Origin of the sequence: Tenacibaculum finnmarkense genomovar ulcerans (assembly GCF_900239495.1) — a bacterium.
GTDB lineage: Bacteria > Bacteroidota > Bacteroidia > Flavobacteriales > Flavobacteriaceae > Polaribacter > Polaribacter ulcerans.
On record NZ_OENE01000015.1, the window covers coordinates 225,642 to 283,312 of the forward strand.

A 57,671-nucleotide genomic window follows, 5' to 3' on the forward strand; every position below is an offset into this window, starting at 1 on the left:
TTTCTAGTATTCGTCCTATTACTGCCGGACCAAATGATGGGTGATCTACATATGCATCTCCACTGAAGAGAATTACATCTAATTCTTCCCATCCTCTTAACTTAACCTCCTTATTTGTAGTCGGTAACCAATCTGAAACTCGTCTTATTCCCATGCCGCTGCAAAGGTACAACGTTTTAGTTGATATTACCAAGCTTAAAAAAAGATGTTAAATTTAGTAATAAAAAATGTAACTTATCCTATTTTTAGGACACTAATTATACCTAACAAAATATTCTCATGAAAAAAATTATACTTGGATTCGTTTCCTTAGCTTTATTCGCTAGCTGTTCGACCTATAAATCGATACAAAAAAACAACCAAACCATTGCGGTAAACATCGATTTAAATACGGTTGTTGATGATAAAATAATGGTTGCTATAAATCCACAGAAAATAAAAGAAGAAACTGTAATTTATAATATTCCTGCAATTGTTCCAGGAACCTACACCATGAGTAATTATGGGAAGTTTGTTTCAGATTTTAAAGCTTTTGATTATAACGGAAAAGAATTAGCGATTCAAAAACTAAACGAAAACTCTTGGCAAATTAACAATGCCAAAAACATGGATAAAATATCGTATTGGGTTGATGATACCTTTGATTCAAAAAAAGACCATAATATCTATGTAATGGCAGGTACAAATATTGAAGAAGACAAAAATTTCTTATTAAATTTACCTGGTTTTATTGGTTATTTTAATGATAAAAAAGAATTGCCTTATCAAATTTCAATAACGCATCCTACCCATTTATACGAAACCTCATCATTAATCAATAAAAACACCTCAAAAACTGATAACGGTAAAGATGTGTTTTTAGCACCTCGATATGATGAAATTTCAGACAATCCGATTATGTATGCGCCACTTAATAACGTGAGTTTTACGGTGAACGGAATTGAAGTAAATTTAGCTATTTATTCGCCTAACAACGCGCACAAAGCAACCGATTTAAAGGAGGCTTTAAAAACAATGATGACCGCTCAAACCAACTTTTTAAAAGGTTTTGAAACTACAAATGAATACAATGTTTTAGTCTATTTATTTGATCCTGAAATGTATAAATTTCAAGGATATGGCGCTTTAGAACATAGGTCTTCTACAACGGTTGTCTATCCTGAAACCATGAGCAAAAAACAATTTGCTAGCAATATGATTAACGGAACAGTATCCCACGAATTTTTCCATATTGTTTCTCCGTTATCTGTACATTCTGAAGAAATTCATTCTTTTGATTTTAACCAAGCAAAAATGTCAGAACATTTATGGATGTACGAAGGAATGACCGAATATTTTGCCAATCTTTTTCAGGTAAATCAAGGTTTAATTTCTGAAGATGAATTTATCAATGAAATGAATTCAAAAATTGCTGGGTCATTAAATTATAACGATGCCATGTCTTTTACCAAAATGAGTAAAAACATTTTAGAACCTAAATATGCTAAAAACTACAATAATGTATATCAGAAAGGCGCATTAATAGGTATGTGTTTAGATATTATTTTAAGAGAAGAAAGCAACGGAACCTACGGAGTTCGAAACTTAATGCTTGATTTATCTAAAAAATACGGAAAAAATAAGGCCTTTAAAGATGAAAATATTATTGCTGAAATTGTAAAAATGACCTACCCTACTGTTGGCGAATTTTTCAAAAATCATGTACAAGGCGCTACGCCAATTAACTACGCTACTTATTTTGAAAAAGTGGGGGTTAAAAACCAAACAAAAACAGAAAATTCAGCCTATTTTATCGATTCAAAAGGACAGCCTTTTATTTCTGTAAATAGTAATAAAAAAGTATTTTTTACCATCAGAACAAACTCAGCATTAACAGCCTTAGGTATTAAAGCTGGCGATGTTTTAGAAAGCGTTAATAATGAAAAAATATCATTAGAAAACATCCGTCCTATTTTAGGAAAAACAATGCAATGGAAACAAGGCGATATTATAAAATTAGACGTTACTAGAAACGGAAAACTTTTAAAATTATCAGCAAATTACACACAGCCAACTACTAAAAGTACTGGTTTAGTTCTTGAAAAATTATCTGCGGATAACAAAAAAGTAATTTTAAGAAACGCTTGGTTAAAAAACTAACAAAAGCGATTTCACTATTCTATAATTCACAAAAAAGACAGCTAATTAGCTGTCTTTTTTATTTAAAATACCATTTACTTTAACATTTAATTAATATTTTACAAATAGCAATTTAATAATTTCGATAAATTTTTTTAAAACCCTTTATTTATGATAAAAAAAATATTCTTCCAGCTACTTCTTGTAGTTTTTTGCATCAGCTTTTCATCCCAAGCAAATGCACAATGGTTCAAAAAGAAAAAAAACAAGAAAGAAATAAGCAAGGCAAAACCAAAGCCCGATAAAAATGCTATAAAACCCTATAGCAAAGTGGTTACTGAAAAATTCAGCACCGACAACGGGTTATTTAAAGTACATCAAAAAGAACAGCAATTTTTATTCGAAATTCCTGATTCGTTACTTAACCGTGAAATGTTAATGGTTACTAGAATTGCTAAAACAGCCAGCGGTGTTGGTTTTGGTGGTGGAAAACAAAACACACAAGTGTTGCGTTGGCAAAAAAAGCAAAAAAATATTTTACTAAAAGTAGTTTCTTATAATGTGGTTGCCGACAGCCTGCTTCCTGTTCATAAAGCCGTGGTAAACTCTAACTTTGAGCCAATTTTATACTCTTTTCCTATAAAAGCATTTAGCAAAGATTCAACCGCTACGGTAATCGATGTTTCTTCTTTATTTAAAACCGATGTAAAAGCGATTGGCTTCCCTCAAAGAAGCAGAAAAGAATACAAAATTTCTAAAATGGATGCAAAGCGCTCTTATATTGAACGCATTAGCAGTTATCCTAAAAATATTGAAGTTCGACACGTAAAAACCTACGTTTCTAGCGCCGCACCTGCTAATAAAAGTGTTGGTGCTATTTCAATGGAATTGAGTAATTCAATGATTTTATTACCTAAAAAACCAATGAAACGCCGTTATTTTGATCAGCGTGTAGGATGGTTTGCCAGGTCGCAAACTGATTACGGTTTAGACGCTCAAAAAAGTAAATCTGTAAAATATCTTGACAGATGGCGTTTAGAAGTTAAAGAACAAGACCTTGAAAAATTCAACAACGGTGAATTGGTTGAACCTAAAAAACAAATTGTTTATTATATTGATGATGCCACTCCAAAACAATGGCGTAAATACATCAAACAAGGAATAAATGATTGGCAAGTAGCCTTTGAAGCCGCTGGTTTTAAAAATGCAATTATCGCAAAAGATGCGCCTACAAAGCAAGAAAACCCTGATTGGAGCCCTGAAGATGTACGTTATTCTGTAGTACGTTATTTAGCCTCGCCAATTCCGAATGCCAACGGTCCTCATGTAAGCGACCCTCGTTCTGGAGAAATTTTAGAATCGGATGTTAACTGGTATCATAATGTAATGACTTTATTGCACGATTGGTATTTTATTCAAACTGCCGCTATAAATCCTGATGCTAGAAGCATGGAATTTAAAGAAGAAACTATGGGACGCTTAATTCGTTTTGTTTCGTCTCACGAAGTTGGGCACACCCTTGGATTGCCTCATAATATGGGAAGTTCAGTAGCCTATCCTGTTGACTCTTTACGTTCGGCAAGCTTTACTAAAAAATACGGAACAGCGCCATCAATTATGGATTATGCTCGTTTTAATTACATCGCGCAGCCTGAAGATAAAGGCGTTGCTTTAATGCCAAATATTGGGCTTTACGATAAATATGCCATCAGTTGGGGATATCGTCCGATAGTAAATACATCGGCTAAAGACGAAAAGAAAACCTTAAATAAGTGGATTCTTGACAAAGCAGATAATCCTATTTATAGGTTCGGACATCAGCAAGTTGTAAATGTTATCGACCCGAGTTCACAAACAGAAGATTTAGGTGATAATGCTATAAAAGCAAGTGCTTATGGTATTAAAAACCTACAACGTATTTTACCAAATTTAGAAAAATGGACGACTAAAGATGGCGAAAATTACGACGAATTAAAAACCATGTACGGGCAATTACTAGGGCAATTTAATCGCTACATGGGGCATGTAAGTTCTAATATTGGTGGTGTTTACGAAAATTACAAAACCGCAAATCAAAATGGCGCTGTATATACACATGTTTCTAAAAATCATCAGAAAAATGCCTTGAAATTTGTAAACGAGCAATTATTTAACACGCCTACTTGGTTATTAGATAAAAATATTTTTGATAAAATACAATTTTCAGGTGCTGATCAGCGTATTAGAAAATTACAAACAAGAACCTTAAATCGTATTTTAAAAACCGGTAGAATGACGCGTTTAATTGAAAACGAAACCTTAAACGGCGCAAAAGCCTACACCCTTGTAAATATGATGCAAGATTTGCGCAAAGGAATTTGGAGCGAATTATACAGTCGTAAAACCATTGATGCGTACCGCCGAAATTTACAACGTGCTCATTTAGATCGTTTAGATTTTTTATTAAACAAAGCTAAAAATCAAAAAGGACATAATAACGGCGGATATTTTAAGCAAACCGCGGTAAACATTAGCCAATCGGATATTAAATCGGTTGTTAGAGGCGAATTAAAACGTTTAAAAACAGATGCTAAAAGAGCTTTAAGTATTGCTAAAAACAATATTTCTCGTTATCATTTACAAGATGTTTTAGATAGAATCGAAAGTATTTTAGATCCTAAATAAGCTGTTTTTATCTTTTAAAATTATTTGAAGCTATTTCCCGCTTTCCGCACTCGCTTTTTTTATTTTTTCGAAAAGAAAAAACAAAAAAGAGCTCAAACAATTGCTCAATCGGGGCTAGGGATTTTTAGATACTTTTAAAATATAGAAGATACTATATAAAGTTTTTAGAGCCTATTTTAATTTTATTGCAAAAACCAATAAAGAAACTGTCAGTTCGAGTGATTTTTTTCCTTCAAAAAAATTGTATCGAGAACTTTTTTAGTATAAAATTCATCAAAAAAAAGCTAAAAAACACGGCAAATCAGGATGCGAACCTGAACTAAATTCAGGTTGACGAATGCGATTCCTTATTTTTCTGTGATATTTTTTTCAGATGAATTAAACAGGTTCTAAAACCTTTCCTAGAAGTTGTATCGAAGCTGATTTTTAAAATCGGTTTCAATACAACTTCTTTTATTTATATTTACTCCCTAAATAACAAAACTGCATGAAACTACTCCTTAAATTCTCCATCATTTTAGTATTGCTAATTAGTAGCTGTACACCAAAAAATGCTGTAAAAACAGCAACATCCGAAGTAAAAACATCCGAAGCAAAAAAAGCGGTTAAAAACACCTATGTAAAAGACAACTTCACTAAAAAAGAAGTAAAAATTACCATGCGTGATGGTGCAAAATTACACACCACTATTTACACGCCAAAAGACACTACAAAAACATATCCTATTTTATTACAACGAACGCCGTATAGTTGTCGTCCTTACGGAAAAGATGCTTTCAAAACCAGAATTGCCCCCAACCCTATTTTAATGAAACAAGGGAATATTGTAGTGTATCAAGATGTTCGTGGGCGTTGGATGAGCGAAGGCGTTTACGACAATATGCGTGCGTACATTCCTAATAAAAAAGCCAAACAAACCGATGAAACCAGCGATACTTTTGATACCATTGATTGGTTAGTTAAAAACACTGCCAATAACAACGGAAAGGTTGGAACTTGGGGAACTTCCTACCCTGGGCATTACGCAACTATTTCAGCAATTGACGCGCATCCTGCATTAAAAGCAGCATCTCCACAGGCTTGTATTGGCGATTTCTTTTTTGATGATTTTCATCATAATGGCGCATTTATGCTAAGTTATTTTAACGCAATTCCATTATTCGGAACTTATAAAGACCAGCCTACAGATTCGTCTTGGTATTCTTTTCCGAAGATGAAAACAAAAGACCAATATCAGTTTTTTTTAGACAAAGGTCCTTTAAAAAATTTAAACGAATATTTTCAATATGATACATTAGATGCTAAAATTGCCTCTAAAACTAGTAACGATAAAAACAAAATTGATGATTTTTTCTGGAAAGAAATCGTAGAACATCCTAATTACGATTCAATTTGGCAAAGCAAAGGAATTATTCAACATTTAAACAAAGTTCCTTCAACAGTAGCCACGATGATTGTTGGTGGATTGTTTGATGCCGAAGATTTATACGGTCCTTTAGAAACCTATAAAAATATTGAAAAACATCAACCAAATAATTACAATACCTTAGTTTTTGGTCCTTGGGATCACGGCGGATGGTCTCGAAATAAAGTAGCCAATAAAGTTGGAAATTACTATTTTGGAGATTCTATTTCGCTTAATTTTCAGAAAAATATCGAAACGAAGTTTTTCAATCATTTCTTAAAAGGAAACGGTTCAAAAAATAGTGGATTACCAGAAGCTTATGTTTTTGATTCAGGAAAAAAACAATGGAAATCATACGATGTTTGGCCTCCAAAAAACACAAAAAAGCAGTCATTTTTCTTATCAGAAAATCAAGAATTAACTGCGGATAAAAAGAAAACTAAAAAAGGGAATTCAAAAACAACATTTGTAAGTGATTTAAAACATCCTGTTCCTTATTCACAAGATATAAAAACAGTTTTCACACCAAGAAAATACATGACCGACGATCAGCGTTTTGCTGCTCGAAGACCTGATGTATTAGTTTTTCAAACAGAAATTTTATCCGAAGATTTTACTTTAGCAGGAGATATTTTAGCAAAATTAAAAGTAGCAACTACAGGTTCAGCTGCCGATTGGATTGTAAAAGTTATTGATGTGCATCCTTCTGATTTAAAAAATGATAATAAAGATATGCAAACGCATTTAAAATTGAGTAATTATCATATGATGGTTCGTAGTGAAGTGATGCGTGGGCGTTTTAGAAATAGTTTTTCGAAACCTGAACCGTTTACTCCAAACAAAAAAACAGCTGTTAATATTAAATTACAAGATGTTTTTCACACCTTTAAAAAAGGGCATAAATTACAAATTCAAGTGCAAAGTACCTGGTTTCCTTTAATCGATTTGAATCCGCAAACCTATGTAGATAATATTTATAAAGCTGATAAAAAAGATTTCAAAAACCAAACGCATACTGTTTTTTCAGATTCTAGTATTGAGTTTTCTGTGTTGGAATAATATTTTTTGAAGATTATTTTTAATGTAATTTTAAGACATTTTTAAGCAAAGCCTCGTGATGAAAATCATGGGGTTTTTGTGTTTAAATTAGCTTGATTATTGACTCAAAAACAGCTAAATACCTTGTCATAAGATATACATCATTAAAACAATGAAAATATTAACAGTTAGAAGTCTATATTCAACAACTTAAGAAACAAAACAGCTACTTAGACATAAAAAACACAACTAAAAACACTTTTAATATCTCATTATATGATATGTTTTTATATGTTTGCAGTAAGACTTGTAAGTAAATGAATCGAATTAAAGAGATATTAAAAGAAAAAGGCATTAAACAAACTTGGTTAGCTGAAAAATTAAACAAAAGCTACAATATGATTAATGCGTATGTTCAAAATAGGAGACAACCAAATTTAGAAGATTTGTTTAAAATTGCCAAAATTCTAGATGTTGATGTTAGACTATTAATTACATCTACAAAAAAACAATAAAATATGAAATTTGAAATTTATTGTGATGAAAGTGGCTTAGAAGCTCTTGTTGACAAACAAGCTCATGATTATACTGCAATTGGCGGAATATGGATGACTTCAAGTTATAGAGATATTTTTAAATATAAAATAAAAGAAATAAAAGAAAAACATAAAGTATATGGAGAATTAAAATGGAATAAAGTTTCTCCAAAATTCTATGACTTATATAAGGATATTTTAGATTATTTTTTTCAAACACCACAATTAAGATTTAGAACTATAATTATAGATATTTCGAAAGTTGATAATTATAACTTTAGTAATAATGATGTAGAATTAGGTTTTTATAAATTTTATTACCAACTTCTTCATCATTGGATATTTGACTTTAATGAATACTCTATATTTTTAGACCATAAAATTAATAGAGATAAAAACAGGTTAAAAGATTTAAAAAATGTTCTTGATTTATCTAATTTAACTTCAAGTATTCCTACTCTTCAAGCACTACCTTCAGATGAATCGGTAGCTATTCAACTTGCTGACATTTTAACAGGTTTGACAAATGCAAAATTCAACAATAAGACTACAAGTAAAGCAAAAATAGAATTAACAAAATACATTGAAGAAACATATTTAGGAAAAGAAATTAGGTCTACGCCTAAATTTCAAGAAAAATTTAATGTGTTTTTAATCAATTTAAATGGTGGTTGGTAATGTCGTACAAAAAACTAAAACCACATAAGATTGAAAAAGAAGAATTAGAGATCAAAATGAGAAACCAATGGAAAGATGTTTATTGTTTGTGTGGAATCAAAACTTTTGACGGAATTGTTGTTAAGTTTTATGAAGATATGTTCGACCATTGTTTTTATGAAAGTAGAGATAGAAAACATAAAGATAAATCTATTTTATCTTTAAATCGTCTTGAGAAAATGTTATGGATTAAAGACACCTTACAAGATGAGAATGCAATTTTAAAAAAAGGTTGGGATACTCAACGAAAAGAATACTATAAAAATAGACGTGTTGCAGTTGTAAAAGGAAACTATGTTGTTATTGTAATGTTTACGGCTTTACTCAAAGCTAAATTTATTACAGCATATGAAAAAAATGATATTGATAACATTTTGAATAGTCCAGATTTTGAGAAAAGTGAAAAATACTTTGGAAAAAATTAAGCACAAAAAAAACGTTGATTCGGGTTCAACGTTTAAGACCTTTGTAAATTCCATACCCAAGGTAAAGAACAATGCAAATCTACAACTTATTTTAAACAATGAAAATTTTCAAGCAGAAAACTTGCATATATGATAGCACAACAACAATGCCAGAGACTGAACAAAGTGTATCGTTATTGGTATTTCTAGCTAAACCAAAAGTAAGTAGGTTTTTATAAAATACGATAACGAAACCCTACAACAACTTCAAAAAATCACTCCTATCAATTTCACGAGCACCTAAACTTTCTAGGTGTTCGTTATGAACTTGGCAATCTATTAATTTATATCCGCAGTTTTTAGCCAAATGAATAAACGCTACTTTACTCATATTACTTGCTTTACTAAACATACTTTCGCCACAAAAAACACCATTTTTTAAATCGATACCATACAAACCAGCTACTAAAATATCATCTTGCCAAACTTCTATCGATTTTGCAATTCCTTTATCATGTAAATTAATGTAGGCATTTTCCATATCGTCGGTAATCCAAGTTCCTAATTGGTCGTTTCTGTCGATATGACGGCAATTAAAAATAACTTCTCGAAAAGCTTTATTTTCTGTAATTACAAAATTCTCTTTTCGTAAAACCTGTTTCATCGATTTTGAAACTCTCACCTGATCAGGAAATAAAACCATGCGCTGTGGTGGCGCATACCAAACAATTGGCTCGCCTTCATTAAACCATGGAAAAATTCCATTTTTGTACGCAAACTCCAAACGTTCTGCCGATAAATCGCCTCCAAATGCCAAAACACCTTCTTCATTTGCAAATTCATAGGGCGGAAATACTATTTCTTCAGGTAACCAAATCATCTAAAAAAAATTATAACGATTAATAAACAGCACAAATATAATGTAGTTATCAGCAGTAAAAATCAAAAAACAAGAACCTTCGGATGATTTTTTTATTTTTTAAACAAGCACTTGTCAAAATAAGAAGCTATCTATTAAAATCTATATTATTTTGCATAATTTTGCAAAATGGTAAAAGAACTTCAACTACGCGTTAATTTAATAGAAGAAAAGAAAGCTGATATTTTAAAACAGAAAGCTTCTAGAAAATTAGGAATCGCGATTTCAGATATAACTACGGTAAAAGTATTGCGTAAATCAATCGATGCACGTAAAAAAGACGTGATTTTTAATTATAAAGTAGCCGTTTATGTAAACGAGCCTTTGCCTGATACGCCTGATTATGTTTTTGAATATCAAGATGTTTCTAATGCTAAGGAAATACATATTATTGGTTTTGGCCCTGCGGGAATGTACGCCGCACTTCGTTGTATTGAATTAGGATACAAGCCGATTGTTTTAGAACGTGGTAAAAATGTCCAAGATCGTCGTAGAGATTTACGTGCTATTAATCAAGAGCATTTTGTAAATGAAGATTCTAATTACTGTTTTGGCGAAGGTGGTGCAGGAACCTATTCTGACGGAAAATTATATACCAGAAGTTTAAAACGTGGTGATGTTCGCCGAATATTTGAAAATTTAGTGTATCATGGAGCTGCACAAGATATTTTAATTGATGCACATCCACATATTGGAACTAATAAATTGCCTAAAATTATTCAGAATATCCGTGAGAATATTATAAAATACGGTGGTGAAGTTCATTTTGAAACTCGTGTTACCGATTTTGTGATTAAAAACAGTAAATTACAGGCTATTCGATTAAAAAACGGCAATGAAATGACGGTTAATTCTGTAATTTTAGCAACAGGTCATTCTGCAAGAGATATTTACGAATTATTAGATAAAAAAGATATTTTATTAAAAGCAAAATCATTTGCTATGGGGGTTCGTGTTGAGCATCCGCAAGAAATTATTGACCAAATTCAATATAGTTGTGATGGTCAAAGAGATGAATTATTACCCGCTGCGGCTTATAGTTTAGTACAACAAGTAAATAATAGAGGTGTATATTCATTTTGTATGTGTCCTGGTGGATTTATCGTACCTGCCGCAACTGCAAATGGTGAAGTTGTTGTAAACGGAATGTCGCCATCTCGAAGAAATAATAAATTTGCTAATTCAGGTATTGTTGTTGAATTAAATATTGATAAAGATTTTAGAAAATATGAACATTTTGGTGCTTTAAAAGGACTAGAGTTTCAAAAAGATTTAGAAAAACTAGCTTTTAATGCAGGAGGTAAAAGTCAAGTTGCACCAGCACAACGTTTAACCGATTTTGTTGAAGGTAATTTATCATCATCGTTAAATGAAACTTCTTACCAACCTGGATTAAAATCATCACCATTACACTCATTACTTCCAAAAATAATTGGAGGCAGATTGCGTAAAGGTTTTGATGCTTTTGGTAGAAAAATGCACGGATATTATACAGCCGAAGCAAATATTATAGGGGTTGAATCTCGTACTTCATCGCCTGTAAATATCCCTAGAAAAGAAAATTTAGAACACCCACAGTTAGACGGTTTATATCCTTGTGGTGAAGGTGGTGGTTATGCTGGTGGAATTATCTCTGCCGCTATGGATGGCGAGCGTTGTGCTGAAGCTGCTATCGCTAACTTATAATTAACAATATTTGTGTTGATTTATCTGTAATTACCTTGTATTTTTGTAATCTAAAAAGGCTTAGAGAATTAAGGAACTATAAAGTGAAGAAAAAAAGAATCATAAAAAATAAAAAACCACACGTAAAGCGTTTGCATATTTATTATCAACGCACTGGTTTTTATATGTTTATTTGGGAAAGTTTAAAGGCAGCTTTTTTACCAATAGTAATTGCTGTTGTAGGCGTATTTTTATTTAATAGATATGTTTACAACATAAATGACGGCTTACAAATAGTAACCGAAACATTTTCTAGGATTGGTATTTTAACGACTTTTTTCATTTCTGAAACAATTTTAGGGTTAATTCCACCTGAAATTTTTATTGCTTGGTCAAAGAAAACAGCCGATCCGTTGTTAAACTTATCGCTATTAGCAACCTTGTCATATTTAGGAGGTTTAACGGCGTATTTTATAGGAAGATCAGCTTTAAAAATTAAGTCAATAAAAAATTATCTGGAAGTTAAAATGGCTAAAAACCTCAAAAACACCAGTAAATGGGGAGGTATTTTAATTTTAGTGGGCGCATTATTACCCTTGCCGTTTGCTATTAGCTGTTTAACAGCCGGTATGATTAAGTATCCGTTTAAAAAAGTAGTCTTTTTTGGGCTATTTCGTTTTTTACGTTTTGCTATTTATGCTTGGGCTATTTTCAGTATGGTTAATTAAATTAATATTATTAAAAACAACATTATGGGAGGCTTATCAAACAACGATATATTTAAAAAATTAAGAGTAGCACACAAATTACGTGATACTGATATTGTTGAAATTTGTGCTTTAGTAGATTTTAAAGTTTCTAAAGGAGAATTAGGGGCACTTTTCAGAAATGAAGAGCATCCTAAATATATGGAATGTGGTGATCAAATTCTTAGAAATTTTTTAAACGGATTGGTAATTCACTTAAGAGGACCGATGCCTGCAAAGAAAAAAGTAGAACCTGCTAAATAAATAGCAACATAATAAATCACAAAAAACCTTCTGAGAAATTAGAAGGTTTTTTGGTTTTTAAAAACACCTAACCATATATTTTATCAGTAATAGATAAAACTATCTACAGTATTAATTTAACTTGGTTTCTTATTTCGTATTAAAACGGTAGCGTTATTATTTATATAAATCATTTCGAAATAATCTTCTAAAGATTTAAACATAGAAGTGAAATTTTTAAAGCCATGTTTTTTTACATTAAAATTAGGTTTCAATCGCCTAATTTCTTGAGATAATTGCCCTAATTGCACCTCTCCATTTCTATTTCTTTGCTGAACAATTCCGACCGCTTTTTGAAGTAAATTAACATCAATTTTATTTTTCTTTTCTTCTTTTTTCTTCTTCTTTTTTTCTTTTTTTGATGATTTTTTTGATGATTTTTTCGCTTTTTCAAGGATATCTTCGGTCAAGACTTCAGGAAGAGTTGCTGTAATTTCCGCTATATTTTCTTCGGAAAAAGATTCGGTAAACATAAAAAAATCACAGGCATTTACAAATGATTTTGGCGTTTGATTTTTACCAATTCCAAGAACTAATCGCCCACTTTCTCGAACTCTGTTGGCTAATCCTGTAAAATCACTATCGCTTGAAACAATACAAAAAACATCTATTTTTTCTCGGTATAAAATATCCATTGCATCAATAACAAGTGCAATATCAGTAGCGTTTTTACCCGTTGTATATGCAAATTCTTGAATTGGTTTTATCGAAAAAGTACTCAATTTTTTTTTCCAGCTTTTCATAAACTCGCTAGACCAATCGCCGTAAATTCTCTTAATAATTATGCGACCGTGTTTAGATGTTTCTTCCATAATATTTTTTAAATATTTTGGTTGCGCATTATCACCATCAATTAACATCGCTATATTTTTATTTTGCATAAATAATTCTTATTAATTTTGAATCAATCTACAAATCAACACTTTAAAGTTCTTTAAGTTTAAATCATCATATTGTTAAAAATATGAATAAAAGATAAAAAATTTCCCACAAAAAAAGAGCGCATATAGCGCTCTTTTATCATATTTATAAACCTTTGATTAAAAAGGTAAATCGTCTGGCTCGTTTGCAGATAAGTCTGGTGCTTGTTGAAAACTATCAACAGGAGGTATATTTTGAGGTGCTGCTTGTGCTAAACTCTCAATTCTCCATCCTTGAATAGCATTGAAATATTTCGCTACTCCTTCAGGATTAATCCACTCTCTACCTCTTATGTTAATAGAGATTTTAACTTCTTGTCCTACTGAATAATTGTTTAAAAGATCACATTTATCTTGTACAAACTCAATAAGTATCATTTGCGGATACTGCTCATCTGTAGTTACCACTAAATCACGTTTTCTAAATCCGCTAGCGCCAAATGTTTGTGCTTCGTTAATTAATTTAATCTTTCCAATAATTTCCATATTCTTATCTATTTAATTAAAAGCACTTTCCAAGCACTTTCTACATCATTATTCTTTAAATACTGCTGTGCAAATGTATGTTTTTTTTCAATTGTAAGCGAAAAATATTTGGGATGTTCTTCTGTAAAGTTATTAACAGCTTCCTGATTAGGCAATTGTGCTACGTTGGCTAACATTCCTAAATTATTCCCTGTTAAAATGCTACTATTTCTAATTTCTGCAGGTATTTTATCAACCCCAATTCCTACTTCCGAAATTGGCTTTGGTATTTCAAAAAAACCATCTCTAGCACGGGTATAATAGCTTCCTCCTGCCCTAGCCACTACATCTATTTTATGCTGATCTATGCTTCCATCTTCGGCTAATACATTTTCGTTTATATGTAATTTAACGACTTCACAAATAATTAAATTCCCTGCACCTCCTTGCGTTCCTGTATAAATAATATCGGTTACTTTACACTCCAATTGTACGGGCGATTCAGCAACCCTAAAAGGCGCTATTTTATCCGAAGGCAACATAGTGAAACCGGCTTTTTCAAACTCATTTACACCTTTAGGATACATAGCACTACTTAATGACATTTGCTGTACCATATTGTAATTAACCACATTTATAACCACTTCTTTGGTTTGTTCAGCGTTTTCTAAAGTATGTTTTTTACTATTATCTCTTACGCTTCTTGCTGGCGAAAAAATTAACATCGGCGGATTTGCACCAAAAACATTAAAAAAACTAAAAGGCGATAAATTAGGGTTTCCATCGGCATCTACAGTACTTGCAAAAGCAATTGGTCGGGGCGCTATGGCACCTAATAAATAACTATGTAATTTTGCTACAGGCAATTCTTTAGGATCTAATGACAACATATTTAAATTATTTTTTACTGTAAATATACTACGCTTTCACAAATGAAGTTATTCTCTTATACTAATTTATGAATAGTTTATATTTGATCCATGATTTTTTTTAAAAACACCTATTGGGCAAAACGAATTAGCGTTTTCATATCTTTATTAATAGTCTCTTTTATTTTATGGAATACCTACGTGTTTTTTCAAAAATTTAAAGAAGAAGAACGTGGTAAAATTGAAATATTTGCAGCCGCTTTTAAAGAACTAGCAGCAAATATTGATTTAAACGAAAACACCAATTTAATCAATAAAATATATCAAACTATTGAAGATATTCCTACTATTTTGGTCAATGAAAATGGCGGTATTGATTTGTATCGAAATTTAGATACGCTAAAATCTAAAAACCCAAAATATCTGGAAGCACAATTGGCAATTATGAAAAGGCAAAACGCCCCTATTATGATTGAATATTTTGGAATTACCCAATACCTTTATTACCGAAATTCCGATTTATTATGCCAGTTAAAATACTATCCGCTTGCCTTACTGTTAATTTTAGGGCTTTTTTTAACCATCGTTTACATGATGTACACATCAAACAAAATAGCCGATCAAAACAAACTTTGGACAGGTATGGCAAAAGAAACAGCGCATCAAATTGGCACGCCATTATCATCCTTATTAGGGTGGATAGCCATTTTAAGATCTGAAGATGTAAATGAAGACTATATTCTTGAAATTGAAAAAGATGTTGACCGATTAAATACTATTGCTAATCGATTTTCTAAAATTGGTTCTTTACCGAAATTAAAAATACACAATATTGTTTTAGAAACCCAAACGGCATTTAATTATTTAAAATCTCGAAGCTCTAAGAAGGTACATTTTTCTTTTTCTTCGGATAAAAAAAACATCTCAACCCTTTTAAATATTGAATTATACGGCTGGGTTATTGAAAACTTACTAAAAAATGCTATTGATGCCATGCAAGGAAAAGGCGATCTTTCATTAGCAATTACAGAAACGCCAAAACAGGTAAAAATCAGCATTACCGATTCAGGAAAAGGACTTCAAAAAAAGTTGTTTAAACAAATTTTCGAACCTGGTTTTACCACAAAAAAACGTGGTTGGGGCTTGGGTTTATCACTTTCAAAACGTATTGTTGAAGAATACCATAACGGAAAAATAGTCGTTCAAAAATCAACCATTAATAAAGGAACAACTTTTGAAATTTCACTTCATAAAATTTAGATTCTAAATTTTATTTTCACTTAAAGCATTAAAAACAAGGGATTAAAACCCCTTGTTAAAGCTAAATAAAAATAATAAATTACTCAAAATAACTTGATATCTTTTCTGTTAAAGCTAAAAACTCTTCTTCCGATAATTTTACTTTTTCTTTAAACTGAATATCTGCCATAGCATTTAAAGGAATCAAATGTACATGAACATGTGGCACTTCTAAACCGATTACACTCATTCCAACACGTTTACAAGGAACGGCTTTTTCAATAGCTTTTGCCACACGATACGAAAAATCCATTAACTCAGTATATTCTTGTTTCGATAAATCAAAAATTTTATTTTCTTCTTTTTTAGGAACTACCAACGTATGTCCTTTTGCATTCGGATTGATATCTAAAAAAGCAATAAAATTATCATTTTCTGCTACTTTATAAGAAGGAATTTCTCCTGAAATTATTTTGGTAAAAATACTTGCCATGGTTTATTTAATTTAATGGTTATCATCTTTTTCATCAAAATGATGATTAAAAATATGCTTGTAAAAATAAAAAAAGCGCTGCTAGATGCAACGCTTTTATCAAAAAAAATAAGTTTTAAAATTTTATCTAGAAATTTCCATAATTTCAAACTTCATAATACCATTAGGCACTTTAATTTCGGCTATCTCACCTAATTTTTTACCTAACAATCCTTTTCCGATAGGTGAATTTACTGATAATTTACCATTTTTAATATCAGTTTCAGAATCAGCAACTAAAGTATATGTAAATTCCATACCGTTGGTTGTGTTTTTTAACTTTACGATAGAATGAATTAATATTTTAGATAAATCTAACTGACTCTCATCAATAATACGAGCATTCGCAACTACATTTTTAAGCTTCGCAATTTTAGTTTCTAATAAAGATTGCTCTTCTTTTGCAGCATGATACTCTGCATTTTCACTTAAATCTCCTTTATCTATAGCATCACCAATTTCTTGAGAAACTCTTGGTCTTTCAACATGCTCTAGCTGTGATAACTCTTCTTTTAATTTTTTTAATCCTTCTGCACTATAATATGATACTTCACTCATAATTTTTAATTTAAAAATCTCATACCGATAGGAATGAGATTGCTTTACAAATATACAAAATATTTGTAAATTCGTAACCTTGCTTAGGAAACTCAATTTTTAAATAATGAAAAATATTTTTTACCTATTAGTTTTAATAATCGGCATAAATACAACAATTAGTTGTACTGATAATGTGCCTGTAAACAACTGTTTTAGAAGTGTTGAAATAAATGCTATTATTGATTTAACATTGCCTGAATTTCAAGGATTATTAGTGCCTGGCGGACAATCTGAAAACACTATACAAGGGCGTAATCTTGTTATTTTTAGAACAGGAACCAACGGTTATAAAGCCTTTGACCAGCAGTGTCCTGAAAATACTTGTAACGCTTTAATGTATTTTGATGGAATTCATATCAACTGCCCCTGCGATGCTAAAAAGTATAATTATTTAGCCAATGGCGCTTCTATTGATAACAAAGGCTGTAATGCTTTACTGTATTTTGTAACACCAATTAACAGCTCGCAATTAAGAGTATCTCGTTAAATACATGCTTTTTAAATATACGCTTATATATAATTATTCTATCCTTTAGAGTGTTATTTTTGTGCTAACAACATTTTAAACTATTTATCTTGACAAATTATTTTTCTTCAGACTTTAAATTAGGTGTTCTCGGTGGCGGACAATTAGGACGAATGCTACTTAGCGAAACCCAAAAATTTGATATTTACACCGTTATTTTAGGTGATAACCAACAAGCTCCTTGCGCACAAATTTGCAATGAATTTCATCAAGGCGATTTATTCGATTTTGATACCGTTTATAATTTCGGTAAAAAAGTTGATGTCTTAACTATTGAAATAGAAAATGTAAATATTGATGCCTTAGACAAATTAGAAGCAGAAGGATTGACCATTTATCCGAAGCCCGCTAGTTTAAGAATTATTCAAAACAAAGCGCATCAGAAATCATTTTATAAAGAACATCAAATTCCTACTGCTGATTTTTCTCATTTTGCTTTTTTAGACGAATTAAAACATTCGTATCAAAACAAGCTTATTGAATTTCCTTTTGTTTGGAAAGCGGCACAATTTGGCTATGACGGTACTGGTGTAAAGGTCGTTCGTAATTATAACGACTTACAATCTTTACCTGAAGGCGAATGTATTGCCGAAAAATTAATTCCTTTTAAAAATGAATTAGCGGTAATTGTTGCTAGAAATGCTGATGGCGATATTAAAACATATCCTGTTGTTGAAATGGAGTTTCATCCAGAAGCAAATCAGGTTGAATATGTACTTTGTCCTGCAAGAATTGAAGAATCTGTAGCTAAAAAAGCACAAGAAATTGCGTTAAAAATTGCAAAAACATTAGATTTTGTTGGTTTATTAGCTGTTGAAATGTTTCAAACTGAAGCTGATGAAATTTTAGTAAACGAAGTAGCTCCACGAACGCATAATTCTGGGCATTATTCAATTGAAGCAAGTTATACCAATCAATTTGAACAACATTTACGTAGTATTTTAAATCTTCCTTTAGGAAATACCGACAGTAAAGTTGCTGGAATTATGGTGAATTTAGTTGGTGAAGAAGGTTTTACTGGTGATGTTGTGTACGAAAATATGGATGAAATTTTAAAAATTGATGGTGTTACGCCACATATCTACGGAAAAAAGACTACAAAACCTTTCCGAAAAATGGGACACGTAACAATCGTTAATCAAGATATTGATATCGCCAGAAAAGTTGCACAGCAAGTAAAAGAAACGATTAGAGTTATTAGTAAATAATATTTTTATTCAACTCCAAAAATGAAGATTTCAAAATTAAAAATAGCACAGTATAAACATCTAGAAAACCTAGATTTTGATTTTACGTATCAAAGCGGAGAGCGAAAAGGTGAGCCTTTAGATAAAATCTGTTTTATTGGGCAAAGTGCTACTGGAAAAACTAATTTATTGGAGTTGTTATTTTCGAAAATAGAACAAGCTCTTCATGAAACTATCGTTCATGAAAAACTTACAGATTATATTCTTATAGAAAAATTAAAAAGTGAAATAGTTATAAACTTCAAAACAACAATTTATAAATTAAAAGGTAAAATTACCACTTATGCGGGAAGAGAATATCAAAACGAAAGACTTTCTGGGAAATTCCATCATTTAATTCCAACTAGCGAAATATCTAATTTACATTATTTCAAAGCTAATATTATTTCAGATGAAAATATTGAAGTTTTTACAGAAAACCCTATAAATTTAAATGAAAAATATTCTGATATAATTAAAGATACTCGACATCAAAGGGATAGAAATAGATTCATAAACATTTTTGATAATAAGGTTCCAAAAGAATTATGGTTATCGCTTATAGAAGACATTCTTGATTATCGAAAGAAGTTTACTCAAAAAATGTCAGAATTGATTCATAAAGGTTTATTAAACGACCCAAAAAAATTACAAGCTGAATTTTCAAAATGGCAAAAAGAAAACCCTAATAAGTTGATGGATTTTGCTGATAAATTTAATCCGTTATTAGAAAAATTAAATTTAGAAGTTGATTTAGTAAATACAGAATATTCCATTCCTATCATCAATAAAAGAAACGAAGAAATAATTCCGATACAACACACAAGTACCGGAACTAAAGGCTTATTGCTTTCTTTTTTGCCGTTATTCAAATTAAATACCAAAGATGCCATCATATTAATGGATGAACCTGAGCGTTCTTTATATCCTGATATGCAAATGTCTTTGATGGAAAATTATCAAAACCTTGCGCCCGATGCGCAATTTATTGTAGCAACGCATTCTCCTTTTATTGCCGCTTCTTTTGAACCTGAAGAACGCTTTATTTTATATTTTGATACCGATGGTAAAGTTGCCGTTAAAAGAGGAAGTTCTCCAATTGGCGATGACCCAAACGATATGTTAAAAAATGATTTTGGTGTTAACTATTACAATAAACACGGGCAGAATGCTTATAAAAAATACCTGAATTTAAAACAGGCTATTCCAAAGGAAAAAGATACTGAAAAGAAGAAAAAGATGCTTTTTGAATTTATGAAATTAGGAGATACTTATAATTTTTAGGTATGAAAAGAAGTATCAAAAAAGTAGACTCTGAAATTATAAAAGAAAACTTAAATTATGTTGTTGGAAATTCTGCAAATAATAAAAAGATTTCTAATATTTTATACAAAGAGCAAAAAGGATTTTGTGCTTATACCGAAGAATATATTGGCAGAACAGATGCGAAAGATATCGAACATTTTAATCCGAAATTAAAAGGAAAAGAAGCAGATTCTTATCAAAATTGGTTTTTAGTAAAACATCAATGGAATAAAGAAAAATCTTCTAAATGGGAGAATTTTCAACCTATTTTACATCCAACAGACTCCACTTTTGAAAATAGAATTTTATACGAAGATGGCGATTATTTTTTAGCTAATTCAAACGATATTGAAGCTAAAAATCTAATTAATTTACTCAAATTAGATGACCTTATGCTAGCTGATAATCGAAAAAAATATATCAAGAGGACAAAAAAATACATGAAACTTTCTGGTGAATCTGCTGATAATTTCTTTAAAACATTAATTAACGATTATATTAATGGAGTTCATTATTTAAGAGCTATCAACGAAGAATTTAATATCAATATTTGGGAATTACTTTCTGAAATTCAATAAAACAACAACAACACACACAAATAATAAAACATAAAATTATGGTAGGTATTATAATGGGAAGCGATTCAGATCTTCCAATCATGCAAGAAGCAATCGATATTTTAGAGAGTTTTAATATCAAAATAGAAGTAGATATTGTTTCTGCTCACAGAACTCCTGAAAAATTAGTAGATTATTCTAAAAATGCTCACAAACGTGGTATTCAAGTAATTATTGCAGGTGCTGGTGGAGCAGCTCATTTACCAGGAATGGTAGCATCTATGAGCCCTTTACCAATAATTGGAGTTCCTGTAAAAAGCAGAAATTCTATTGATGGTTGGGATTCTGTTTTATCAATATTACAAATGCCAGGAGGTGTTCCTGTGGCAACTGTAGCTTTAGATGGTGCAAAAAATGCAGGTATTTTAGCAGCCCAAATTATTGGGGCTTCGGATGCTACAATTTTAGATAAAATTATAGCTTACAAAGAGGAATTAAAAATTAAGGTTGAAAAAGCGTCTGAAAGAGTTCGTAAATAAAATTCTATTCTATAAAATTATCAAACCTCATCAATTTTAAAAATTGGTGAGGTTTTTTATTAACTACTTTTTTTAAACCTTATTTGCTACAAGTAATTTCGTTATTTTTACTTTTTATTCATTTTTATTATTCATTTTAAAACGCACCTATTTAATGAATCCTTTATTACACCATTTTAAAACACCTCCTTTTTCTCAAATAGAAGAAAAACACTATAAACCCGCTATTGAAAAAGCAATCGAATTAGCAAAAGAAGAAATTAAAAGTATTATTGAAAATTCTGATACGCCTTCTTTTGAAAACACCACTATTGCTTTAGATTTTGCAGGAGAAAAATTAAATAGAATTACCTCAATTTTTTTCAACTTAAATTCTGCTGAAACTAATGATGAAATTCAAAAAATAGCCAAAGAACTTTCGCCTTTATTAAGTGAATTCAGAAATGACATCACTTTAAACGAAGCACTTTTTAATAGAGTTAAAAGTGTTTATCAAACTAAAGATGCTTTAAAATTAACACCTGAACAAACTACTTTATTAGATAAACAATACAAGAGTTTTGCTAGAAATGGTGCTAATTTAAATGATGCTGATAAAACTAAATTACGTAAAATTGATGCAGAATTATCTAAATTATCATTACAATTTGGTGAAAATGTTTTAGCTGAAACAAATGCTTTTGAAATGCACTTAACTGATGAAAATGATTTATCAGGATTACCAGAAAGTGTAAAAGAAGCGGCTAAAGAAATTGCTAAATCAAAAGAAAAAGAAGGCTGGGTTTTTACCTTAGATTATCCAAGTTATATTCCTTTTATGACTTATGCTGATAATAGAGAATTACGTAAAAAATTCGCTATTTCGGCTGGTAAAAAAGCCTTTCAAGATAATAAATACAATAATGAACAAATCGTTTTAGACATTGTAAATCTTCGTTATAAAAGAGCTAATATTTTAGGATATAAAACCCACGCTCATTTTGTTTTAGAAGAACGAATGGCGGAAACCCCTGATAAAGTTTTATCATTTTCTAATGATTTATTAGAAAAAGCAAAACCTGCTGCAAAACGTGAATTTGATAATTTAGAAGCCTACGCCAAAAAATTAGACGGTATCGACCAGCTTCAAAAATGGGATGGCGCTTATTATTCTGAAAAATTAAAAAAAGAACTTTTTTCTTTAGATCAAGAATTATTGAAGCCTTATTTTAAATTAGAAAATGTAATTGATGGTGCTTTTGAAATCGCTAATAGATTATTCGATTTAAAATTTGAAGAAATTACATCGATAGATACATATCATGAAGATGTAAAAACGTACAATGTTACCGATACAAACGGAAATTTTGTATCGCATTTTTATGCTGATTTTCACCCAAGAAAAGGGAAAAGAAATGGCGCTTGGATGACTTCTTATAAATCGCAATATGTTAAAAATAATGTTAACGAGCGTCCGCAAGTTTCTATTGTTTGTAATTTTACCAAGCCAACCGAAACAAAACCTTCTTTATTAACTTTTAACGAGGTTACAACTTTATTTCATGAATTTGGGCACGCACTTCACGGAATGTTAGCCGATACAACGTATACAAGCTTATCAGGAACTTCGGTTTCTTGGGATTTTGTAGAGTTGCCAAGTCAGGTTTTAGAAAATTGGTGTTACGAAAAAGAAGCTTTAGAGTTATTTGCAAAACACTATGAAACTGGTGAAACAATTCCAATGGAATATGTGGAGAAAATTAAAGAATCGGCTAGTTTTCATGAAGGAATGCAAACTTTACGTCAGTTAAGTTTTGGATTATTAGACATGCAATGGCACGGTAACGAATCGCCAGAAACAATTAAATCAGTAAAAGAATTTGAAAATAATGCTTTTGCTGATACTAAATTATATCCTGAAGTTGATGAAAATTGTATGAGTACCGCTTTTTCTCATATTTTTCAAGGAGGATATGCTGCTGGATATTATTCATATAAATGGGCGGAAGTTTTAGATGCTGATGCTTTTGAATATTTCCTAGAAAAAGGAATTTTCAACAAAGAAGTAGCTACGAAATTTAAAGAAAATGTACTTTCAAAAGGTGGGACTGAAAAACCTATGGAATTATACAAACGCTTTAGAGGAAAAGAACCAAAACCAGACGCGCTTTTAAAACGTGCTGGGTTAATTTCATAAAAAGCAATTAATAATTACGGATTATAAAATTATAATCCGTAATTATTGATTTTACACATCTCCTAAAAAAACACAAATTTTAACAAAACTATTTACTCCATCTTTAATTTATAACTTACCTTTGCTTTTTTTAATAAATAAATGGTCGTAAAACAACATAGTTTCTTGAGTAAAATCACCGCTATATTTTTGGTGTTTCTTCTTATGCTTCCTAGTATTGTTAAAGCAAGCCATCATCATGAGAATGACCAGCACCATGATTGTAAAGAAAAATTAACACACTTACACGAGTCTGTAAATGATCATTGTGATGTATGTTACTTTGCCTTTTCTTCGTTTAATTTTTCATCGAATATTTTTACCGAAGCAGTAACTTTTACTGCTAATAAAATTGTTATTGAAAATTATAAATCAATAACCTTATCTTTTTGTTTTTCTTCAATTAAAAGATTAAGAGCACCGCCTACTATTTCTTAAATATTTATGCTTTTTATTTAGCTATTATACAAACATCAACCTAAATTAAATTAGTTGATGCTGTTTTTTGTATGATTTATTTATCGGTATAAATAGCCATTCTTCAATCTGTTTTAGCATTAAATACCCGTTCAAAAAACCGTATTTAACTATAAAACAATTACTTACTTTTTATTATTTTTTAGATCATTATGACAAAACGAAGCTTCAGCGCTTTATTTTGTGTATTGTTTTATCTTCTATTTTTTAGTCAAAAAATGCTTTCTCAAAAAAAGCAGGATCTTACTATAACTATAATTGATAAAACAACACATAAAGTGCTACCTAATGCTCATGTGAGCATCGGGAGGAAACACGCCTACACAAATCTTAACGGAAATGCTATTTTTCATCAAATATTTAACCAAATATCTGAGGAAATATCCGAAGAAAAAAGCCCTAAAAAACTGCTGAAAATTACGCACGTAGGCTATGTAAATTATCAAAAAATAGTTGATTTTTCTAAAAAACATACTATACTGCTAATTGCGCTTACACAAGATAACGCCATATTAAACGAGGTTACTATTACACAAAAACCTGTAAAAAATTTCATTAAATACAGTGGAAATAAGCAAAAAATTAACACGGAATTTTTAGCTCAAAATAGGGATAATAGCCTAATGCAAACACTTCAAAATATACCAGGGGTTAGTGCGATAACTATCGGTTCGGGGCAGTCAAAACCTACTATAAGAGGGCTTGGTTTTAACAGGGTTGTGGTGGTTGAAAATGGTATAAAACATGAAGCACAACAATGGGGTGCCGATCATGGTTTAGAAATTGATCAATACAATGTTGAAAGTATTGAAATTACCAAAGGAGCGGCTTCGTTAATGTACGGTTCTGATGCTATTGCGGGGGTTATTAATATCAAAAACAATACCCTGCCCAATGTAAATTCTTTAGCCGGAGAAGTGAATATCACTCATAAAAACAACAATAATTTATACGGAATTTCATTCGGTGTAAAGCAACGCTACAAACATTGGTATTATAAAACTCGAATTACACATCAGCAATACGGCGATTACAAAGTGCCTGTTCGTAAGATAACCTACGACAATTATATTTTTGATTTACATCAAAATAATTTGCGAAATACCGCAGGAAAAAATCATAATATCGGTTTTAGTTTAGGATATACTGATGATGCCCTGAACTCCACCACTTACATTAGCAATGTTCATGCTAAAAATGGTTTTTTTGCCAATGCTCACGGACTAGAAGTGCGAACTTCTAAAATTGATTACGATAAAAGTAGCAACGATATTGATTTACCGCTTCATAAAGTAAATCATTTTAAAATAAATAACAATACTCGTTTTTCACTCAAAAACAACACGCTAGATATCGAAATTGGTTTTCAAAAAAATGATAGAGAAGAACATTCTGAGCCTATTGCACACGGGTATATGTCAAAACCGACAAGCACTATGGAGCGTCGTTTTACTAAAAACACCTATAATTTTAACATCAAAAATGAGAATTATTATTTTGATAATTATAAAATAGTCACAGGAATTAATCTAGATTATCAGCATAATAAAATTGCGGGTTGGGGCTTTCTTATTCCTGAATATACCCGTTTTACTGTGGGAGCTTTTGTGTATAATCAACTAAAAATCAACAAAAATATACATATTGATGCTGGTATTCGTTACGATTACGGAAACCTAAAAACACAAGCCTATTACGAATCATTTGTATCGCCTGTTAATAAAAACGGCATTATTTCGATGCAAAAACTACAGCGTGCCACAAAAAACAACTTGCATTTTGATAATTTTAGTGCATCCACAGGAATTAGTTATTCGTTAAAAAACACGCTTTATAAAATAAATATTGGTAAAAGTTTTCGAATTCCGCTAGCCAATGAACTTGCTTCTAATGGCGTAAATTATCATATGTACCGATATGAACAAGGGAAAATTGATTTAAAACCCGAAAGTTCGTATCAAATAGATGCCGAATTTAAAGCTGATTTTTCTGAATTTAATAATTTTAAAAAAGCAAGTATTCAACTAACGCCTTTTGCCAATTATTTTGATAATTATATTTATTTAACCCCAACTTCTGGCTATTATGAAACGCTTCAAAAATATAAATACACTCAAAATAAGGTTTTTAGATATGGTGGCGAAATTACCTTAGAATATACTCCTATTAAAAAAATAGCCTTTACTGCTTCTTTAGAATACGTAAAATCAAGACAATTAAACGGTGAAAAAAAGAATTTTTCACTGCCGTTTTCGCCGCCATTAACAGGTGTTTTTTCTTTTGAATATACCTTTAACGATTGGGTGTTTTTTGAAAAAACCAAGTTTTTTTCGAACCTGAGAAGCACGGCAAATCAAAATGACATCGTGCCGCCCGAAAAACCAACCAACGGAGCTACGGTAATTAACGCAGGATTACACACTAATATTTCGGTGTTTTCGAAAAAAAATCCGATGAAAATTCAAGGGAAATTAAATAATATTTTCAATAAAACGGTTTTTAACCACACCAGTTTTTATCGGTTAATTGAAGTTCCTGAGCCTAATAGAAATTTTTCAATAAGTATTATACAAACATTTTAAACAACTTAATTATAATCACTTTTTTATTCAAACATTTTAATTTTTACACCATGAAAAACACATTTAAAACATTGTTTTTACTAGTAACTTCTTTTTTTATTATATCGTGTAATAACGAAGATCCAACGCCTGATAGTTTTGAAGAAAATATCAATCAAGAAAGATTTAAAGGTTTAGAAATTGGTAATTCTGATTTTATTTTGCCACAATCAAACGTAGATATTCATATTGAATTCGACTATTTAGGAACAAGTAAAGTAACTAAAATTTATTTCGATGTTGAAGATTATAATACATCCAAAGCCAATAAAGGCGAAGTAATTTGGGGCTTGAAAAACCATGTAGTTCCTGTTAAAAATTATGAAAATCAATTAAATCCGCACATTCATTATCATTTATATTTTGATGAAGAAAACAAGCAAAACCCTTCATTTAAAGCTGCTACAGGCGTTTATAACTTTAAAATTACCGTTGAACATGAAGACGGAACAAAAAGTATTATTACCAAAAAATTAAGCATCCTTCAAAAATTTAAAGACTTAGAAATAGGAGAAAATAATACTGTAAATTTTGGAGAAGATGAAATACATACTGAATTTGAATATATTTCTGAACCAAATACCGTAACCGAAATTAAGTATGAATTATGGTTTAAAGAATGGAGAACAGACCAAAAAGTAGCCATCGGAAAATGGAATAGCGTAGTAACGATACTTCCTAAAAACTTATATGAAGGAGTTAAAAATCCGCACATACATTATCATTATGATTTATTACCCGAATCATCAAAACAAGAATATTGGCTAAACATCTATGTACAAGAAAAAGGTGAAAAAGAAAGTGTAAAACTATCTGTTCTTTTTGAAATAAAATAGTAATAATATTTAAAATCAATTAATAAAACACATTTAAAATGAATTACAAAAAATATTTAAGCATCCTTATTTTAGCAATAACATTAGGCGCTTGTACAAAAGAAGAAATTATAATAGCTCCCGCTTTAGGAATTATTAATTTAGAATTTGGGTCAGGACACAGTACCGATAAAACCATAAAACAAGGTGGAAATATCCATATCGGAGCAGGGATTTTTGCAGATGAAAAAATTAAAAATATTCTTGTAGAAATTTATTTAAAAGACAGTGTAAAAGGCGACTGGAAATTCAAAGAAATATTCACCGAAAAATATACTGGAGCAAAAGAAGTAAATTTTCATAAACATGTCGATATTTCTTATGATGCTAAAGTTACCGATTACATTTTTTCAATAACTGTTGAAGATGAAAAAGGGAAAAAGAAAACAAGAGAAGATGTGTTAAAAGTAACGCCGTACAGTATTTTAGTAAAAGATGTAAAATACGGAACTGCTAGCGAAAATGATAAAATAGCGATTATAGGTAAAGATTTAAACATAAAAGCACTTATAAAATCGAAAAATGCTATCAAAAATATTCAATTATTAATTCCTGAATTTGTTGAAGGAGAAGGTTGGAAATATCATATTGAAAAAGAATTAAACTATTCAGATAAAGATATTAAAGAAATATCTTTAAACGAAAAATTAACAATAACAGATAAATTAAAATCAAACAAAACATACGATTTATATATTATTGTTGAAGATAAAAATAAAGAAAAAGTAGTTCTGTCTTATCCATTAACTGTAAAATAATAATCAATATAAAACATTAAAAAAGCCTACTTGAATTTCTTTCTTGTAGGCTTTGTCATAATAATTATATAAAATGAATTTATTAAAATTAACTATCAAATCAACAGGAATTTTATTGTTTTTAAGCTTATTTCTGATAAGTTGTAATGATGAATCCGAAGAAATTGACAAAGAAAAACCAAGCATTACCATTAATTATACAGGCGGATTTCCGCAATCGTGTACTATATTGAAAAAAGGTGAAAAATATATCATAAAAGTAAAAGTTGCCGATAATATCGGTTTGGCTTCGTATGCAATTGATATTCATAATAATTTTGACCATCATACACACGATGACCAAGGAAGTTTGTGTGATTTAAATCCTATAAAAACGCCTGTTTCTCCGCTTATTTTCATGGAAAATTATGATATTACAAACAATCCTAAAACCTATGAAATTTCACAAGAAATTTCAATTCCTACAAATATTGATTCAGGCGATTATCATTGTCAAATTTCGGTAATTGATATTACAGGTTGGCAAAGTAGAACTTCGGTTGATATTAAAATTCAGTAATTACGGAAGCCTAAAAAATCTGATATATTTAAAAATATATTAGATTTTTTTTTAATTTTTAAATTACAAATTATTATAATAAAAATTAATAAATTGATTTTTTTTCGATTCGCTTAAGCCCTTTTGTCAGTATTTTATACATCATATCAGGTATTACATCGATTTTAAAATCTTTACCAATATCTGTTCCATTTTCTTTATCTAAAAAACCAATTACTTCTTGACTCAACATCATTTTTTGATTCCCCAAATCATAAATATTTATAACTACTTTTATTTCTCTATTTTTAGAATTTTGAATATCTTCCAGCAAAAAAATATTGATTAAATAATTATAATTTGTTGTTTTTTTAAAATTTATTAAATCTTCTTTTGTCGGGTTTTCTGAAATTTCAAAAGGATATTGCTTCCCTTGATTATCTTTAAAATTTTCTTTTTTAACCACTTTTCCTTTCGTCCAAATCATAAATTTATCAAAAACAATAGTATTTAAATTATCATCAACTGTCCCCCTAATTCCACGAATATTTAACATATTTAATGCCCATTTTCCGTTCGTGCTGTTGGTGTTTTTAAAATCGATTCCATGTGCAATTGTGTTATAATTATAGGTACAAACAACCCTTTTAAAAGAACAGGAAATCATTAAAAAAATTCCAAGAATAACAATTATTTTTTTTAGCATTTCAATTTATTTATGTTAAATTTCTTTTGAATTTTTCGCTTCAATCCACTTACTCATATATTTTGTGGCTTGCATGGTTTGATGCTGTAATAAACTTCCAAGGAAATTTTGTGTGCGATATTCCGCTAAATTTTCTTGGATTTTTTTTAGCTGATTTATAAAAGGAACTTCAATTTTTTCTTTATCATAAATAGTATTGATAATTTCAATGCCGTTTTCTTGGTGTTTTTTCCACAGATTTTCATCCGAATAAATTACTACCGCTTTATTGGCAAATTCTTCAAAATCATCTTCAATAAAACCATTCCAAGGCAAAGTATCGTGCATTCCTTCTGCTCCAATAGTTGTGGTAATACTTGGCATTCCACAAATCATGGCTTCGGTTAATTTCCCTTTTATTCCTGCTCCAAAACGTATCGGAGCTAAAACAATTTTTGCATTTTTTACCACTTCTAGGGCATCCGTAGCAAAACCTTTCACTAAAAACCCTTCTTTTTTATTGTGTAATTGATTTATTTGTTGGGTTGCATACGCGCCATAAATATGAATTTCTGCTTTTGGTAATTGTTTGCGAATTTGTTTCCAAATATGATTTTTTAAGGTTAAAACTGCATCAACATTTGGAGCGTGAAAAAAGTTTCCGATAAATATAAAATTTTCTCGCTCTTCAAAAGGTTTCCAATTATTGATACTTTTTTTATCAATTTCAGCTAATAAAAAAGGCAAATGATACAGTAAATTTTCATCAATTTTAAAAACATCTTGAAGCAATTTCATTTCATACGTAGAAATTATCAAACTTAAATCACAACGTAAAATAGACGCAATTTCACGTTTTGCATCGACAGATTTTAACAACGCATCCGTAGAAAAAATTTCGCCTTTTTTTAATTGCTGATGACGGGTTTTACGTAAAAAATGTAAATCTTCGGTATCTAAAATACGCAGCGCATCAGGGCAATTTTCGGCAACACGCCAACCAAATTGCTCTTCCATCATAAAACGATCAAAAAGTACAATTTCAGGATTTAATTCTTTTATAAAATCATCAAAAGAAGCCGAATTTAATGCAATTGACGCTTCATTTACATCAATTTCTGATAAATTAAACGCCTTTTCGCCCTTTTGTGCTGGCGATGCAAAAGTTATTTTGTAATTATTCTTTTTAAATAATTCAATTAATTGTAACATTCTGCTTCCTGCCGCAGAAGAATTTGGTTCTACCCAAACATATCCGATAATTAATAATTGCTTCATAAGCTCCAAAGTTAGGATATTTAATGTTATTTTTTGGTAAAAACTAATCGAATACATACTTCAGCAAATCAACTTTTATATGTAATTTTGCAAGTATTACTCTATAAAATTAAATATAAATTGATAAAATAAGCTTTTTTATCAGCTATACATAAATATTAAAAATACGACTTATGAAATATGATTTAATCGTTATTGGTTCTGGTCCTGGTGGATATATTGCAGCTATTAGAGCAGCACAATTAGGATCAAAAGTAGCTATTATCGAAAAATACTCGACTTTAGGAGGAACTTGTTTAAATGTTGGATGTATTCCTTCAAAAGCATTGTTAGATTCTTCGCATCATTATTACGATGCTGTTCATCATTTTGATGCTCACGGAATTACGGTTGAAAAACCTTCTTTCGATTTCACAAAAATGGTAGAACGTAAAGCAAATATTGTAGAAACTACTACTGGTGGAATTAAATATTTAATGGACAAAAATCAAATTACTGTTCATGAAGGTTTGGGTTCTTTTGAAGATGCTACACATGTAAAAGTTACTAAAAATGATGGAACTTCTGAAGTAATTGAAGGAACAAATATCATTATTGCTACAGGTTCTAAGCCGAGTACATTGCCTTTTATCAAATTAGATAAAGAACGTGTTATTACTTCTACGGAAGCGTTAAAATTAAAAGAAGTTCCTAAGCACTTATTAGTTATTGGTGGTGGAGTTATTGGATTGGAATTAGGTTCTGTTTACAAGCGTTTAGGTGCTGATGTAACCGTAATTGAATACGCTCCAAAAATCACCCCTACTATGGATGCTGATGTTTCTAAAGAACTTACTAAAGTTTTAAAGAAACAAGGAATGAAGATTAACGCCAATCATGGGGTTACTTCTGTGGAAAGAAACGGCGATGAAGTTATCGTAAAAGCGACTAACAAAAAAGGCGAAGAAGTTACTTTTACTGGTGATTATTGTTTAGTTGCTGTTGGGCGTAAAGCGTTTACAAAAGGCTTAGATTTAGAAAAAGCAGGTGTAAAACTTACCGATAGAGGAATGATTGATGTAAACGATCATTTACAAACAAGTGCTTCGAATATTTATGCTATTGGTGATGTTGTTCGTGGAGCAATGTTAGCGCATAAAGCAGAAGAAGAAGGTGTTGTTGTTGCGGAGTTTTTAGCAGGGCAGAAACCTCATATTGATTATAATTTAATTCCTGGAATTGTATATACTTGGCCAGAAGTTGCGGCTGTTGGTAAAACAGAACAAGAATTAAAAGATGCTGATGTTGCTTATAAAGTGGGTAAATTTTCAATGCGTGCTTTGGGTCGTTCTAGAGCAAGTGGCGATTTAGACGGTTTTGTAAAAGTTTTAGCCGATAAAAATACCGATGAAGTATTAGGAGTTCACATGGTTGGTGCACGTGTTGCCGATTTAATTATGGAAGCTGCCGTTGCTATGGAATTCAGAGCATCTGCTGAAGATTTGGCAAGAATTTGTCATGGTCACCCAACATATTCAGAAGCTATAAAAGAAGCTGCAAAAGGAGCCTGGGATGGTAAGCCTTTAAATGCTTAGAATATTTTAAAATACATTTTTTTAAAAGGCAATCTCGTTTAGAGGTTGTCTTTTTTTTTGGAGCTATTTCCCGCTTTCCGCACTCGCTTTTTTTATTTTTTTAAAAGAAAAAAAACAAAAAAGAGCTCAAACAATTGCTTCAATCGGGGCTAGGATTCGAGTCCGTCAACCTGAATTTAGCTAATTTGCCGTAGTTCTCCTTTTTTTTGATGATTTTTGTCAATTCGAGTGATTTTAGAGCCTGTTTAAATTTCATCTAAAAAAATTTTATAACAGAAAAATAAGAAATCGCATCCGTCAACGGGAGTTTATTTCAGGTTCGCATCCTGATTTTCCGTAGTTCTCCTTTTTTTGATGATTTTTGTCAATTCGAGTGATTTTAATGACTAAAAGGAATTAAAATTGTATCGAGAATTTGAGTTCTTTGATGTTGATGAATTTTATACTAAAAAAGTTCTCGATACAATTTTTTTGAAGGAAAAAAATCACTCGAACTGACAGTTTATTTAATTTTTAAACAGGCGCTAAAAATAATTAGAAGAAAAAAAGCAACCTCATTTTGAGATTGCTTTTTTTTATATATATAAATTTTAATTTTATCTAAAATAATATGTTTTTTTAAAAAAAATTATTCAATTCTAACCGTTACTAAAAGCACCTGTTCATCTTCAGGATTAGTTATCGATACATAATAATTACCCGACTTTAGTGTTTTTACGCTAAATTTAGTAGCATCTCCAGTAATTTCTCCTCGATCTGAACCATAACCTGAAGCATCTACAGTACAATTAACACTCGGGTTATTTAAAATTTCAAAATCAACAGTAGTTCCTACCGCAACGTAAACATCATAACTTTTTTCTTGATTTGCTGTAAAATAAGGTGTCGCCATACCATATTCTGAGCTTTCTTTCTGAATAACATCCACACCATTTATTTTTATAGATGCTGCTATTAAAGTTTTATATTTTACCGTAAAACTTTTTGAATCAGTAGCGTCATCTTTTCTTGATACCGTAACAACTACCTCACCTGCTTGTCTAACAGAAAAATTACGCTTTAATTTTAAATAATACTTGCTATCATCTAAAGGCGATTGTTGTATTTCATCAAAAGTTAAAACATTTTCTTTACTAAAAGTAACCTCATATTCGCCAATTCCTCCCTGAAGAATTAAATCTAAAGATCCTAACTCATAAACAGTTGTAGTGTTTACTTCAACATCATCATTAAAAATAGCCAACGGATTTGGCGCAACAACGGTTACGGTTACTTTTTGTGTAGTAACTCCATCAGTAAAAGTTAATTCTGCCGAACCAACTTGAGCTGTTTTTATCATTACTGTACGACTGCTTGAACCGTATTCATCTTTTATTTCAGCAGTTGCAACACTTGAATTTGTTGAACTTACTTCAATTGCATCTATTTTACCTTCTAAAGTTATTTCTACTATTTTTCCTTTTGGAATTTCTAATGCGGTTTCAGATACACTTAATGCCTTAAATACTTTTACATCAAAGTCTATTTCTTTTAATTTGGCATCTGTTATTTTATAAGAATCAATCGTTTCTTTTGTACTATCAAAAATTATTTTAGATCCATTTACATCTTCTTCTCCTTGTTCATTTACAATTTTAAATGTTGATGTTGTTGATGCCCAACTATATTTATCTTCAATAGTAAAAGGAGCTGTTCCTGTTAAAATAGTTACTGTTCCTGTTTGTGTTAAAATAAACTCCACTTTTTCTTTATCAAGAGTTAATTCAGGTGCTGGTGTAATTTTAACGGTTATTACAGCGGTTTTTTTGGTTTTAATATCTGTTAAAGTTACTTCAGATTCTCCTAATACTTTCCCTGTAATTTTAATATCCATGCCCACTATTTCGGCAGTTACATTGCTATTATTTACACTTATTTCATACTCGCTAGAACCTGCTAAAATTTTAATAGTAGCAATTTCATCTACTAAAAGATTTACTAATGATTTTTCAATAGCCACATCAGGCGTTTTTACCAATACAGTAATTTCCGATTTTTTATCGGCAGCATCAACAAGCGTAATGGTCGCTGTTCCTGCGCTTACAGGTGTTACTGAAATTGTTGTTTTTTGAGTTTCTTTATCAGTAATTATACTAGCGGTCGCTATTTTTTTATCTGATGAAGTTACACTATAAGCTCCATTTCCTTTTAAAACATTGATAATTCCTGATGTTCCTTTTTCGGTAAGCGTTAATTCTTTAGTGTTTAATTCGATATCTACTATAGGAATCGGATCGTCATCAGAACAAGAAACCATAGTGAATAGCGTTAAAAACGCTAACAGTAGTACGCTAAAAATTAAATTACTCTTTTTCATTTTCTTTGATTTTTACTTTACTTATTTTTATTAAATCTTAATAAGGTGCAAAACTACTCTTTTAATTATAATCAAGCAATAGTCAATCCTTTTAAATTTAAAAAAATGCAAAAAAAAAGCCAAACGAAGTCGTTTGGCTTTTTAATATATTTTATTTAGTTTTTAGATTCCGTAAAAAGAAGTCATATTGTCTTCAATGTTTGATGCTTTTTTAATCGCTTCATACATTTGGAATGTTTTATTTTTTCGTTCGTTTACTAAACGCTTTCTAAAAGAATCGTAATTTGGTAATGCTGTTGGTAATTTTTTAGCTGTTACTTGAAAAGCAAACACACCTTTATCACCTACTACATTTTTAATTACCTTGTTTTGCTTAGCGTTAAGCATTGCTCCTATTATTTTTGGCTCATATCCTACTCCCGAAATTGTTGGCGATTGTAAATTTACATCCGTAGCATTTTTAACAGTTACAGAAACTGATTTTGCTATTTCAGCTAAAGTAGTTCCAGTAATTTTAGCTTCAATTAATTTCGCTTTTTTAAAGTTTGTTAAAATAGGACGTACTTGTGCTGTTGCTTTTTCAGCCGACATTAAACCTTTTGCTGTTTTACCAGTTAAAGTTGCCACAACATAACCACCTTCAATATCAAAACGCTTAGAAGCGCCTTTTTTAGTTTCTTTGTTAAAAGACCAAGTAATAATTTCTCTTTCTTTTCCAATACCTGCTACTGTTTCATCTAAAGGTTTTAAACCAATTGCTGGCTGAGAAGTTAATTTTTGTGCTTTTACTACTTCGTCAAAACTTTTACCGTTTGATAATGCTAAAGCAAATGTTTCGGCATTTTTAAAAACAGCATCTTCAGTTGCTTCAGAAGCTTCAATTTTACGAGAAAATGTTGCTAATTTAACCACTGGCTGAAAATTCTTTTGACCATCAATTTTAATTACATGGAATCCGAATTGAGATTTTACTACCCCTACAGCATCTTTTTTTCCTTCAAAAACGAAATCTCTAAAAGAAGGTACCATTCTGTTATAACCAAACCAGTCATAAAAACCACCTTTTTCAGCAGAACCTTTATCCGAAGAAAACTCTTTTGCTAAAGCAGCAAATTTAGCACTACTCCCTTTTACAATTGCCAATAAACTATCAGCAGTTTGTTTTGCTTGTTCTTCTGTTTGGGTAACCGTAGCATCTGCGCTTGCAGCTCCAACAAAAGGAATTAAAATATGACTTGCCTTAGCAGAGTCTGGTAATTGAGTTACCGTTGTTATTTTTGATAATTTAAAATAATTTGCATCTTTATAAGGACCAAAAACATCGCCTTGTTTACCATTAAAAATAGCTTCTGCTACTGCTTGTGGTACTTGAGATTTGAATTTGTAATTGTTATCAAGTGTTGTGTCAGAATTATTTTCTGATAAAAATACTGCATAATCAGTCGTATTTTTTAATCCTTTTACAGCAATACTTCCTTTAGTTTCTGAATCTTCAATTAAGCTAGCAACTTGTGCTTTAATTAAAGTTTCGTCTTGAGTTGTTGCTTTAATATCAAACTTTACAAAGTTGATGTCTCTTGAAGCAGCCACTTGAAATTCTGCAGAATGTTTGCTGATGTAATTTTTAATATCGCTTGCAGCTATTTTTACCTGATCATCTTTAATTGAAGTATAAGGAACATATACATATTTACCTGAAATTTTTGTATTTGCAGTTAAATATTGCGCTTCACCTTCTTTTAACGATGCACCTAAACCTGCAGCAACAAGATTGTCGTACGCTGTTTTTTCAAGGTTGTTTTTTAAAGAAGACATATAATTTTGCCAATTTCTCCAATCAGCACCATTTTCTTCTTTAATTGTAGCTAAATAACTTTTTAGTTTATTTTTATCTAAAATATTTGAAGTTTGAAACCTTGGATCGTTTTGTATGAATTCTGTTTCATATAAACTATTCATAATATCAGCATCGCCCACAGTAATTCCTGCTTCTTCTAACTGAGTTTTATAAATTTTTTGTCTAACAATATTTCCCCAAACAGTTTTAGCTGCTTGCATTTCAGAAACACGGTTACCTGTTTGTGTTTTATATGCCTCTAAAGCTTCTGCAAATTCTTGACGAGAGATGACTTCTCCATTTACTTCGCCAATTTCATTTACTTTACTTGCATTAAAAAAGTCTGATATTGTAGAAGGGTCTAATACAAAAGCAAAAAGTGCTAAACCAATTACAAGAATTAAGAACATTGAACGTTCTCTAATTTTCGATAAGATTGCCATACGTTATTTATTTTATTAACAGTGAGCGAAAATACAATTTCACTTTAAATAAAACAATGTTTTTTGAAGCTGTTTTTTTTAAGCTTCTTTATCGGTAATTTTTAAATACAAATCGTCAATTTTTGTAGCGCTTACTTTTAGTATCTTTATGTAGAGTTTATCTAGCTGTAAAATAGTGCCTTGCTCGGGTATTGTTTCGGTGTAATTTATAATAAAACCACCTAAAGTTTCGTAAGCTTCTTCTTTAGGAATGTTTAAATCGTATTCTTCATTTAAATAATCAACCTCTAAACGTGCCGAAAAATTAAATTCAGTAGCGTTTATTTTTTCTTCTAATAATTCTTGATTATCATGCTCATCCTCAATTTCACCAAACAATTCTTCTACCACATCTTCTACAGTAATAATACCTGAAGTACCGCCATATTCATCAACAACCACCGCAATGCTTTTGCGTTTTTTCATTAAACTATTTAAAACATCGTTAATTATCATTGATTCTGGCACAAATTCAACAGGCAATAATATTGATTTAATAGATGTAGGATTTTTAAATAATTCAAAGGCATTTACATAGCCTAAAATATCGTCTAACGAGTTTTTATATACCAATATTTTAGACAAACCTGTTGTTATAAATATATTTTTTAGGTTTTCTACTGATTCGTGCATCTCAATGGCCATTATTTCGGTACGAGGCACCATTATTTCACGAGCTTTTACCTTGTGAAACTCTAAAGCATTTTGAAAAATTTGAATTTCCGAATCAATAGCATCGGCATCATTTCCTCTATCTAATTGTTCTACAATATAATTTCCTAGCTCTTCTTTGCTAAACTCTGTTTTAGTTTCGTTTTCTTTTATTTGGAAGATAAGAAAGAGGAAAAAATCTGAAATTTTGGTAATAACCCATGTAATTCCATAAAATAACAAGTAAAAGAAATAGGCAGGAACCACAAAAAACTTGAGCATTTCATTGGCATAAATCCGAAACATTGTTTTGGGTAAAAATTCTGCTGTTACTAAAATAACAATGGTCGATATTACTGTTTGGGTTAATAAACTTAAATCGTCTAATAAATAGTTTATAAAAATAATATTACTTGGTAAGACCAAGTGAAACCAGTGCATTAGCAAACGCCCCATAAAATAACTATAAATAACCAACGCTACATTATTACCAACCAACATTGTGGTGATAAATTTTGAAGATTTTTCGGTTAATATCGCTAAAATTTTAGGCAAAAAACCTACCCTATTTTTCTCTAATTCAATATGTAATTTATTCGCCGAAATAAAGGCGATTTCCATCCCTGAAAAAAAGGCTGAAAATAGTATTGATACAAAAATTACAATGATTTCAAATTCCATTATTGTTGTTGATTTCTCTTGGCTAGTTTTCTTCTAAAATGACGTTTAAAAAAGAAAATTAAAGTAATAAAGATACCAAAACCAAACATAATAAATGCTTCTTCTTTATCTGAATTAAATTTTAAAATCCCTTCAATAAAAAAAAGTGCGCCAATAACTAAGTACCCGTATTGTAAATATTTCCAAAAAGTGTTCATATTATTATCTTTCTATTTATACTTGTATGTTATTTTTCTGCTTTATTTTTGATTGGCTTGCAAATTCCCTGTTATATCTTTGGCAATCCATTTGGTTAAGTTTTCTTTTGATTCAAAACCAAAACCATTAATCGTGTCTTGCAATGTTGTTAATCTAAAACCATCTTCGGTAAAAAAATAATGTTCTTTTTGATCCCAAAATAACTGATTGGTTTCTAATTTTGTATTTTCTTTATAATTTAAAATAACCACATTTCCTTTAATTTCAGAAATTGCAGTTTTGGTATATGTTATGGCATAATTCCCTGTAATACTTGTTGAATCACGTTGGGTTTTATCAATAGAAACAATTTTAATTCCTTTTGGAAACTCCGTATAAGGATGCTCTTTACGGTTAGAAAAGTCATGAAAAATAGGCGCTTTTGTTTTCGAGGTTATCTTTCCTGAATCTTTTTTAATGTGATAAATATTTTTAGCCATTCCTACGGGCATATTTTTATCCGCTAAAAAATCTCGTACTTCTTTTTTAGAATTTACGCATGAAAAAAGCATTGTTACCATAAAAATGGCAACAATGCTTTTGTATGTATTTGTGATATTTTGTTTCATCAAAATTTATTATGGAATACGAACAGTTTCACCAATCCAACATCCAATTTTATGCGTTGCTCCTGAAGCAACCCCTTTTTGGAATACTAATTTTTTTGATGGCATATTTTTTCGGTAACTAGCAATATATCTACCAGCACCACATCCCGGATCTACTTTACTTGCTTTTAAAGCTTTGTTTAAAGCAGCTACATATACCATTCTTTTTTCAAATTCATCAGCACCACAAGAATTGGCACTTCTTTGATATAAACTTGCGATAAATAAATATGCTTTCCCCATGTTTGGGTTATATTTTAACGCTTCATATGCTAAAGCTCTTGCTCTGCTTCCTCCTGCACTTTGTGCTTCTCTTAATTTATACTTCGCCTTTTTAAATGGATCTGTTTCTAAATCAAAAGCTTTCTTTTTCATTTGAGCAGCACCACTTTTGTCACCATTTTTAGCTAAAACTCCTGCTAAGAAATTGTATGCATCAGCCGACTGTGTTGTTTCAGCATAGGCATTTGCTAACTTTTCAAATAAAGGATCTGTTTGACATCCTTTATTATACATTCTTGAAACCGCTCTTTTTAACCAAACTCCGTCAGTTTTCTTTCCTTCAAAATCTCTAGTATAAATAGGAATTAATCGCTCACAAGTTGCTATTTTAGAAATCATCGCATCTAAACCTCCTTCTACTTGTCCTAAAGAAGTAGAGTTAATTGTATAAGCTTTTAAATTTCTTTTTTCTCTAGCACCAATAGTACCTAAAGAATCTTTTAATTGCAGTTTAGCTACTTTCTTATTATAGTCTTCTAATTTTTCATTAACAGACTCCATTACATCATCATAAGTATCAAAAACTTTTTGAGGATTGCTATCTTTATTAGCATCTGCTGTTGATTGAAAATATCTAAAAATATTTTTAACACTCATATCTTTAGGTGAAATATCGTATGCCTTTTTTAAGTATACAAAAACCTCTTGATCGGTTGCTAATTTATTTTTCAGTAAATACGTTGCGTAGTTACTATGTGCTTTTGCAGCTCCTTTTACAGGAAAATTAACAAATCTAGCATCGTAAATTCTTTTAGCTAATACAGGGTCTTTTGTTTTTACAGCAATTTTAGCCCCATATTTATAAATGTTAACTGATAATTTTGGGCAGTTAGCTAATAAATACTCTAAGTTTATTTTGGCAGCATCATACTTACCTGTTTTTGTGTCTCCTTTAAAAAGATTGTACTTCATGTTACACTCTTGACTTGCTTGCGCCTTGACACCGTTTACTGCCACAAACAAAAATAATCCTGTTAGCAAATACGTAATTTTCTTCATCCTATTGATTGTTTTGTTGTTTTGTTAATCTATTTTTCTTTTATGAAACCACTTAGTACTATTCAAAGATAAACTTAATCGAACATTAAAATATTTTTCTTTTATTAAGTTATTACTAACCGTTCCTTTTTGCCCATACTCTAAGCCGATGTTTACATTCGATAATTGTCTTGGCAATGGCAACCCTAATCCAACATTTATGCCAAAGTCTTTTATTTCTGTAAAATCAGTACCCGTTTGTATTAATAATCCGGTATCTTCAAAACGCATACCAGCCCTATAAGTAACTCTTTTCCAATAATTTGAAATCGAATTTATTTTAGGAATATAATACCCTCCTATTGACAACCTACTTGAGTCATCATATTTATATCCGTTACCACCAATAGCTAAATTATTACCACTATTTAAAGCACTTTTGAATTCTTGATTAACCCCTAGGTACCATTTATTTTCTTTTCCTAAACCAAAACCAAAAATACTTTTCATTGGTATTGTTATATCTCCATTAACAGCCCTACTAAAAAACTGTTTTTTTTCTGTTTCTTGCCCCGAAACATTTAAAATAATTGAAGACATTTTTTTGTTTCCTTTAGTCGATAAATCATTTTTAAAACTAAAAGAAGCTCCTGTATATAAATTTATTTTATCATTTAAAAGAGTTTTATATTGTGCTCCAAATTTCAAAAGACCACCTCTTACATCTACTTTATCTTGATATTTTGTAGCTAAAGGAATTCCGTTTTTTTGATGTATTACATTATTTTCTAAGTTTCCAAAAACATAACCCGCTTCTAGCCCTACTGAAAGCCCTTTAACGATATAAGTACCAAAACTTGCATATATTTTATTTGTTCCTCCCTCACCTTTAAAAGAGGTTATTTCATCTTTAATTTGAGTATCTAACAAAGAATACCCTACAGATGTAAATGGCTGTAAACCTACCGACAACCCTGCTTTTTTGCCTAAAGGAAACCCTAAAGAAACATATCGTAAGCTTGTTGAACTCCCAGAATTAGATGTATTTTCTTTTTCTAATGTTAAAAAATTTGAACTAGCACCAATACCATAGGTAGCAACTCTTAAAGATGCATTTGCTGCCGGATTTACAAAATTTAAATGATGCGTATCATTTAAAGCAACTCCAATTCGTCCCATAGAAGCGTTCTCTACAGTAGTTGCCTCAAAAGTTTCACCAATTCCAAAATAAGAATAAGGCGAAGCACTATTTCTCTGTGCAAACGTTGTTATTGCACTTAATACAAGTAATACTAATATAAGTTTCTTAATCATTTGTTAAATTATATGTCAAAACGGTATGTAATCCTTCCAAAACAAAATTTGGATGGGCAAATATGCCACTTTTTAATTGTTTAGCCAAGAAAAAGGTGTCGCCTCCTGTTAAAACAACTGTTAAATCGCTAAACTTTTTTTGATATTGCTCAATAACGCCATTTATTTCATTGCAAACACCATTTACAATTCCTGAATGTATAGACGTATTTGTGTTAACTCCAATAAAATTATCAACTTCTTTTGCTTCTAATAACGGTAATTTTGACGTAAAATGATGCAGGGCTTTGTAGCGCATGGCAATACCTGGCGAAATTGCGCCTCCTAAATATTCTTTTTTACGATTGATAAAATCAAACGTAATACAAGTTCCGGCATCAATTACTAAAATATTTTTCTTCGGATAAATTTTCACGGCGGCAGCTGCGAGCGCAATTCTATCCACTCCTAAAGTTTTTGGCGTTCCATAAAGATTTTTAAAAGGTACTTTTGTTTGATTTGTCAAATAAATAGGATTTAATATTTTTTTTATTTCTTCGGATGTTTTTTCTGAAATACTAGCTACTGAAGCTATAATACTTGCTGAAACAAAATATTTTGAAATTATTTTTTCGATAACTTTTATAATTTCGGAAGCATTAAAAACAACAACCTCTACAATTATATCACCCTGAAAAACAGCTATTTTACCCCTTGTATTCCCGACATCGATACTCAAATTCATGCTTGTATTTTTTTAGATTTCAAAGTTACATTAGATTTTTTTAATAAAAATATCATCAAAAAGTTTGGATAAGTAAAAAAGAGTTGTATATTTGCACCCGCTAAACGAAAGTAGCAAACTGGTGCCTTAGCTCAGTTGGTAGAGCAAAGGACTGAAAATCCTTGTGTCCCTGGTTCGATTCCTGGAGGCACCACAATATTTTTTTCAATTGCAAAATTGCTAAATTTATTTGTTACTTTTATATAAGCACAACGGTGCCTTAGCTCAGTTGGTAGAGCAAAGGACTGAAAATCCTTGTGTCCCTGGTTCGATTCCTGGAGGCACCACCGAAAAACCCTATAAACTCAATGTTTATAGGGTTTTTGTATTTTACAGGGACAACAAAAGGAACAAATATTAATATTTAATTAATATCAAATTTACTTACGCAATTACACTGTTATTAACAATTACGCTATCGTTTATTAAATCTACAACAGCTATAATTTTTCTAATATCTTGTTCATTAGAAAACACACCGATAATACCATTATCATGAGTTTCTGTAAATGGTGGTTTTACGAGTAATGATTTATCTAAAGTTCCGTTAATGTTTAAATAGTTAATTAGCTTATTAATAAAAGAAATTTGTGCTGGTTGTAAATTTTCATTTTGAATATAACTAGCAAATAATGTATTTACAACTTCTATATCTAAACCGATAATACTTCTTATAAATTTACCCAAAGGCAATTCGCCATATTCCTTTTGATAATCTTGTTTTGTGCTATTTTCTTCATCAAATAATAAAGATTCTAAAAGAGATAATTCTTTATCGGTTATTGGGATATTTTTATGCAATTTATCTATTACCAAATGAGATTTATTTTTCCTGATAAAAGCCTCAACTCTATCTTTATAACTTTGCAACCTTGTATAGGTTGGTAAAATATCCCGTTCTGAAATTTTAGTATCATACAATTCATCCTCTAAATCGGTATATATTGGAACAATACTTTCTTTATCAATAAACTTTATCAATTCTCTTAACTCAAGTCTAATATACTCGATTTGCTGTATATCTATATTTGTCCAAAATTGTAGTTCTTTAATTTGATTGATTAATTGCAATTTATTTGCTACAACAGGAATATTCCTTTTCTTATAAAGCTTAATACCAATATCGTGAATTCTAGCAATATAATTTTCTTGGGATTTAGCATTGTTTAAAATTGCTAATTGTAAGCGTAAAGACAATAAATCAAAACGTTTTGCTAACTCATCATTTTCATTCTTATTTGCAGATAAATTTGATAAACTTGCACAAATATCCGCAATATCTCCTACCGTTAAATTATTCCATCTTTCTCTTTTTTTAAACTCAATAACCAATCTCAAATGCTTTCTTACCTCAAATCTATCCTCATTTAAGGTGTTAATATCATTATGTAATTCATTAGTATAAACCTCAGCTAATACATCGTTTTTTTCAGAAGAAACAGTACTATTTCTAATAGCATCAATAATATGTAATTTTGTTTCAAAAATATTTTGAGATATTGTTTTTGTGGCACTTGGACTTACGCCATCAGGAAACTCATCAAAATAATCAAAATTAGAACAGAAATCAAATATTACAAACTTATCTTTATCCTTTGCTGGTCCAAATAAATTAGGTCTTAAACGAGTTCCTCTACCAATCATTTGCCAAAACTTAGCATAAGATCTTACTTGTTTAAAAAATACTAAATTTACAACTTGTGGCGCATCTACACCTGTATCCATCATATCTACAGAAACTGCAATTTGTGGCATTTGATGCTGTTTATCATCACAAAATTTTTCTAGTAAATCTTGAGCTTTAGATTCGTAATTATCTATTACTTTTAAAAAACCGCCACTGTATTCTGGATAGCTTTTATTAAATCGTTCTTCAATAAAAATAGCATGTCTGTGGTTTTTAGCAAAAATGATGGTTTTACCCAACATATCGCCAGCATTTACTTTTATACCGTTTGTCATTACATAATCTAAAACAGTATCTACGGTTTTTGTATTGAATAAAAACTTATTTAGTAGCCCTTTATCTATTTGCGGAGTATCGTCATCTTCTAAAGTAAAATCGCCAAATTTTTCTTCAAATTTAATTTTATCTTTTGCTGATAAATCTTTATATTTAATTCCTTCGTGTAAAAATTTTATAGGAACATCCATTGCTTTTGGAGGCACTAAAAACTTATCATTTACAGCTTGTGTTAATTCATAAGCCATTGTTGGATTATCATCTTCAATACCAAATAAAGAATAGGTATTGTGGTCTACATCTTTTTTAGGTGTAGCAGTTAATCCGATTAAAATAGCATCAAAATAATCGAAAATAGCACCATATTTCTGATAAATAGACCTATGTGCTTCATCTATTATAATTATATCAAAATGACCGACACCATAAAATCTAGTGTCTTCATTTTTTAAACTATCAATTTTATTCATAATAGTTGGATAGGTAGAAAACACCAAACGTGTACCTGTATCCTCTTTTTCTTTCGTTAAATCAATAGCAGATAAATGTGGTAAATGTTCCTTAAAAGCGTTCTTTGCCTGCGTTACTAAGGCATTTCTATCGGCTAAAAACAATACTCTTTTTGCCCAGTTACATTTTACAAACATATCTACAGCAGCAGCAGCAGTTCTGGTTTTTCCGCTACCTGTTGCCATTACTAACAAAGCTTCTCTATTTTTCCCTTTTAAATATCCTTGATGTGTTGTTACTAAAGAGTCTCCTATTCTTTTAAGCGCTTCTAACTGATAAGGTCGTCCAGCAATATTTGTATTTACAGTAAAATTTCGAATATCTTCTCTTGATTTTCGTTTTTCAATTAAAAATTCTAATTCTGATTTTGTATAAAAACCTGAAACCTCTCTTGACGGATAAAAAGTATCATCCCAAATAAAAGTTTCAAAACCGTTAGAATAAAATATAATAGGTCTTTGCCCTGTCATTTTCTCTAAACAATCGGCATATAAAAATGCTTGATGCTTTCCTTTGGCTGCATCATGCAATGTACTTTTTGCCTCTATAACTGCTAAAGGTAAACCGTTGTCTCCCCATAAAACATAATCGACGTAACCAACACCTGAAGGATTTGTAACTTTTGGCATTCCTGTTACAGAAAACTCTATATCTAAACCCTTTTTTAAACTATTAAATCCCGCTTCTTTTAATAAAACATCTATAAATAATTTACGTGTTTCTGATTCGGATGTAAGAATTGGAATTGCTTCGGCTTCATTAATTTCAGCTTTTCGAAATATTTTCCTTGCCAATAATTCTTCTTGCTGTTGTTGTACTTGTAATTTTAAAACCGCATTTTCTTTTTGTAATTCCTCTTTTTTTTCTTTAGTATTTTTTAATTCCTTTAGTTTTACTTCTGCTTCTTCTGCCCTAGATTGAAGTTCTTTTGTGGTTTTATCTTTAATACTTCCTTCTAGTTCACCTATAAAACTCTCATTAAAATCAAGGATTTCTGGGTTTAATTTACTGTAATATTTACTAAGGTATGTCGAAAACCTAAAAATACTTCTTAAACAAACCAACGCTTGTTCCTTTGAAACTGTTCTTCCATGAGCAGCATCATTCCCGATTTTACGAACTAAATCGAGTTCTCTAAACATCATTCTGTTTACAGTTTCTCTAAAAGATTTATCAAACAGCAATGCCGATAAATTAACATCGTACGGACGCTTCATATCTGTATCGTTATCATACAGCCAATTAATACCCAATTCGAGTGTTATTCGACATTGTAAAGCTGCATATTTTGGTGCTATAAATGTATATTTTTCTGCTATTACAGCTTCGTTATACATTTGAATAAATTCCTCTTTTAAAAAACTAAAGTTACTCATGTCAATTTTTTTTAAATACTCTTTTCTAATTTTGAAAATATATTACTATGAAATGATTTTACTGCTTTTACCCTTGAATAATCAAATTCTTGTTTATCATTTAAATCTATTATATGACTACAATTATCGCACTCAAAAATGTTTGACATTGTATTTAATTTATTATACGTTTCTGAAATAAACTGTACATTATCATTCTTGTTATAGTTTGGAACTTGAAAACCGCAATTTTTAATTTCTAGCAGTACTTCTTTAAACTTTGCTGTTTCAATATTTCCTTGACTCCATCTAAACCACCATTTCCCATCTTCTCTTTGCCCGCTTTTCTGTATAGAATCTGTTCCTATTTTAGACTTAAACCAATTTAATACTCTATTGTATTCATCTATATCAATTCCTTTTTCTTTGGTTTCTGTACCACATTTCGGGCAACAAATAATTCCTAAATCTAAATGTCCAACGGTATGACCATTATAATTATACCCAAACCTTTCTGTTGTATTTTTTCTTGCTATTAATTTTTGTGTACTACAACAAGACAAACAATTATTACAAATATACCAGCCACTTTTTTCTGGTTCAGCTGCTTGTGAAGAACGGCATTTTACAGTTGTTCTACTATCTATAACATCTGAACATTTACCATTTAAACAATGGCTTAAATACACGTTTTTATCTGGTTTCCCACAGCTTTCATTTGTACAAGAAAAATGTGAAACTCTATGAAAACCATATTTTGAATTACCATTAGGTCTTAAAATTGTGTTACAAGATTTACATTTTAAATGTTCTAAAAATCTGTTGACTTTATTTATAACACCTAAAACAATTTCGTATTGTTGTTGGTTAAATGGTATGTCTAAAATTGTTAAAACATCTTCTAAAGTATAATCTCGCCAATTTTCGGGCGTGTTTTGTGTTCTACAAATTTCAAAACAAGGCGTATTTTCACACCACCAAAATTCAAAGTTTTCTTGTGTAGATAATACAGGTTCTCCTGTAATTTTATGCAATGCTTTTCTTCCATCACAAAAAGATGAAAACCTTGGTTTATAATCTGTTTTTTTAGTTGCATAACTAATTTGCTGGTCTTCACCTTTACCGTGAATAATAGATTCAGTTTTCGTTCTTCCAGTACATTCACTAAAAAAACCATTAATCTCTAATAAATCTTGCGGAGTTTTAATTTGATTTGCAATGATTTCAAACATTGTTTGTTGATTGGTAATTGTATCATTTTTTAAATCGCTGGCTATTTTTAAAATAACGCTTAACGTAAAATCTAATCCAACACCGTTTATACTTTTTGCATAAACATTATCTTGATAATCAAATGTTATTATTTTTAGCAAATCGTCTAGACCTACATTTAAAACATTTGTTGTTATCAACATTAATATTTTCTTAAAAAATATTTTTTGATGTTCAGAAGAAAGAAATCCTGTATAAATTACCGCATTATTATAATCTAATTCATCAGTATAATCTTGTACAAATAAATACATCTTTATAAATTCTGACGATTTATTTAAAATAGTTGTCAAAAATTCTTTCTGAAATTCCTCAGGATTTATTTTATCTTTAAAAAATAAAATTGGTGTTAAAGTTGTTATTTCTTTTATTTCATCTATTTGATAATGACTTTTATAAAATAATTCTCGACGTTCTTTTTCTGATAAATTTATTATAATTTTTTCGAGTTCCATTTTATAAGAAACACTGATATCATATTCTAATAACTTTTTATTTAAAAGATGTTTCCATTCTAAAATGTAATTATAAATAACATCAATAGGAAAAAAATCTAAATTATTTGCAAACCATAATTCTAATAATATTTCGGGGCGTAATTGATTAAAATCAATAGTTATATTGGTTTTTAAGTAGTTTAAAATATTTAGAATATTCTTAACTTCTACACCTTCTACTATTTTAGTATAAACAATTTCTAAAAGATTTTTTTTGTCGGCTATTTTTAATTTATTTAACAAAGCGTAATCATCTTTAACGCCTTCTAAAACATAATTAATAAGAAGCTCTTTAACATCATTAAATAAAATTGGATAATTTGTTGTTTTTAAAATTTCGAATTTATCGACAGAACTAAGCTCTTCGTAAATTTTTGTATTTACAGGAAGCCCTAATTTTTCTAAAAGAGTAAGAATTGTTAGCGTGTTATTTAACTTTAACGAAATTAAATATTCTTGATTATTTAAATTTTTATCAAAAAGTGCTGCTAGTTCTATTTTCTGTGCTTCTTTTAAAACAAAATCTTCTTTATTTGCTAAATTTAAGGCAAGGTTTAAAAAACTTGGATGTTTTAAAAAACTATTCGAAATTAAAAATACGATATCTGTTTCGTCTGCTACTCTGTATAATTTTGTCGCATGTTTTCTTTTACTATCTAAATCTCTAGTAAAAATTTCAAAAATGACTAATTCATTTTCTTTTAATAACATCGGATTAACTCCTGTAACAACATCGCCTTTAAAATAAACACTTTCTAAGGTTGCCTGCTTTACAAAACCATATTCGCCTTTATTACTACGATTGTAATACCAATCTATAGTTCCTATAAATTTCTCTGAAGTATCTATTATTTTTCGGGGGATTGGTTTTCTTCTTTGAGGTTTTCTTTTTTCTGATAACTGTTTTTTTTGTTGAGCTATTTTATGTTGAATTTCGCTATTATTATGGATTGCTAAAATTTTTAAACAAGTTTCATCAGATAACTTTTGATGTAAATTATCTATTGTAATCTCTAAATATTGCTCGTATAATTTTAAGCCATCAAAAGACAGCTTTAAGTTTTTAATAAGTTCTGAAACACGCATTAACTTTATGTATAACGCTAAAAAAACAACATCATTTATTACCCTTAAAAATTATTTATTGAAGGGTACGTATTGAAATTATAAGTGAAGTTTTTCATAGCAATTCTCTTTTTTTTCAATTTAGCCTAAATGTACTTATTTATTCTTTAACTAACGCTCCTTTAAAGGCTTTTTGTAACAAGCTATTAAATAAATCTTCGCTTTTTTGTAAAGATACTTCTGCTTGTTTTTTTTGATTTTCTATAATTTTAACTCTTTCTGCAAATTCATTTTGAAGTTTTAGCGGAGGATTCATAAAATCTAAATCTCTCAAAATTGATAAATTAATATTCTTTTGAGCTGATTCTGGAGCTGAATCTTCTAATATTTTCTGTAAAAAAGAAATCCAAAATTGAGTATAAATAACATTTGTTTTTTCATTAGGAATAAATCCGACAACGCTATCAGGAAAACAAGCATCAAAAGTTAAAATCCCTGTTTTTGCAATATTTGCAGCAATAGTTATACATAAAGTTCCAGAATCCCACATTTTACTTTGTGCTAAACCAATTTCTGAATATGTTGATTTAAATTTAGTTATATAACCGCCTGAATTTGCAACATCTCCAGTTTGAATTAATGGATATTCTCCACCTAATAACTCTGGTGCATTTCTTGGTCTGTGCTTAGATTTTCCTCTATCTAATTTACCAACTTCATTAAACTTAACTTTCTCCCAACCTTTCGGATTTAAAACAGGGTCACCAAACATTTCAAGAAATAAACTTTGTGTTAAAGCGTCATATTTATCAATTAATTGTTTGTTTAATTGACGGATTTTATCAGCTTGTTCTAAAATACTTGCTATCTTTTTTTGAATTTCTAATGATGGTAATGGGATTTTATTACCTAATATCTCTTTTTTTCCAATATTAATTTGTAGACCACCACTTGCAAATTTTTTGTAATAACTTTTATTTTCTGACCTATTTAAAGCATATTGTAAATAAGGGACAAAAACTTGTTTATCATCTTTAATTATTAATTTACCAACTCGTTGATTCTGTAATAAAAATTTACCCTCTGTTTTAACAATAGTTGGAACTCCTAAAATTTTAGGATCTCCTGCCAAATCGGTCATTGCAATAACTATATCGCCATCTTTTAGTAAATAATCCGAATATAAATTAATGAATTTATTAGGTAAAAACCTTTTATTATGATGCAAATCGAAATATCCTCCAGGTCTAATACTACTCATTCTACAACTTAATGTATCTGATATTTCTACATAATCTTTAGATTTAAAAGCAAACCCGTTCTTTAAATCACAAACTTTACTTAATTCAACTAACTCCATTATTGCATCAATTTTTCAAGATTCAACAAAGCAGTGTTTCTTAAATTGTCTAATTCTTTAATTTGAGCAATTAAAGTTGCTGGTTTTTCGTACACAATTTCTTCATAGACAATTTCCTTGTATCGGTTTATAGATAAATCCCAATCGTTATCAATAATTTCTTGTTTTGGTACTAAGAAAGATTGTTTTGTTCTATCGGCATATTTTTTAGAAATTGCCTTTTTATCAGCTATATTTAAGTTTAAAACCTCATCGGCATCTGCTAATATTTGCGGGATATCACATTTCCCTTTTACGGCTTCTTTTACCTTTTCTGGTTCTGAGAAACATTGTTCAAAAATTTCTTCATCGACTAACAAACTACGTTTATCGTCTAAACTTAATCCGTCTGCTTTCATATCATAAAACCAAACATCTTCAGTACCTCCCGAATTGGTTTTAGTGAAAAATAAAATAGCAGTACTTACACCTGCATACGGTTTAAAAACTCCTGAAGGCATCGAAATAACGCCTTGTAATTGTTGATTTTCCACCAATTCTTTTCTGATAGATTTATGTGCATTCGAGCTACCAAATAAAACGCCATCAGGCACAATTACGGCTGCTCTTCCTCCTATTTTTAACATTCTTAACATTAATGATAAAAATAGTAATTCCGTTTTTTTAGTTTTGGTAACTTTTAACAAACTACTTTCTACTTCGTCATAATCTAAACTTCCTTTAAATGGCGGATTAGCCAAAATTAAAGAATACGCTTCGTTTACATCGGCATTGCTTTCGCTTAACGCGTCTTTTCCTATTAAAGTAGGGTTGTCCATTCCGTGCAATTGCATATTCATTGCACCAATACGTAACATTGTCGGGTCAAACTCGATACCATTAAACATAGTATTGTTAAAATGATTTCTAAATTCCTGTTGATTAAACCAATCTTGATGTTTTTTAGAAATATATTCACCTGCGGATACTAAAAAACCTGCTGTTCCCGAACTTGGGTCGCAAATAGTATCGTCTTGTTTTGGTTGCATAATTTCGACCATCATACGAATAATATGGCGAGGCGTTCTAAACTGTCCATTTGTACCTGCTTCTGCAATTTTAGAAAGCATGTATTCGTATAAATCTCCTTTTACGTCTTTTTTATCTAAATCTAAACTATCTATTTGTTGTACAACTTTGTCTAACAATTTTGGCGATTGAATCATAAAAATAGCGCCTTTCATATATTTTGCAAATACACCACCTTGTGTACCAACATTTTTCATAAAGTCGAATACTGTTAAATCTTCTAAATCTTTTTGAGGCTTAGTAAACAAATCGAACATTACTTCTGGATCTTTTTCTTTAAAACTACTCCAGCGCAATGGTCTTTGTGCTTCTGAGTATAATTTAGCTGCTTGAGAAATACCTAATAAATTTTGTGATTTTTCAGCCTGAGTTTGTCGGGCATCTAATTGTTTTAAAAATATTAAATAGGTAAATTGTTCTATTACTGTTAACGGATTAGAAATTCCTCCTGTCCAGAAATCATTCCAAATTTTATCAATCTTACTTTTTAATTCTCCTGTAATCATTGTTTTTGTTTCGTTTTTGTGTGCTTTTGTTGTTGGGTTAGATGTTTTCTTTGTATGTTTTTTTAAACCATAAAAGTATCTCTAATAATCCGTTTCTTAAAGATTCTACAGCATAATTTGAAATCATATATCCATCATTATGTTGTTCTTCTAAATAATGAATATACCTTCCACAAGTAAAATAAATCCATTTTTGTAAATTTTCAATTTCTATTGTTTGATAAACGTTCGTTACTGGTTTGTAACCTCTATCTTTTGAAATATTTCCAGAAAGGTGTTTTAAAATTTTATTAAAAGAATCTTTAGAATTTGGAATAACCCTAATATTTTCAAGTTGTACAAAACAACTTTCTTGAATGCTTCTAATATTTGTTAAAACTCCTTTTAACTCACTATTATTTTTTGGAAGTGATTTTATTAATAAATCTAAAATATTTTCTTCTACAGAATCTGGTAAATATCCTAAGTCGAATATTTCAAAAATATCTGAATATTTTTTTTTTACTCTTCTAATTTCTATATTCTCTACTTCTATTTTTATATCTTCTAAAAGTTGCTCATTATCTGTTCCTTTTATATAATATTTACCGTAACTGTCTTCAAAAATATTATTTTTTTGATAATCAGGTTGTCCTGTATAAATAAAATAAGGTAGTATTTTATCTTTATTATATGCTATTAAAAAATCTCTTGAAGCACTCAAACCTTTTAAATTTGTAGTAGTATCGGCTTTATTAAGTTTAACTTTTGCATCAAGAATTACAGCATCATAAAAGCCATCTTTTTCTTTTAACTTTACCATTCCTTCTTCATGAGATTCAACAGCTTCTATAATAATATCATCTTGTTCTGCTAAAGTTATAAATGATGTTCCTCTTGTTTTGTACTCATCATCAATCCATAATACGTTATATGTCATTTTCTTTATTTTATAAAATTATTAATTTAAAATTAGATTGTTATTCTTAATCTAATTGAAACGTAAAGTCAGCTTCTTTAAAAGGAATCATTATTTCGTAATTCACTTTAAAATTATAATCTTCACTTTTTTTCAAGTTAAAACTTGAATTATTCTTTTTCAATAATTGATAAATATCATTTCCACCAATTCCACTACCTTTACTATTGGTTGTTTTTTCACCTCTTATTTTTAGATGTTCTTGGGTAAAATCAACAGGAATAGGATTTCCGTTATTTTCAATATTAAGAATCCAATATTTATTTTGATAATCTGGAGTTAAAGATGTGCGTATGCGATATTGTTTATCAGTATCAGTAAAACCATGATCAACTGCATTTGAAATGATATTAGAGAAAATATTAAAAAAATCTTCTCTATTAAATAGAACATCTGGATTTATAGCATATCCTTTTGAATTTTTAGCAAACTGAAATAACTCGATATCAATAAATGTTTTTTCAAATGAAAAAATTTCTGGATTTTTAGTTCTATTTTTTACTTCTTCAATAATGCTTTTTAAGTTTATAACTTCACTTTTTGACTCCTGATTTAAAGTCTCAAAATCATTAATAGTATAAGCCATAGAATCAATAGTACTTTCTAAACTTAAAAGGTGTTCTTTAAAAGAAATATTAAGATTTTTACTATAAGTCATATCTAAAGAAATATTTTTGTCGTTATTTTTTAAAATAAATTTTCTTGTACCTGCTACATTTGATTTTAAATCGTTTAGATACTGTCTAAAAGTATGTTTCATTGAAGCAAACTCCTTAAAAGAATCCTCTTTAAGCCCTAAGAATTCTCTTTGTAATTCTAATTCTCTTTTTTTAGCCTCGAAGAAAATTTCTTTAAATAATTTTACTTTTATTTTTTGTTCTTCCAAACTAGGTAATACAATTTCAAGTTCTAATAAATCTTTTCTTGAAATTCTTTGAATAACTGTTCCTATCATTTTTGAATTAAGCTGTTTAGAAACATACTCTTTATCTAATTCTAAAACCAAATACTCTAAATTAACTTTATCCGTATTCACTAAACAAGCAAAAATAAGAGCAGGTGAATAATAAACATTCGTAGCTGTTTTAGTAAATACCGTTGGATTTAAACTTGCGTGTAATGAAGACAGCAATAAAGAATCTTGATGTAATAAATTGGCATCATTTTTTAAAGCTGTATTTTCTAAATCTTCAAAATTTTTGATATAATCTAATTTATCTTTAGATAAATCACCTATTTTTATAAGCTTACCTTTTTCTTCACTTACTTTTTTCTTTTTTACGATTGTAAGGATGTTTGATAACTTTTCTAAAGCGGATGATTCTTTTTCTGTTAAATTAAATTCTTCAATAAAATATCTATTTAGCGATAAATTATAATCATTTTTTACAATTTCTTCTGTTGTAATAAATTTACTAAACTTAGTATTTTCTTTTGATTTTAAAGCTTTTAAAACATTTTCTAAATCTAAAATATTTTGTTTATATTCTGCATCTAAAACCATTTTTGACGCATCTATTAATTTAATTGGTGCATTTTTCACATTCTCTTTTCTTAAAACAAGAATGCAAGAACTTATAGCTGTAGATTCAAAAAACCTACTTGGCAATTTAATTATTGTTTCTATTTGATTATGAAACACTAAATTTTGCCTAAATTCTTTATTTAATCTATCACCTGCGTATAAAATACTCTCTGCAACAGTAAAAACAAGTTTACCTTTTTCTGCTAATTTAGAAAATGAAGCATCTATAATTTTACTGTTTTTTGAACCAAATGGAGGTGTCGAAACTATAAAATCATATCTATAAACTGATGATTCTTGCAAACTCTCTATAGAATCTTTAGTAACTATTTTAAAATTATTTTTACCTGCAATTAATAATCTTAATTCTGATAATTTCAATAAACGACAGTCTATTTCTTCTGCGTAATAAGTTGTTTTATCACTTAAATTCATACCTAAAGAACACGTTCCTGCAAATGGATTGTAAACAGTACTGTTTTCGTTTTCGGGTAAAAAACTCATCATTAATTGAGTTAACTCTTTTGGTTGTAAACAGTCATGAATAGGAAAAAGAGTATTAGAAATATTATTATATATATATGTTGATAAACACATTTCTGCTATTTTCAAATAATAATTATCAAATACTTTTTCTTCTAATTTTAAAATAGATGCCGAAATCTCTGTTTCTTTATTTACTTTAGCATCTTCTTTTTTTACAGTATTCAACGTATTCTTATATACATTAATAAAAAAATCAATTTCTTTATTTTCTGTTATTGAACAATCAAATATATATTCAGAATCAACCAATTTTACACTTCCTAATTTTCTAAATAAAATAGTAGATAATACAAAAACCGTAAAATCATAACCACTTAACAAACCTTTATTATTATAGCTTGCCTGAATTTTTTCTGTAATATTGATATATTCTTTATTCATATTTTATCTTTTTAATCGTCCTTTTTAATTACACTGCAAACATAAAACCTAACTATGCATTGCATCTGCATTCGTTGTAATTACCTAAAAACTTACTGTAACCTTTTACAATATCCTTTTTAATTACACTGCAAACATAAAACCTATCTGTGCACTATATCTGCATTAGTTATAATTAGCTATATTTTTATTTAGATTTGCTACAATTTCATTTTTTAATTCAAGAGGTTCAATTACGGTAATTTGGTTTCCAAAAGACAATAATAACTTGGTTAATTCGAAGTTAGGAATCACATCAATAGAAAAAATAAAATTATTATCTGACTTGCTTACTTTCTTTTGTGAACCATGTAAAGGTTTGGTTATAATATAAGGAGATAGTTCTAGGCTTGCTTTTAATCTTATATGCGTTAAAACAGCATTTGATGGTTTGGTTACTCCTATAAAATCATCAAAATACTCTTCAAAATTAACTAATTGGCTTTCATCAAAAGCTTCAGAACTTTGTTCTAAAATGGCTATTCTATCTAAAGCTAAATTCATTAAATTATTATAATCATTATCTTTACCGAATAAAAACCAACGATTATTATACTGTTTTAAATGGTACGAATGAAAGATAATATGCTGTGAAACATTACTTTTAAAAGATTTATATGTTATAATTAATGTTTGTTTATTCTGAATCGCTTTAAATAAAGGTGTTATAAAATCTGTACCTTTTAAAAATTGGTTATTATCAAAACTTATAATTTCCTGATTATCGTTATATAAATTAAAAGTTTTATCTAATTTAGGAAGTAATTCATGTATCCACTCAAATTGTGGCAACCCTTTAAATCTTGTTAAAACTAACATCGCAGATTTTAATTGTTCAGCTTCCTCATCATTTAATGGTTGATTATTTATTGAAAAAGATGGGTTTTCATACCTATAAAAAGCTCTTCTACCGTCTTTTCTTTTTTCTAAAGGAATGGACCAACCTTGTACTGATTCCATAAACTTAATATCATCATACAATTGTCTTTTTTTAATCCCACCTGATACTGCATCAAAATTAAATATAGCATCATTACAGGCTTCTAGTAAATCTTCTATGTAATATCGCTTGCCTGTATTAGAAAAACATTTATCTAATGTTTGATACCTAATAATAGCGTGTTTATTTGTTGACATAGCTTTTTTCTTTCTTATTTTTTTGTTTTAAAGCGTTTATATATCTGAAAATAACTAACGCATCCTTAACCAGCCTAAAATTTGATTATTTTCAATTTCCCAGGTATTATTTTCTTTTTTCAAATCAAACTCCACTCGTGGTTTACCTAAAACACCTGGGTTTTGCTGTATGATTTCAATTTCACCATCCGTTACTTTTGATACAATTGAAACATGCCCATACCGATTAAAAATAGTTCCTCCGTAAACTAATAAATCGTTCGCTTTAGGTTTCGATTTACTCGCATTGGTATATTGTATTAAATTTCGGTCTTTATTTAATCTTCCGTCTTTTAAATTCGTGTTAAAAAAACTTTTTGCATGCCCGTAACTATTGGGCATTTTATGTTTGAAATATTCATAGTAATACCGTTTTACAAATTCTACACATTGATATTTTAATCCAATATTATAGCCGTCTTTAGCTCGATTTCGCCCTTTTACAGTTCCTACCTGTCCGTTGTAATACACCACAACGCCGTTTAAACTATCTATTTTATCGCCAAATACAGGAGCGAGTTGTGAACGAGGCGTTTTCATTGTGTAAAAACCACCAATAAATACTACTAAAACTGCTATAATTAGGATGTTAATTTTTGTCATTTTAGATTTTATTTTTAAAAATTGATAAATATCATACTAAATTTAGTTCAGCAATACATCAAAAGTAAAAACACCGTAAGGACGTGATTTCTTCTTTTAGATGAAGTTAAAACAGGCTTTTAATAGCTGAAATATTCTTAAATAGCACAAATGCCTAGCCCCGATTGTAGCAATTGTTTGAGCTCTTTTTTTTGATTTTTTTCAAAAAAAAAGCGAGTGCGGAAAGCGGGAAATTGCTTCTAATAATCATTTTTAAAAAATTACTTTAACTTAAATTTCATTTCTATCGGTAAATGATCGGAAGCTTGCCCAAAACTATTTAGTACTTTTCCGCTTATATATTC

The 57,671-nt window shown here is 29.8% G+C and carries 48 protein-coding genes and 2 tRNA genes (2 of these 50 cut by a window edge); 24 read left to right on the top strand and 26 right to left on the bottom strand.

Annotated elements, in window-relative coordinates:
* Positions 1 to 154, bottom strand: the beginning of a protein-coding gene (locus tag DPIF8902391_RS06110; protein ID WP_242037264.1) for a YgiQ family radical SAM protein. 1,982 nt of this gene lie to the left of the window's left edge; the window shows 154 of its 2,136 coding nt (coding positions 1–154); its start codon is at positions 152 to 154; its stop codon lies off the left edge, out of view.
* Positions 155 to 279: 125 nt separating this feature from the next.
* Between DPIF8902391_RS06110 and DPIF8902391_RS06115 the strand changes: the two genes are divergently transcribed.
* The 6 genes from DPIF8902391_RS06115 to DPIF8902391_RS06140 all read left to right on the top strand — a co-directional run bounded on the left by DPIF8902391_RS06115 (position 280) and on the right by DPIF8902391_RS06140 (position 8,903).
* On the top strand, positions 280 to 2,139 hold the full coding sequence (locus DPIF8902391_RS06115) for a M61 family metallopeptidase (protein ID WP_172505321.1): 1,860 nt from the start codon (positions 280 to 282) through the stop codon (positions 2,137 to 2,139).
* A 150-nt stretch (positions 2,140 to 2,289) separates the two neighbouring features.
* Entirely contained in the window at positions 2,290 to 4,782 is a 2,493-nt protein-coding gene (locus DPIF8902391_RS06120; RefSeq protein WP_172505322.1) for a zinc-dependent metalloprotease, read from the top strand.
* 487 nt (positions 4,783 to 5,269) lie between these two features.
* Entirely contained in the window at positions 5,270 to 7,246 is a 1,977-nt protein-coding gene (locus tag DPIF8902391_RS06125; RefSeq protein WP_172505323.1) for a CocE/NonD family hydrolase, read from the top strand.
* Between the two features lie 296 nt (positions 7,247 to 7,542).
* Positions 7,543 to 7,740, top strand: coding sequence for a helix-turn-helix domain-containing protein (locus DPIF8902391_RS06130; protein ID WP_101955654.1), 198 nt, complete (start codon positions 7,543 to 7,545; stop codon positions 7,738 to 7,740).
* A gap of 3 nt (positions 7,741 to 7,743) precedes the next feature.
* Entirely contained in the window at positions 7,744 to 8,439 is a 696-nt protein-coding gene (locus DPIF8902391_RS06135) for a DUF3800 domain-containing protein (protein WP_101955653.1), read from the top strand.
* Complete coding sequence (locus tag DPIF8902391_RS06140) at positions 8,439 to 8,903, top strand: hypothetical protein (RefSeq protein WP_101955652.1); 465 nt, start codon at positions 8,439 to 8,441, stop codon at positions 8,901 to 8,903. Before DPIF8902391_RS06135 ends, DPIF8902391_RS06140 begins: the two co-directional genes overlap by 1 nt.
* Before the next feature lie 235 nt (positions 8,904 to 9,138).
* Here the strand turns inward: DPIF8902391_RS06140 and aat are convergent, their stop codons facing one another.
* Complete coding sequence (gene aat / locus DPIF8902391_RS06145; protein WP_058885720.1) at positions 9,139 to 9,762, bottom strand: leucyl/phenylalanyl-tRNA--protein transferase; 624 nt, start codon at positions 9,760 to 9,762, stop codon at positions 9,139 to 9,141.
* 168 nt (positions 9,763 to 9,930) lie between these two features.
* Here aat and DPIF8902391_RS06150 point away from each other — a divergent pair, with 168 nt between their 5' ends.
* The 3 genes from DPIF8902391_RS06150 (at position 9,931) to DPIF8902391_RS06160 (ending at position 12,476) form a co-directional block, all read left to right on the top strand.
* Positions 9,931 to 11,487, top strand: a complete 1,557-nt coding sequence (locus DPIF8902391_RS06150) for an NAD(P)/FAD-dependent oxidoreductase (protein WP_058885721.1) — start codon at positions 9,931 to 9,933, stop codon at positions 11,485 to 11,487.
* Positions 11,488 to 11,570: 83 nt separating this feature from the next.
* On the top strand, positions 11,571 to 12,194 hold the full coding sequence (locus DPIF8902391_RS06155; RefSeq protein WP_369801342.1) for a YqaA family protein: 624 nt from the start codon (positions 11,571 to 11,573) through the stop codon (positions 12,192 to 12,194).
* Between the two features lie 24 nt (positions 12,195 to 12,218).
* The gene (locus DPIF8902391_RS06160) at positions 12,219 to 12,476 is read left to right on the top strand and encodes a DUF1456 family protein (protein ID WP_058885723.1); all 258 of its coding nucleotides are present in this window, start codon (positions 12,219 to 12,221) and stop codon (positions 12,474 to 12,476) included.
* A 116-nt stretch (positions 12,477 to 12,592) separates the two neighbouring features.
* On the opposite strand, the gene DPIF8902391_RS06165 is transcribed toward DPIF8902391_RS06160, so the two are convergent.
* From DPIF8902391_RS06165 to DPIF8902391_RS06175, 3 genes are all read right to left on the bottom strand, one after another.
* A complete protein-coding gene (locus DPIF8902391_RS06165) occupies positions 12,593 to 13,396 on the bottom strand; it encodes an NYN domain-containing protein (RefSeq protein WP_058885724.1) in 804 nt (267 codons plus the stop codon).
* Positions 13,397 to 13,555: 159 nt separating this feature from the next.
* A complete protein-coding gene (locus DPIF8902391_RS06170; RefSeq protein WP_058885725.1) occupies positions 13,556 to 13,921 on the bottom strand; it encodes a DUF3127 domain-containing protein in 366 nt (121 codons plus the stop codon).
* A gap of 8 nt (positions 13,922 to 13,929) precedes the next feature.
* Positions 13,930 to 14,790 carry a flavin reductase family protein gene (locus DPIF8902391_RS06175; protein ID WP_058885726.1) on the bottom strand — a complete coding sequence of 287 codons (861 nt, stop codon included), beginning with the start codon at positions 14,788 to 14,790 and terminating at the stop codon, positions 13,930 to 13,932.
* A 90-nt stretch (positions 14,791 to 14,880) separates the two neighbouring features.
* On the opposite strand from DPIF8902391_RS06175, the gene DPIF8902391_RS06180 reads away from it, so the two are divergent.
* On the top strand, positions 14,881 to 16,029 hold the full coding sequence (locus DPIF8902391_RS06180) for a sensor histidine kinase (protein WP_172505324.1): 1,149 nt from the start codon (positions 14,881 to 14,883) through the stop codon (positions 16,027 to 16,029).
* A gap of 79 nt (positions 16,030 to 16,108) precedes the next feature.
* On the opposite strand, the gene DPIF8902391_RS06185 is transcribed toward DPIF8902391_RS06180, so the two are convergent.
* Positions 16,109 to 16,501 carry an HIT family protein gene (locus DPIF8902391_RS06185; protein ID WP_172505325.1) on the bottom strand — a complete coding sequence of 131 codons (393 nt, stop codon included), beginning with the start codon at positions 16,499 to 16,501 and terminating at the stop codon, positions 16,109 to 16,111.
* A 123-nt stretch (positions 16,502 to 16,624) separates the two neighbouring features.
* On the bottom strand, positions 16,625 to 17,098 hold the full coding sequence (greA, locus tag DPIF8902391_RS06190; RefSeq protein WP_058885729.1) for a transcription elongation factor GreA: 474 nt from the start codon (positions 17,096 to 17,098) through the stop codon (positions 16,625 to 16,627).
* Positions 17,099 to 17,204: 106 nt separating this feature from the next.
* On the opposite strand from greA, the gene DPIF8902391_RS06195 reads away from it, so the two are divergent.
* From DPIF8902391_RS06195 to DPIF8902391_RS06245, 11 genes are all read left to right on the top strand, one after another.
* Positions 17,205 to 17,627 carry a Rieske 2Fe-2S domain-containing protein gene (locus DPIF8902391_RS06195; protein WP_058885730.1) on the top strand — a complete coding sequence of 141 codons (423 nt, stop codon included), beginning with the start codon at positions 17,205 to 17,207 and terminating at the stop codon, positions 17,625 to 17,627.
* Between the two features lie 89 nt (positions 17,628 to 17,716).
* Entirely contained in the window at positions 17,717 to 18,874 is a 1,158-nt protein-coding gene (locus DPIF8902391_RS06200) for a 5-(carboxyamino)imidazole ribonucleotide synthase (protein WP_172505326.1), read from the top strand.
* Between the two features lie 21 nt (positions 18,875 to 18,895).
* Complete coding sequence (locus DPIF8902391_RS06205; RefSeq protein WP_172505327.1) at positions 18,896 to 20,176, top strand: ATP-binding protein; 1,281 nt, start codon at positions 18,896 to 18,898, stop codon at positions 20,174 to 20,176.
* Positions 20,177 to 20,178: 2 nt separating this feature from the next.
* Complete coding sequence (locus DPIF8902391_RS06210; RefSeq protein WP_172505328.1) at positions 20,179 to 20,775, top strand: HNH endonuclease domain-containing protein; 597 nt, start codon at positions 20,179 to 20,181, stop codon at positions 20,773 to 20,775.
* 38 nt (positions 20,776 to 20,813) lie between these two features.
* On the top strand, positions 20,814 to 21,293 hold the full coding sequence (gene purE, locus DPIF8902391_RS06215; RefSeq protein ID WP_172505329.1) for a 5-(carboxyamino)imidazole ribonucleotide mutase: 480 nt from the start codon (positions 20,814 to 20,816) through the stop codon (positions 21,291 to 21,293).
* 154 nt (positions 21,294 to 21,447) lie between these two features.
* Complete coding sequence (locus DPIF8902391_RS06220; protein WP_172505330.1) at positions 21,448 to 23,469, top strand: M3 family metallopeptidase; 2,022 nt, start codon at positions 21,448 to 21,450, stop codon at positions 23,467 to 23,469.
* Between the two features lie 165 nt (positions 23,470 to 23,634).
* Entirely contained in the window at positions 23,635 to 23,946 is a 312-nt protein-coding gene (locus DPIF8902391_RS06225) for a hypothetical protein (RefSeq protein WP_172505331.1), read from the top strand.
* Between the two features lie 257 nt (positions 23,947 to 24,203).
* A complete protein-coding gene (locus DPIF8902391_RS06230) occupies positions 24,204 to 26,567 on the top strand; it encodes a TonB-dependent receptor (protein ID WP_172505332.1) in 2,364 nt (787 codons plus the stop codon).
* Positions 26,568 to 26,617: 50 nt separating this feature from the next.
* Positions 26,618 to 27,442 carry a hypothetical protein gene (locus DPIF8902391_RS06235; RefSeq protein ID WP_172505333.1) on the top strand — a complete coding sequence of 275 codons (825 nt, stop codon included), beginning with the start codon at positions 26,618 to 26,620 and terminating at the stop codon, positions 27,440 to 27,442.
* Positions 27,443 to 27,480: 38 nt separating this feature from the next.
* Entirely contained in the window at positions 27,481 to 28,239 is a 759-nt protein-coding gene (locus DPIF8902391_RS06240) for a DUF4625 domain-containing protein (protein WP_172505334.1), read from the top strand.
* A gap of 73 nt (positions 28,240 to 28,312) precedes the next feature.
* Positions 28,313 to 28,798 carry a DUF4625 domain-containing protein gene (locus DPIF8902391_RS06245; RefSeq protein ID WP_172505335.1) on the top strand — a complete coding sequence of 162 codons (486 nt, stop codon included), beginning with the start codon at positions 28,313 to 28,315 and terminating at the stop codon, positions 28,796 to 28,798.
* Positions 28,799 to 28,883: 85 nt separating this feature from the next.
* Here DPIF8902391_RS06245 and DPIF8902391_RS06250 read toward each other — a convergent pair whose 3' ends face one another.
* Both DPIF8902391_RS06250 and DPIF8902391_RS06255 read right to left on the bottom strand, forming a co-directional pair.
* Complete coding sequence (locus DPIF8902391_RS06250) at positions 28,884 to 29,483, bottom strand: hypothetical protein (RefSeq protein WP_172505336.1); 600 nt, start codon at positions 29,481 to 29,483, stop codon at positions 28,884 to 28,886.
* 15 nt (positions 29,484 to 29,498) lie between these two features.
* Positions 29,499 to 30,740 carry a glycosyltransferase gene (locus DPIF8902391_RS06255; protein ID WP_172505337.1) on the bottom strand — a complete coding sequence of 414 codons (1,242 nt, stop codon included), beginning with the start codon at positions 30,738 to 30,740 and terminating at the stop codon, positions 29,499 to 29,501.
* Positions 30,741 to 30,913: 173 nt separating this feature from the next.
* Here DPIF8902391_RS06255 and lpdA point away from each other — a divergent pair, with 173 nt between their 5' ends.
* On the top strand, positions 30,914 to 32,314 hold the full coding sequence (gene lpdA / locus DPIF8902391_RS06260; protein ID WP_058885742.1) for a dihydrolipoyl dehydrogenase: 1,401 nt from the start codon (positions 30,914 to 30,916) through the stop codon (positions 32,312 to 32,314).
* A gap of 628 nt (positions 32,315 to 32,942) precedes the next feature.
* Here lpdA and DPIF8902391_RS06265 read toward each other — a convergent pair.
* The 8 genes from DPIF8902391_RS06265 to DPIF8902391_RS06300 all read right to left on the bottom strand — a co-directional run bounded on the left by DPIF8902391_RS06265 (position 32,943) and on the right by DPIF8902391_RS06300 (position 42,464).
* Positions 32,943 to 34,670 (bottom strand): hypothetical protein, encoded by a 1,728-nt coding sequence (locus DPIF8902391_RS06265; RefSeq protein WP_172505338.1) that lies wholly within the window; start codon positions 34,668 to 34,670, stop codon positions 32,943 to 32,945.
* A 162-nt stretch (positions 34,671 to 34,832) separates the two neighbouring features.
* Positions 34,833 to 36,950, bottom strand: coding sequence for a peptidylprolyl isomerase (locus DPIF8902391_RS06270; protein WP_058885744.1), 2,118 nt, complete (start codon positions 36,948 to 36,950; stop codon positions 34,833 to 34,835).
* A gap of 78 nt (positions 36,951 to 37,028) precedes the next feature.
* Positions 37,029 to 38,321, bottom strand: coding sequence for a hemolysin family protein (locus tag DPIF8902391_RS06275; protein WP_083501090.1), 1,293 nt, complete (start codon positions 38,319 to 38,321; stop codon positions 37,029 to 37,031).
* Positions 38,321 to 38,518: a hypothetical protein gene (locus tag DPIF8902391_RS06280; RefSeq protein ID WP_058885745.1), complete on the bottom strand. Its 198-nt coding sequence runs from the start codon at positions 38,516 to 38,518 to the stop codon at positions 38,321 to 38,323. Before DPIF8902391_RS06280 ends, DPIF8902391_RS06275 begins: the two co-directional genes overlap by 1 nt.
* Before the next feature lie 42 nt (positions 38,519 to 38,560).
* Complete coding sequence (lptC, locus tag DPIF8902391_RS06285) at positions 38,561 to 39,127, bottom strand: LPS export ABC transporter periplasmic protein LptC (protein ID WP_172505339.1); 567 nt, start codon at positions 39,125 to 39,127, stop codon at positions 38,561 to 38,563.
* 9 nt (positions 39,128 to 39,136) lie between these two features.
* Complete coding sequence (locus DPIF8902391_RS06290) at positions 39,137 to 40,447, bottom strand: hypothetical protein (RefSeq protein ID WP_058885747.1); 1,311 nt, start codon at positions 40,445 to 40,447, stop codon at positions 39,137 to 39,139.
* A 24-nt stretch (positions 40,448 to 40,471) separates the two neighbouring features.
* Positions 40,472 to 41,740 (bottom strand): hypothetical protein, encoded by a 1,269-nt coding sequence (locus tag DPIF8902391_RS06295; RefSeq protein ID WP_058885748.1) that lies wholly within the window; start codon positions 41,738 to 41,740, stop codon positions 40,472 to 40,474.
* A complete protein-coding gene (locus DPIF8902391_RS06300; RefSeq protein WP_058885749.1) occupies positions 41,733 to 42,464 on the bottom strand; it encodes a type III pantothenate kinase in 732 nt (243 codons plus the stop codon). The genes DPIF8902391_RS06295 and DPIF8902391_RS06300 overlap by 8 nt, the downstream gene beginning before the upstream one ends.
* 120 nt (positions 42,465 to 42,584) lie before the next feature.
* On the opposite strand from DPIF8902391_RS06300, the gene DPIF8902391_RS06305 reads away from it, so the two are divergent.
* Positions 42,585 to 42,657: transfer RNA gene (locus tag DPIF8902391_RS06305), tRNA-Phe, on the top strand.
* 60 nt (positions 42,658 to 42,717) lie between these two features.
* Positions 42,718 to 42,790 (top strand) — tRNA-Phe (locus DPIF8902391_RS06310).
* A 97-nt stretch (positions 42,791 to 42,887) separates the two neighbouring features.
* On the opposite strand, the gene DPIF8902391_RS06315 is transcribed toward DPIF8902391_RS06310, so the two are convergent.
* The 9 genes from DPIF8902391_RS06315 to DPIF8902391_RS06355 all read right to left on the bottom strand — a co-directional run.
* The gene (locus tag DPIF8902391_RS06315; RefSeq protein WP_172505340.1) at positions 42,888 to 46,352 is read right to left on the bottom strand and encodes a DEAD/DEAH box helicase family protein; all 3,465 of its coding nucleotides are present in this window, start codon (positions 46,350 to 46,352) and stop codon (positions 42,888 to 42,890) included.
* Positions 46,353 to 46,363: 11 nt separating this feature from the next.
* Positions 46,364 to 49,186, bottom strand: coding sequence for a hypothetical protein (locus DPIF8902391_RS06320; RefSeq protein WP_172505341.1), 2,823 nt, complete (start codon positions 49,184 to 49,186; stop codon positions 46,364 to 46,366).
* A gap of 139 nt (positions 49,187 to 49,325) precedes the next feature.
* Complete coding sequence (locus DPIF8902391_RS06325; protein WP_172505342.1) at positions 49,326 to 50,525, bottom strand: restriction endonuclease subunit S; 1,200 nt, start codon at positions 50,523 to 50,525, stop codon at positions 49,326 to 49,328.
* Positions 50,525 to 52,099: a class I SAM-dependent DNA methyltransferase gene (locus DPIF8902391_RS06330; RefSeq protein WP_172505343.1), complete on the bottom strand. Its 1,575-nt coding sequence runs from the start codon at positions 52,097 to 52,099 to the stop codon at positions 50,525 to 50,527. The genes DPIF8902391_RS06325 and DPIF8902391_RS06330 overlap by 1 nt, the downstream gene beginning before the upstream one ends.
* Positions 52,100 to 52,136: 37 nt before the next feature.
* Entirely contained in the window at positions 52,137 to 53,018 is an 882-nt protein-coding gene (locus DPIF8902391_RS06335; protein WP_172505344.1) for a hypothetical protein, read from the bottom strand.
* Positions 53,019 to 53,064: 46 nt separating this feature from the next.
* Positions 53,065 to 55,509 carry an N-6 DNA methylase gene (locus DPIF8902391_RS06340; protein ID WP_172505345.1) on the bottom strand — a complete coding sequence of 815 codons (2,445 nt, stop codon included), beginning with the start codon at positions 55,507 to 55,509 and terminating at the stop codon, positions 53,065 to 53,067.
* A gap of 165 nt (positions 55,510 to 55,674) precedes the next feature.
* On the bottom strand, positions 55,675 to 56,685 hold the full coding sequence (locus tag DPIF8902391_RS06345; protein WP_172505346.1) for a helix-turn-helix transcriptional regulator: 1,011 nt from the start codon (positions 56,683 to 56,685) through the stop codon (positions 55,675 to 55,677).
* A gap of 54 nt (positions 56,686 to 56,739) precedes the next feature.
* On the bottom strand, positions 56,740 to 57,327 hold the full coding sequence (locus DPIF8902391_RS06350) for a CHAP domain-containing protein (protein WP_172505347.1): 588 nt from the start codon (positions 57,325 to 57,327) through the stop codon (positions 56,740 to 56,742).
* A 260-nt stretch (positions 57,328 to 57,587) separates the two neighbouring features.
* On the bottom strand, positions 57,588 to 57,671 hold the 3' portion of the coding sequence (locus tag DPIF8902391_RS06355; RefSeq protein WP_172505348.1) for an endonuclease/exonuclease/phosphatase family protein. 903 nt of this gene lie beyond the right edge of the window; 84 of the gene's 987 nt are visible here — the last part of the coding sequence; its start codon lies off the right edge, out of view; it ends in the stop codon at positions 57,588 to 57,590.

Excerpts from the sequence above, each read along its gene's own strand:
- DPIF8902391_RS06115 (WP_172505321.1), top strand. The coding sequence starts at position 280 with ATGAAAAAAATTATACTTGGATTCGTTTCCTTAGCTTTATTCGCTAGC.
- DPIF8902391_RS06120 (WP_172505322.1), top strand. The coding sequence starts at position 2,290 with ATGATAAAAAAAATATTCTTCCAGCTACTTCTTGTAGTTTTTTGCATC.
- DPIF8902391_RS06125 (WP_172505323.1), top strand. The coding sequence starts at position 5,270 with ATGAAACTACTCCTTAAATTCTCCATCATTTTAGTATTGCTAATTAGT.
- DPIF8902391_RS06130 (WP_101955654.1), top strand. The coding sequence starts at position 7,543 with ATGAATCGAATTAAAGAGATATTAAAAGAAAAAGGCATTAAACAAACT.
- DPIF8902391_RS06135 (WP_101955653.1), top strand. The coding sequence starts at position 7,744 with ATGAAATTTGAAATTTATTGTGATGAAAGTGGCTTAGAAGCTCTTGTT.
- DPIF8902391_RS06140 (WP_101955652.1), top strand. The coding sequence starts at position 8,439 with ATGTCGTACAAAAAACTAAAACCACATAAGATTGAAAAAGAAGAATTA.
- aat (WP_058885720.1), bottom strand. The coding sequence starts at position 9,762 with ATGATTTGGTTACCTGAAGAAATAGTATTTCCGCCCTATGAATTTGCA.
- DPIF8902391_RS06150 (WP_058885721.1), top strand. The coding sequence starts at position 9,931 with ATGGTAAAAGAACTTCAACTACGCGTTAATTTAATAGAAGAAAAGAAA.
- DPIF8902391_RS06160 (WP_058885723.1), top strand. The coding sequence starts at position 12,219 with ATGGGAGGCTTATCAAACAACGATATATTTAAAAAATTAAGAGTAGCA.
- DPIF8902391_RS06165 (WP_058885724.1), bottom strand. The coding sequence starts at position 13,396 with ATGCAAAATAAAAATATAGCGATGTTAATTGATGGTGATAATGCGCAA.
- DPIF8902391_RS06170 (WP_058885725.1), bottom strand. The coding sequence starts at position 13,921 with ATGGAAATTATTGGAAAGATTAAATTAATTAACGAAGCACAAACATTT.
- DPIF8902391_RS06175 (WP_058885726.1), bottom strand. The coding sequence starts at position 14,790 with ATGTTGTCATTAGATCCTAAAGAATTGCCTGTAGCAAAATTACATAGT.
- DPIF8902391_RS06180 (WP_172505324.1), top strand. The coding sequence starts at position 14,881 with ATGATTTTTTTTAAAAACACCTATTGGGCAAAACGAATTAGCGTTTTC.
- DPIF8902391_RS06185 (WP_172505325.1), bottom strand. The coding sequence starts at position 16,501 with ATGGCAAGTATTTTTACCAAAATAATTTCAGGAGAAATTCCTTCTTAT.
- greA (WP_058885729.1), bottom strand. The coding sequence starts at position 17,098 with ATGAGTGAAGTATCATATTATAGTGCAGAAGGATTAAAAAAATTAAAA.
- DPIF8902391_RS06195 (WP_058885730.1), top strand. The coding sequence starts at position 17,205 with ATGAAAAATATTTTTTACCTATTAGTTTTAATAATCGGCATAAATACA.
- DPIF8902391_RS06205 (WP_172505327.1), top strand. The coding sequence starts at position 18,896 with ATGAAGATTTCAAAATTAAAAATAGCACAGTATAAACATCTAGAAAAC.
- DPIF8902391_RS06210 (WP_172505328.1), top strand. The coding sequence starts at position 20,179 with ATGAAAAGAAGTATCAAAAAAGTAGACTCTGAAATTATAAAAGAAAAC.
- purE (WP_172505329.1), top strand. The coding sequence starts at position 20,814 with ATGGTAGGTATTATAATGGGAAGCGATTCAGATCTTCCAATCATGCAA.
- DPIF8902391_RS06220 (WP_172505330.1), top strand. The coding sequence starts at position 21,448 with ATGAATCCTTTATTACACCATTTTAAAACACCTCCTTTTTCTCAAATA.
- DPIF8902391_RS06230 (WP_172505332.1), top strand. The coding sequence starts at position 24,204 with ATGCTTTCTCAAAAAAAGCAGGATCTTACTATAACTATAATTGATAAA.
- DPIF8902391_RS06235 (WP_172505333.1), top strand. The coding sequence starts at position 26,618 with ATGAAAAACACATTTAAAACATTGTTTTTACTAGTAACTTCTTTTTTT.
- DPIF8902391_RS06240 (WP_172505334.1), top strand. The coding sequence starts at position 27,481 with ATGAATTACAAAAAATATTTAAGCATCCTTATTTTAGCAATAACATTA.
- DPIF8902391_RS06245 (WP_172505335.1), top strand. The coding sequence starts at position 28,313 with ATGAATTTATTAAAATTAACTATCAAATCAACAGGAATTTTATTGTTT.
- DPIF8902391_RS06250 (WP_172505336.1), bottom strand. The coding sequence starts at position 29,483 with ATGCTAAAAAAAATAATTGTTATTCTTGGAATTTTTTTAATGATTTCC.
- DPIF8902391_RS06255 (WP_172505337.1), bottom strand. The coding sequence starts at position 30,740 with ATGAAGCAATTATTAATTATCGGATATGTTTGGGTAGAACCAAATTCT.
- lpdA (WP_058885742.1), top strand. The coding sequence starts at position 30,914 with ATGAAATATGATTTAATCGTTATTGGTTCTGGTCCTGGTGGATATATT.
- DPIF8902391_RS06265 (WP_172505338.1), bottom strand. The coding sequence starts at position 34,670 with ATGAAAAAGAGTAATTTAATTTTTAGCGTACTACTGTTAGCGTTTTTA.
- DPIF8902391_RS06270 (WP_058885744.1), bottom strand. The coding sequence starts at position 36,950 with ATGGCAATCTTATCGAAAATTAGAGAACGTTCAATGTTCTTAATTCTT.
- DPIF8902391_RS06275 (WP_083501090.1), bottom strand. The coding sequence starts at position 38,321 with ATGGAATTTGAAATCATTGTAATTTTTGTATCAATACTATTTTCAGCC.
- DPIF8902391_RS06280 (WP_058885745.1), bottom strand. The coding sequence starts at position 38,518 with ATGAACACTTTTTGGAAATATTTACAATACGGGTACTTAGTTATTGGC.
- lptC (WP_172505339.1), bottom strand. The coding sequence starts at position 39,127 with ATGAAACAAAATATCACAAATACATACAAAAGCATTGTTGCCATTTTT.
- DPIF8902391_RS06290 (WP_058885747.1), bottom strand. The coding sequence starts at position 40,447 with ATGAAGAAAATTACGTATTTGCTAACAGGATTATTTTTGTTTGTGGCA.
- DPIF8902391_RS06295 (WP_058885748.1), bottom strand. The coding sequence starts at position 41,740 with ATGATTAAGAAACTTATATTAGTATTACTTGTATTAAGTGCAATAACA.
- DPIF8902391_RS06300 (WP_058885749.1), bottom strand. The coding sequence starts at position 42,464 with ATGAATTTGAGTATCGATGTCGGGAATACAAGGGGTAAAATAGCTGTT.
- DPIF8902391_RS06315 (WP_172505340.1), bottom strand. The coding sequence starts at position 46,352 with ATGAGTAACTTTAGTTTTTTAAAAGAGGAATTTATTCAAATGTATAAC.
- DPIF8902391_RS06320 (WP_172505341.1), bottom strand. The coding sequence starts at position 49,186 with ATGCGTGTTTCAGAACTTATTAAAAACTTAAAGCTGTCTTTTGATGGC.
- DPIF8902391_RS06325 (WP_172505342.1), bottom strand. The coding sequence starts at position 50,525 with ATGGAGTTAGTTGAATTAAGTAAAGTTTGTGATTTAAAGAACGGGTTT.
- DPIF8902391_RS06330 (WP_172505343.1), bottom strand. The coding sequence starts at position 52,099 with ATGATTACAGGAGAATTAAAAAGTAAGATTGATAAAATTTGGAATGAT.
- DPIF8902391_RS06335 (WP_172505344.1), bottom strand. The coding sequence starts at position 53,018 with ATGACATATAACGTATTATGGATTGATGATGAGTACAAAACAAGAGGA.
- DPIF8902391_RS06340 (WP_172505345.1), bottom strand. The coding sequence starts at position 55,509 with ATGAATAAAGAATATATCAATATTACAGAAAAAATTCAGGCAAGCTAT.
- DPIF8902391_RS06345 (WP_172505346.1), bottom strand. The coding sequence starts at position 56,685 with ATGTCAACAAATAAACACGCTATTATTAGGTATCAAACATTAGATAAA.
- DPIF8902391_RS06350 (WP_172505347.1), bottom strand. The coding sequence starts at position 57,327 with ATGACAAAAATTAACATCCTAATTATAGCAGTTTTAGTAGTATTTATT.